This is a genomic window from Ensifer sp. VA4, assembly GCF_055710065.1.
The window spans coordinates 1-55,582 of the sequence record NZ_JBVQPO010000023.1 but is presented as its reverse complement, the minus strand read 5'-3'; the positions used below and the strand labels follow the sequence as shown (position 1 = coordinate 55,582).

At 61.9% G+C, this 55,582-nt stretch carries 48 protein-coding genes and 2 pseudogenes; 32 read left to right on the top strand and 18 right to left on the bottom strand.

From position 1 onward, the window contains the following. Positions 1 to 498: 498 nt before the first annotated feature. On the bottom strand, positions 499 to 645 hold the full coding sequence (locus AC0C6X_RS28350; protein ID WP_173519540.1) for a DUF1127 domain-containing protein: 147 nt from the start codon (positions 643 to 645) through the stop codon (positions 499 to 501). A 364-nt stretch (positions 646 to 1,009) separates the two neighbouring features. On the opposite strand from AC0C6X_RS28350, the gene AC0C6X_RS28345 reads away from it, so the two are divergent. Further along, positions 1,010 to 1,720 (top strand): GntR family transcriptional regulator, encoded by a 711-nt coding sequence (locus AC0C6X_RS28345; RefSeq protein ID WP_247959207.1) that lies wholly within the window; start codon positions 1,010 to 1,012, stop codon positions 1,718 to 1,720. A gap of 112 nt (positions 1,721 to 1,832) precedes the next feature. Further along, on the top strand, positions 1,833 to 2,795 hold the full coding sequence (locus AC0C6X_RS28340) for a dihydrodipicolinate synthase family protein (protein WP_173519538.1): 963 nt from the start codon (positions 1,833 to 1,835) through the stop codon (positions 2,793 to 2,795). Positions 2,796 to 2,892: 97 nt separating this feature from the next. On the opposite strand, the gene AC0C6X_RS28335 is transcribed toward AC0C6X_RS28340, so the two are convergent. Next, positions 2,893 to 3,930: an Ldh family oxidoreductase gene (locus AC0C6X_RS28335; protein WP_173519537.1), complete on the bottom strand. Its 1,038-nt coding sequence runs from the start codon at positions 3,928 to 3,930 to the stop codon at positions 2,893 to 2,895. A gap of 156 nt (positions 3,931 to 4,086) precedes the next feature. Between AC0C6X_RS28335 and AC0C6X_RS28330 the strand changes: the two genes are divergently transcribed. From AC0C6X_RS28330 to AC0C6X_RS28280, 11 genes are all read left to right on the top strand, one after another. Next, positions 4,087 to 5,604, top strand: a complete 1,518-nt coding sequence (locus AC0C6X_RS28330) for an aldehyde dehydrogenase (NADP(+)) (protein WP_472956354.1) — start codon at positions 4,087 to 4,089, stop codon at positions 5,602 to 5,604. Between the two features lie 233 nt (positions 5,605 to 5,837). Continuing rightward, complete coding sequence (locus tag AC0C6X_RS28325; protein ID WP_173519535.1) at positions 5,838 to 6,644, top strand: ABC transporter substrate-binding protein; 807 nt, start codon at positions 5,838 to 5,840, stop codon at positions 6,642 to 6,644. Between the two features lie 72 nt (positions 6,645 to 6,716). After that, complete coding sequence (locus tag AC0C6X_RS28320) at positions 6,717 to 7,382, top strand: amino acid ABC transporter permease (RefSeq protein WP_173519534.1); 666 nt, start codon at positions 6,717 to 6,719, stop codon at positions 7,380 to 7,382. A 13-nt stretch (positions 7,383 to 7,395) separates the two neighbouring features. Then, complete coding sequence (locus AC0C6X_RS28315; protein WP_173519533.1) at positions 7,396 to 8,046, top strand: amino acid ABC transporter permease; 651 nt, start codon at positions 7,396 to 7,398, stop codon at positions 8,044 to 8,046. Then, positions 8,039 to 8,761 carry an amino acid ABC transporter ATP-binding protein gene (locus AC0C6X_RS28310; RefSeq protein WP_173519532.1) on the top strand — a complete coding sequence of 241 codons (723 nt, stop codon included), beginning with the start codon at positions 8,039 to 8,041 and terminating at the stop codon, positions 8,759 to 8,761. The genes AC0C6X_RS28315 and AC0C6X_RS28310 overlap by 8 nt, the downstream gene beginning before the upstream one ends. A gap of 7 nt (positions 8,762 to 8,768) precedes the next feature. Continuing rightward, on the top strand, positions 8,769 to 10,016 hold the full coding sequence (locus AC0C6X_RS28305; RefSeq protein ID WP_472956350.1) for an NAD(P)/FAD-dependent oxidoreductase: 1,248 nt from the start codon (positions 8,769 to 8,771) through the stop codon (positions 10,014 to 10,016). A gap of 13 nt (positions 10,017 to 10,029) precedes the next feature. Further along, complete coding sequence (locus tag AC0C6X_RS28300) at positions 10,030 to 11,031, top strand: 4-hydroxyproline epimerase (RefSeq protein ID WP_472956349.1); 1,002 nt, start codon at positions 10,030 to 10,032, stop codon at positions 11,029 to 11,031. Further along, a complete protein-coding gene (gene lhpI, locus AC0C6X_RS28295) occupies positions 11,028 to 12,719 on the top strand; it encodes a cis-3-hydroxy-L-proline dehydratase (protein WP_472956347.1) in 1,692 nt (563 codons plus the stop codon). Before AC0C6X_RS28300 ends, lhpI begins: the two co-directional genes overlap by 4 nt. Positions 12,720 to 13,168: 449 nt before the next feature. Continuing rightward, the gene (locus tag AC0C6X_RS28290) at positions 13,169 to 15,118 is read left to right on the top strand and encodes a PrkA family serine protein kinase (RefSeq protein ID WP_173519528.1); all 1,950 of its coding nucleotides are present in this window, start codon (positions 13,169 to 13,171) and stop codon (positions 15,116 to 15,118) included. 25 nt (positions 15,119 to 15,143) lie between these two features. Next, entirely contained in the window at positions 15,144 to 16,463 is a 1,320-nt protein-coding gene (locus AC0C6X_RS28285) for a YeaH/YhbH family protein (protein WP_173519527.1), read from the top strand. Between the two features lie 11 nt (positions 16,464 to 16,474). Beyond that, positions 16,475 to 18,019: a SpoVR family protein gene (locus tag AC0C6X_RS28280; RefSeq protein ID WP_173519526.1), complete on the top strand. Its 1,545-nt coding sequence runs from the start codon at positions 16,475 to 16,477 to the stop codon at positions 18,017 to 18,019. Between the two features lie 187 nt (positions 18,020 to 18,206). On the opposite strand, the gene AC0C6X_RS28275 is transcribed toward AC0C6X_RS28280, so the two are convergent. Beyond that, positions 18,207 to 19,130 (bottom strand): LysR substrate-binding domain-containing protein, encoded by a 924-nt coding sequence (locus AC0C6X_RS28275; protein ID WP_472956344.1) that lies wholly within the window; start codon positions 19,128 to 19,130, stop codon positions 18,207 to 18,209. A 308-nt stretch (positions 19,131 to 19,438) separates the two neighbouring features. Between AC0C6X_RS28275 and AC0C6X_RS28270 the strand changes: the two genes are divergently transcribed. Then, a complete protein-coding gene (locus AC0C6X_RS28270) occupies positions 19,439 to 21,892 on the top strand; it encodes a penicillin-binding protein 1A (RefSeq protein ID WP_247959212.1) in 2,454 nt (817 codons plus the stop codon). A 1-nt stretch (position 21,893) separates the two neighbouring features. Further along, complete coding sequence (locus tag AC0C6X_RS28265) at positions 21,894 to 23,630, top strand: peptidoglycan D,D-transpeptidase FtsI family protein (RefSeq protein ID WP_472956341.1); 1,737 nt, start codon at positions 21,894 to 21,896, stop codon at positions 23,628 to 23,630. 79 nt (positions 23,631 to 23,709) lie between these two features. Here AC0C6X_RS28265 and AC0C6X_RS28260 read toward each other — a convergent pair whose 3' ends face one another. The 7 genes from AC0C6X_RS28260 to AC0C6X_RS28230 are packed head-to-tail and all read right to left on the bottom strand — an operon-like array spanning position 23,710 to position 30,371. Next, positions 23,710 to 24,765, bottom strand: coding sequence for an ABC transporter substrate-binding protein (locus AC0C6X_RS28260; RefSeq protein ID WP_173519523.1), 1,056 nt, complete (start codon positions 24,763 to 24,765; stop codon positions 23,710 to 23,712). Positions 24,766 to 24,782: 17 nt separating this feature from the next. Continuing rightward, positions 24,783 to 25,925, bottom strand: a complete 1,143-nt coding sequence (locus AC0C6X_RS28255) for an NAD(P)/FAD-dependent oxidoreductase (RefSeq protein ID WP_247959214.1) — start codon at positions 25,923 to 25,925, stop codon at positions 24,783 to 24,785. Then, positions 25,922 to 27,328 (bottom strand): FAD/NAD(P)-dependent oxidoreductase, encoded by a 1,407-nt coding sequence (locus AC0C6X_RS28250; protein ID WP_247959215.1) that lies wholly within the window; start codon positions 27,326 to 27,328, stop codon positions 25,922 to 25,924. The genes AC0C6X_RS28255 and AC0C6X_RS28250 overlap by 4 nt, the downstream gene beginning before the upstream one ends. After that, positions 27,321 to 27,635 (bottom strand): (2Fe-2S)-binding protein, encoded by a 315-nt coding sequence (locus AC0C6X_RS28245; protein ID WP_210266648.1) that lies wholly within the window; start codon positions 27,633 to 27,635, stop codon positions 27,321 to 27,323. Before AC0C6X_RS28245 ends, AC0C6X_RS28250 begins: the two co-directional genes overlap by 8 nt. Before the next feature lie 6 nt (positions 27,636 to 27,641). Continuing rightward, on the bottom strand, positions 27,642 to 28,436 hold the full coding sequence (locus tag AC0C6X_RS28240) for an ABC transporter permease (RefSeq protein WP_173519520.1): 795 nt from the start codon (positions 28,434 to 28,436) through the stop codon (positions 27,642 to 27,644). 4 nt (positions 28,437 to 28,440) lie between these two features. After that, positions 28,441 to 29,316 carry an ABC transporter permease gene (locus AC0C6X_RS28235; RefSeq protein WP_173519519.1) on the bottom strand — a complete coding sequence of 292 codons (876 nt, stop codon included), beginning with the start codon at positions 29,314 to 29,316 and terminating at the stop codon, positions 28,441 to 28,443. Continuing rightward, the gene (locus AC0C6X_RS28230; RefSeq protein ID WP_173519518.1) at positions 29,313 to 30,371 is read right to left on the bottom strand and encodes an ABC transporter ATP-binding protein; all 1,059 of its coding nucleotides are present in this window, start codon (positions 30,369 to 30,371) and stop codon (positions 29,313 to 29,315) included. The genes AC0C6X_RS28235 and AC0C6X_RS28230 overlap by 4 nt, the downstream gene beginning before the upstream one ends. A 312-nt stretch (positions 30,372 to 30,683) precedes the next feature. On the opposite strand from AC0C6X_RS28230, the gene AC0C6X_RS28225 reads away from it, so the two are divergent. Beyond that, positions 30,684 to 31,508, top strand: coding sequence for an IclR family transcriptional regulator (locus tag AC0C6X_RS28225; RefSeq protein ID WP_173519517.1), 825 nt, complete (start codon positions 30,684 to 30,686; stop codon positions 31,506 to 31,508). Between the two features lie 80 nt (positions 31,509 to 31,588). On the opposite strand, the gene AC0C6X_RS28220 is transcribed toward AC0C6X_RS28225, so the two are convergent. After that, positions 31,589 to 32,275, bottom strand: coding sequence for a TetR/AcrR family transcriptional regulator (locus AC0C6X_RS28220; RefSeq protein WP_247959216.1), 687 nt, complete (start codon positions 32,273 to 32,275; stop codon positions 31,589 to 31,591). A 151-nt stretch (positions 32,276 to 32,426) separates the two neighbouring features. Here AC0C6X_RS28220 and AC0C6X_RS28215 point away from each other — a divergent pair, with 151 nt between their 5' ends. Genes AC0C6X_RS28215 through AC0C6X_RS28205 form a run of 3 tightly spaced genes read left to right on the top strand, consistent with a single transcriptional unit; the run spans position 32,427 to position 35,399 of the window. Next, positions 32,427 to 33,431 carry an efflux RND transporter periplasmic adaptor subunit gene (locus AC0C6X_RS28215; RefSeq protein WP_173519515.1) on the top strand — a complete coding sequence of 335 codons (1,005 nt, stop codon included), beginning with the start codon at positions 32,427 to 32,429 and terminating at the stop codon, positions 33,429 to 33,431. 7 nt (positions 33,432 to 33,438) lie between these two features. Then, a complete protein-coding gene (locus AC0C6X_RS28210; protein WP_173519514.1) occupies positions 33,439 to 34,680 on the top strand; it encodes an ABC transporter permease in 1,242 nt (413 codons plus the stop codon). Next, entirely contained in the window at positions 34,677 to 35,399 is a 723-nt protein-coding gene (locus AC0C6X_RS28205) for an ABC transporter ATP-binding protein (protein WP_472956338.1), read from the top strand. Before AC0C6X_RS28210 ends, AC0C6X_RS28205 begins: the two co-directional genes overlap by 4 nt. 13 nt (positions 35,400 to 35,412) lie before the next feature. On the opposite strand, the gene AC0C6X_RS28200 is transcribed toward AC0C6X_RS28205, so the two are convergent. The 3 genes from AC0C6X_RS28200 to AC0C6X_RS28190 all read right to left on the bottom strand — a co-directional run bounded on the left by AC0C6X_RS28200 (position 35,413) and on the right by AC0C6X_RS28190 (position 38,758). Continuing rightward, positions 35,413 to 37,467 carry a calcium-binding protein gene (locus AC0C6X_RS28200; RefSeq protein WP_472956336.1) on the bottom strand — a complete coding sequence of 685 codons (2,055 nt, stop codon included), beginning with the start codon at positions 37,465 to 37,467 and terminating at the stop codon, positions 35,413 to 35,415. 262 nt (positions 37,468 to 37,729) lie between these two features. Then, on the bottom strand, positions 37,730 to 38,095 hold the full coding sequence (locus tag AC0C6X_RS28195; protein WP_432704699.1) for a DUF1236 domain-containing protein: 366 nt from the start codon (positions 38,093 to 38,095) through the stop codon (positions 37,730 to 37,732). Positions 38,096 to 38,359: 264 nt separating this feature from the next. Beyond that, a complete protein-coding gene (locus AC0C6X_RS28190; RefSeq protein WP_173519510.1) occupies positions 38,360 to 38,758 on the bottom strand; it encodes a hypothetical protein in 399 nt (132 codons plus the stop codon). A 235-nt stretch (positions 38,759 to 38,993) separates the two neighbouring features. On the opposite strand from AC0C6X_RS28190, the pseudogene AC0C6X_RS28185 reads away from it, so the two are divergent. The 4 genes and pseudogenes from AC0C6X_RS28185 to AC0C6X_RS28170 all read left to right on the top strand — a co-directional run. Next, positions 38,994 to 39,558, top strand: a pseudogene (locus AC0C6X_RS28185) (transposase); the annotation flags it as partial. A 672-nt stretch (positions 39,559 to 40,230) separates the two neighbouring features. Beyond that, positions 40,231 to 42,081, top strand: a complete 1,851-nt coding sequence (locus AC0C6X_RS28180; RefSeq protein WP_472956334.1) for an ABC transporter ATP-binding protein/permease — start codon at positions 40,231 to 40,233, stop codon at positions 42,079 to 42,081. Between the two features lie 374 nt (positions 42,082 to 42,455). Next, positions 42,456 to 42,776, top strand: coding sequence for a DUF1476 domain-containing protein (locus AC0C6X_RS28175; protein ID WP_173519508.1), 321 nt, complete (start codon positions 42,456 to 42,458; stop codon positions 42,774 to 42,776). Between the two features lie 780 nt (positions 42,777 to 43,556). Next, on the top strand, positions 43,557 to 43,823 hold the full coding sequence (locus tag AC0C6X_RS28170; protein WP_173519506.1) for a hypothetical protein: 267 nt from the start codon (positions 43,557 to 43,559) through the stop codon (positions 43,821 to 43,823). 988 nt (positions 43,824 to 44,811) lie between these two features. Here AC0C6X_RS28170 and AC0C6X_RS28165 read toward each other — a convergent pair. Both AC0C6X_RS28165 and AC0C6X_RS28160 read right to left on the bottom strand, forming a co-directional pair. Beyond that, entirely contained in the window at positions 44,812 to 45,336 is a 525-nt protein-coding gene (locus AC0C6X_RS28165; RefSeq protein ID WP_472956331.1) for a GNAT family N-acetyltransferase, read from the bottom strand. Positions 45,337 to 45,347: 11 nt separating this feature from the next. Beyond that, positions 45,348 to 46,244: a LysR substrate-binding domain-containing protein gene (locus AC0C6X_RS28160; protein WP_472956329.1), complete on the bottom strand. Its 897-nt coding sequence runs from the start codon at positions 46,242 to 46,244 to the stop codon at positions 45,348 to 45,350. Positions 46,245 to 46,359: 115 nt separating this feature from the next. Between AC0C6X_RS28160 and argH the strand changes: the two genes are divergently transcribed. Genes argH through AC0C6X_RS28130 form a run of 6 tightly spaced genes read left to right on the top strand, consistent with a single transcriptional unit; the run spans position 46,360 to position 52,670 of the window. Next, positions 46,360 to 47,814 (top strand): argininosuccinate lyase, encoded by a 1,455-nt coding sequence (gene argH, locus AC0C6X_RS28155; RefSeq protein ID WP_173519502.1) that lies wholly within the window; start codon positions 46,360 to 46,362, stop codon positions 47,812 to 47,814. After that, the gene (locus AC0C6X_RS28150; RefSeq protein WP_173519501.1) at positions 47,811 to 48,677 is read left to right on the top strand and encodes an amino acid ABC transporter permease; all 867 of its coding nucleotides are present in this window, start codon (positions 47,811 to 47,813) and stop codon (positions 48,675 to 48,677) included. Before argH ends, AC0C6X_RS28150 begins: the two co-directional genes overlap by 4 nt. 11 nt (positions 48,678 to 48,688) lie before the next feature. Continuing rightward, positions 48,689 to 49,459: an amino acid ABC transporter ATP-binding protein gene (locus AC0C6X_RS28145; RefSeq protein ID WP_173519500.1), complete on the top strand. Its 771-nt coding sequence runs from the start codon at positions 48,689 to 48,691 to the stop codon at positions 49,457 to 49,459. A gap of 31 nt (positions 49,460 to 49,490) precedes the next feature. Then, the gene (locus AC0C6X_RS28140; protein ID WP_173519499.1) at positions 49,491 to 50,318 is read left to right on the top strand and encodes an ABC transporter substrate-binding protein; all 828 of its coding nucleotides are present in this window, start codon (positions 49,491 to 49,493) and stop codon (positions 50,316 to 50,318) included. Between the two features lie 60 nt (positions 50,319 to 50,378). Beyond that, complete coding sequence (locus AC0C6X_RS28135; protein ID WP_173519498.1) at positions 50,379 to 51,788, top strand: MmgE/PrpD family protein; 1,410 nt, start codon at positions 50,379 to 50,381, stop codon at positions 51,786 to 51,788. 12 nt (positions 51,789 to 51,800) lie between these two features. Further along, entirely contained in the window at positions 51,801 to 52,670 is an 870-nt protein-coding gene (locus AC0C6X_RS28130; RefSeq protein ID WP_173519497.1) for a polysaccharide deacetylase family protein, read from the top strand. A gap of 183 nt (positions 52,671 to 52,853) precedes the next feature. Here the strand turns inward: AC0C6X_RS28130 and AC0C6X_RS28125 are convergent, their stop codons facing one another. Beyond that, complete coding sequence (locus AC0C6X_RS28125) at positions 52,854 to 53,144, bottom strand: homocysteine S-methyltransferase family protein (RefSeq protein ID WP_376741698.1); 291 nt, start codon at positions 53,142 to 53,144, stop codon at positions 52,854 to 52,856. Positions 53,145 to 53,778: 634 nt separating this feature from the next. On the opposite strand from AC0C6X_RS28125, the gene AC0C6X_RS28120 reads away from it, so the two are divergent. Both AC0C6X_RS28120 and AC0C6X_RS28115 read left to right on the top strand, forming a co-directional pair. Then, on the top strand, positions 53,779 to 54,498 hold the full coding sequence (locus tag AC0C6X_RS28120; protein ID WP_472956326.1) for a hypothetical protein: 720 nt from the start codon (positions 53,779 to 53,781) through the stop codon (positions 54,496 to 54,498). Further along, on the top strand, positions 54,495 to 54,965 hold the full coding sequence (locus AC0C6X_RS28115) for a hypothetical protein (protein ID WP_472956324.1): 471 nt from the start codon (positions 54,495 to 54,497) through the stop codon (positions 54,963 to 54,965). Before AC0C6X_RS28120 ends, AC0C6X_RS28115 begins: the two co-directional genes overlap by 4 nt. A gap of 91 nt (positions 54,966 to 55,056) precedes the next feature. On the opposite strand, the pseudogene AC0C6X_RS28110 reads toward AC0C6X_RS28115, so the two are convergent. Next, positions 55,057 to 55,454, bottom strand: a pseudogene (locus AC0C6X_RS28110) (IS6 family transposase); the annotation flags it as partial. Between AC0C6X_RS28110 and AC0C6X_RS28105 the strand changes: the two are divergent. Beyond that, the coding region (locus tag AC0C6X_RS28105) for a nuclear transport factor 2 family protein (RefSeq protein ID WP_472956358.1) at positions 55,376 to 55,582 on the top strand (207 nt) is incomplete at its 3' end. The pseudogene AC0C6X_RS28110 and the gene AC0C6X_RS28105 overlap by 79 nt on opposite strands.

The window sequence follows — 55,582 nt, the reverse complement described above, 5'->3', positions numbered from 1 at the left end:
CGGAGCGGCAATCAGAACACGATGAGACTCTTGCCAGCGACAATCAGCATGATACCTTCGTGCCGACCGCGACATAAGAGTCTCATCCAGATTGTCGCCGCCGTCTCATCCTGATCGTCGCGCCATAAGGAACCACGCCGATCCAGAAGTTGCGCTCGCCCGGCCTGCTTCCTACGCCCACCTCAAACATGTCACGCGCCGACATCGGTCATCCCTCGATCTCTGATCATGGGAACACTTTACGCGCGACCCCTGCCAGATTCTGTCAGCATTGCCGCAGCCGCCTCCATACCATTTGCATGGACTCAAACCTTGTCGAAGGTGCGCGCAAACTCTTAGCCGACAAGAGCGACGGCGCCTTAGTTGGATAAACTAATCATTTTGTTAAAGGGCGAGATCGAGGTGCAGGAAGACGATCCGCGTAAGAAAGGCTGTAAAGCAAAAGCGCCCACAGGAGATGCAGGCGCTTGGGCAATTTAGTCAGTCTTGTGGATCGCCTTAGCGGGCGAAGGCCGTGCGTGCGACGCGGTCGATGTCGGCGCGTTCGATGCCGAGGTCCCGGAGTTCCCGGTTGGACATGCGGCCCAGCTCGGTGACCGTCTGACGATACTTGCGCCAGTTGTTAAAAGAGCGTGCGATATTCATCTTGATCCCCCTTTCAATGGGCTTCGAAGCCTGGCAGCCAGTCCGTGGCGCCTCGTTTCGCTTCGATGAACACCTTATAGCTCAGGGCCCTTGGTAAGTTGCAGCGCTCAAAAGTCAGCGCTCCCATGTGGGAAATGCATGGGTCGATACGACGGCTGCAGAGCGGCCCTTCTGCTCGCATGAGATCAGCAATGCCGCAACGCTATCCGGACGGCCCTGATCACGCCGGCGGGTAACCTTGAACAGGTTGCCAGCGGGCAAGGCACCGCGTCTGAATATGTCAGCCTCGCACAATCGTCGACACGGAAGCTGTTGATCCCCACGACGGAGACAAGTATTTCTTTTGTCGACAAAGGATTCTGAGATGACCGATATCGACACCGACAACAGCCCCATCCCCGAACGCAAGCGCGGTTCCGGCGTGAAAATGGTCTACGACCTCCTGCGCGACGAGATCCTCGACCTTGTGCTGCCGCCTGGCAGCCCGATCGACGAGGTGCAACTCGCCGAACGGCTGAAGATGTCACGCACGCCGATCCGCGAGGCGCTGGTGCGGCTTGCCGGCGAGGGACTGATCGACACATTGCCGAACCGTTCGACGATGGTGGCCAACATCGACTTCCTCAATCTCAATCCGTTCTTCGACGCGCTGGTGCTGATGTACCGGGTCACAACAAGGCTTGCGGCGCAAAACCATCGCCCGGAAGACCTTCCGATCATTCGCGGCTTCCACGAGGATTATGCGGCGGCCGTTCAATCGCGCGACGCGCTGACGATGATCGCCACCAATGCCGCTTTCCATGCGGCGATCGCCGAGGCCGGCCGCAATCCCTATTTCACCAGCCTGTTCCGCCGGCTGCTCGACGAGGGGCGGCGGATCCTGCGTCTCTATTACCAGTCCTACGAGGAGCAGTTCCCGCAGCGCTTCGTCGACGAGCACGCGGAAATCATCGCCGCGATCACAGCGCGCGACGTTGAGGCGGCGGACCGTCTCGGCAAGGCGCATGCCGAGCAGATCGTCGAGCAGGTGCAAAAGCTTTTTGCCCGCAACAACAAGCTCGATATTGCATTGTAGGAGCCTTTGTATTTTTCTTGTCGACAAATAAAATACAAACAGCTATTGTCTAGATCAAAGGCAAGGGCGCGCGTGCACCGTTGCCCGAAGCCAAAGCCGAGAGGAGTTTCAGATGAAGGCTCAGATTTTCACCGGCGTCATCCCGGCGCTGATGACCCCCTGCAAGGAAGACCGCACCCCCGACTTCGACGCGCTGGTGCGCAAGGGCAAGGAGCTGATTGCTCAGGGCATGTCCGCCGTCGTCTATTGCGGCTCGATGGGTGATTGGCCGCTCCTGACCGACGCGCAGCGCATGGAAGGCGTCGAACGCCTGGTCAAGGCCGGCATCCCGGTCATCGTCGGCACCGGCGCCGTCAACACCGCCTCGGCCGTTGCCCATGCGGCGCACGCCCAGAAGGTCGGCGCGAAGGGCCTGATGGTCATCCCGCGCGTGCTGTCGCGTGGATCGGTCGTCGCCGCCCAGAAGAACCATTTCAAGGCCATTCTGTCGGCCGCTCCGGACCTGCCGGCTGTCATCTACAACAGCCCCTATTACGGTTTCGCCACCCGCGCCGACCTGTTCTTCGCACTGCGTGCCGAACATCCGAACCTCGTCGGCTTCAAGGAATTCGGTGGAGCCGCCGACATGCGCTATGCGGCCGAGAACATCACCAGCCGTGACGATGGCGTCTCGCTGATGATCGGTGTCGACACCGCGGTCTTCCACGGCTTCGTCAACTGCGGTGCGACCGGCGCCATCACCGGCATCGGCTGCGTGCTGCCGAAGGAAGTCCTCCACATGTGCAACCTGGCGCAGGCGGCCGCCGAAGGCGACGTCGACGCCCGCCAGCGGGCGCTGGAGCTGGAGCAGGCACTCGCCGTACTCTCCTCCTTCGACGAAGGTCCGGACCTCGTTCTCTACTTCAAGCACATGATGGTGCTGAAGGGCGACAAGGAATACACGCTGCACTTCAACGAAAGCGACGTGCTTTCGGAAAGCCAGCGCGGCTACGTCGAGACCCAGTTCAAGCTGTTCAACACCTGGTACGCCCAGTGGAGCAAGCTCCCGGGCGCCGTCCAGAAGTACAAGGCCTGATCGCCCGTATCGGCCACAAAGAAAAGGCCCCCGTGAGAGGGCCTTTTTCGTTTGGCGGTTTCGCCATCCCGAAGGACTGCGGCGGGTGAGCCGCCGCTTACGCGACGGCGTCGAGCCCGAGCGAGAGAAGCCGGTCGAGCTGCTCCATCTCGGCCGTGTTGAGCACGACACCTTCGGCCTCCGACTTGGCGCGCGCGACGAAGCGGCGCTGCGACGGAAGGCGGGCACCCTGACCGACGATCGCCTCGAATAGAACCTCGGCGCGGGCAAACGGATTGCCCGGCCGGCCGGCTGCGAATTTTTCCGGCGAAAAAGCAACGATCAGCTCGCCATGGAAGGGTGCCAGCGTCGTGGTACCGAGATAGTCGAGCACTTCCGGGCTCGTCAGGTCGCCGATCATGATGCCGGCGAGGAGCTCGATCATCGTGCCGATCGCCGAGCCCTTGTGGCCGCCGAAGGGCAGCATGGCGCCGGCGAGCGCTGCTTCCGGATCCGTCGTCGGATTACCGTCGGCATCGATCGCCCAGCCCTCCGGCAAAGGCTTGCCGGCGCGGCGGTGCAACTCGATCTCGCCGCGCGCGGCAACCGAAGTCGCGAAGTCGAAGACGTAGGGCGGCTGGTTTTTTCGCGGCCAGCCGAAAGCGAAGGGGTTGGTGCCGAGCAGCGGCTTGTTGCCGCCGGTCGGTGCAACGGTCGCGTAGCTCGGGCACATGACGAGGCCGGCAAGCCCTTCTCCCGTCAGCCCCTCGACTTCGGGCCAGAGCGCGGAGAAATGGGTGCAATCATTGATGACGAGCGCGGCAAGACCGAGCGAGCGGGCACGTTCGGCAAGGACGGGCAGGCCGAGTTCGAAAGCCGGGTTGGCGAAACCGCCCTTGGCATTGACCTTGACGATCGCGGAATCCTCCTGCGCATCAAGTTCCGGCACGGCATCCGGCTTCACCTTGCCGGCCTTGACGGTGCGAAGCGCTCCTTCGATGCGGTAGATGCCATGCGATTTACAGGCATCACGCTCGCCGGCGACGATCACGCGGGCAAGCGCGCCGGCCTGGACGGCGTTGAGCCCCGCCTTCAGGAAGATCGCCTCGACGCGCTCGAAAAGCGTTGCGATCGTCAGGGTGTTGGTTTCGCTCATCTCTCTCCCTCTCAAATGCTGCGCCTGATCCGGATGAGCCAGTCAGGCGATTGATGTTCTGCATACATATAGTATACAAACATCCCACGAGTGCAATTCAGCCATGATCCCCTCTGCCACAAAAGGCAATCCGGGATCGAAAGAAAGGATCCGCAGATGGCCTTCACCCCCAAAGGAAAACACCTGGTCGCCGGCGAATGGCTCGACGGAGCGGGCACCTTCGCCTCGGCGCCCGCGCACGGTCCGGTCCATCAGTTTGCCACCGGCACCGTCGCACTGGTCAACCGCGCCGCCGAGGCCGCCGAAGAAGCCTTCCTGAGCTACGGCTATTCGACCCGGGCTGAACGCGCCGCCTTCCTGCGTACGATTGCCGATGAGATCGAGGCGCGCGCCGAGGCCATCACTGAGATCGGCAGCCAGGAAACCGGCCTGCCCGAAGCCCGCCTGCAGGGCGAACGCGGCCGCACCACCGGCCAGCTCCGCCTTTTCGCCGACCACATCGAGAAGGGCGAGTATCTCGACCGCCGTTTCGATGCGGCTCTGCCCGAGCGTCAGCCAGCGCCGCGCCCGGAGATCCGGCTCATCCAGCGGCCGATCGGTCCCGTCGCCGTCTTCGGCGCCTCGAACTTCCCGCTCGCCTTCTCGACGGCCGGCGGTGATACCGCTGCCGCCCTTGCCGCCGGCTGCCCCGTGGTCGTCAAGGGCCATTCGGCGCATCCGGGCACCGGCGAGATCGTTGCACAGGCCGTCGAAGCCGCGATCCGCAAGACCGGCATGCACCCGGGCGTGTTTTCGCTGATCCAGGGCGGCAACCGCCAGGTCGGCGAAGCGCTGGTGCAGCATCCGCTGATCAAGGCCGTCGGCTTCACCGGTTCGTTGGCCGGTGGCCGCGCCCTGTTCGACCTTTGCGCCGCGCGTCCCGAGCCGATCCCGTTCTTCGGTGAGCTCGGCTCGGTCAACCCGATGTTCCTGCTGCCGGAAGCGCTGAAGGCACGGGCGGAAACGCTCGGCCAGGGCTGGGCCGGCTCGCTGACCATGGGCGCCGGCCAGTTCTGCACCAATCCCGGCATCGCCGTCGTCGTCGACGGCGCTGACGCCGATCGCTTCACCACCGCCGCCGTCGAAGCTCTCGTCAAGGTGGCGCCGCAGACGATGCTGACCGATGGCATCGCCAAGGCCTATCACGACGGACAGGCGCGCTTTGAAAGCCGTAACACCGTGAAGCCGCTGCTGACCACCGAATCCTCCGGCCGATCCGCTTCGCCGAATCTCTTCGAGACTTCAGGCGAACAGTTCCTCGCCGACCACGCGCTCGGCGAAGAAGTCTTCGGACCGCTCGGCCTCGTCGTCCGCGTCGGCTCGACGGGCGAGATGGAGCAGCTTGCCCGCGGCTTCCAGGGCCAGCTGACCACCACGATCCACATGGATCCGGCCGACCTCGAGACCGCCCGCCGCCTGCGTCCGATCCTCGAGCGCAAGGCCGGCCGCGTGCTAGTCAACGGCTTCCCGACCGGCGTCGAGGTGGTGGATTCCATGGTGCATGGCGGGCCCTACCCGGCCTCGACCAACTTCGGCGCGACGAGCGTCGGCACGATGTCGATCCGCCGCTTCCTGCGTCCCGTTTCCTACCAGAACATGCCGGAAGCCCTGCTGCCCGAGGATTTCCAGGGCTAATGCCGGATGCGGAAAAGTGCGCGCGCCTTTGCGCTCACATCCGCTTCCGCTGGTGAACCGCGACAGATCGCTGCGCAAGGAACCCATTTGGCGAAACAAATGGGAACCTTGCGCACATCCTGCGTTATGAAATTATACTTTTTGTATACTAATTGTATTTTTCTATTGATTTGTGCTCTCTAAAACGAAATAGTGGCTCAGCCTCTACGGCATTCATTTCAGGGAGAGAGAGAATGAAGACTTCGGTGCTCGCGCTCGGCCTCGTTGCGGCCGCAGCTCTGACCAGCCAGGCCCATGCCGACAAGCTGGATGACGTCATCGGCTCGGGAACGCTGCGTTGCGCAGTCGTGCTCGACTTCCCGCCGATGGGTTCTCGCGACGAGAACAACAACCCGATCGGCTTTGACGTCGACTACTGCAACGATCTGGCCAAGGCACTCGGCGTCACAGCCGAAATCGTCGAGACCCCGTTCCCGGAGCGCATTCCCGCTCTGATGTCGGGCCGTGTCGACGTCGGCGTTGCCTCGACCTCGGACACGCTTGAGCGTGCCAAGACGGTCGGCATGACGGTCCCCTACTTCGCCTTCGAAATGGCCGTGACCGCCAACGACAAGTCCGGCGTCAAGTCCTTCGAAGACATGAAGGGCAAGGTCGTCGGCGCCACCGCAGGCACCTTCGAAGCGATCGCGCTCGAAAAGCAGGTCAAGGAATGGGGCGCCGGTGAGTTCCGTCCGTACCAGACCCAGGCCGACGTGTTCCTCGCTCTCAGCCAGGGCCAGATCGACGCCACGGTTTCGACCTCGACGGTTGCCCAGGCCAACGTCAAGGGCGGCAAGTTCGCCGGTATCTCCGTCGTCGGCAAGGCTCCGTTCGACACCGACTACGTCGCGCTCTTCACCAACCGCGAAGAATACGGCTTCATCAACTTCCTCAACCTCTTCATCAACCAGCAGGTCCGCACCGGCCGCTACGCAGAACTCTACGAAAAGTGGGTCGGCGGCGAGCTCCCGGACCTTACGGCCAAAGGCGTTTACCGCTAATCCGGCCGTCCATCTGGCGGCGCGAAGTGTAGCTTCGCGCCGCTATTCGTTTCCGCAGAGGTGAGACGAACAATGTTCAGTTATACCTTCCATTGGAACCAGGCGCTGAAGGCTCTGCCGCAGATGCTCGATGGAGCGTTGGTCACCTTGCAGGTGGCTCTGCTCTCGATGGTCATCGGCCTGGCACTGGCGCTGGCGCTAACAGCCTGCCGCCTGTCCGGAAATCGCATCCTTGGTAGTTTTGCGACTGCCTGGGTCGAGATCGCCCGCAACACGCCGGCGCTGTTCCAGATCTACATGGCCCATTTCGGCCTCGGCAATTTCGGCATCCACCTGAGCCCCTATACGGCGCTGCTCGCCGGGATCGCCTTCAACAATGCCGGCTACCTCGCCGAGAATTTCCGCGGCGCCCTCAAGGCCATTCCCGACACCCAGACGCGCGCCGGCCGTTCGCTCGGCATGACCTCGGTCCAGGCCTTCCGCTACATCGTGCTGCCGCAGATGCTGCGCATCGCCTTCCTGCCCGTTACCAACCAGATGGTCTGGGCGATCCTGATGACATCGCTCGGCGTTACCGTCGGCATGAACACCGACCTCGCGGGCATCACGCAGGAACTGAACGCCCGCTCGTTCCGCACCTTCGAATTCTTCGCCATCGCCGCAGTGATCTACTATGTCATCGCCAAGGCCGTGACGCTGGCGGCGCGTGCGCTCGCCGCGCGCATGTTCCGCTACTAAGGAGAGGTGAGAGATGTTCAATACCGCCCTCACCCTAAGTGACCTCGGCTTCCTCCTGCAGGGCGCTTTGATGACGCTCGCAGTGACGGCCGTCTCGGTTACCGCCGGCACGATCCTCGGCGTCATCTTCGGCGTCGTGCGCAACCAGGTCGGCCCCTATTGGGCCGTGCCGTTGACCTTCGTGCTCGACGTCTTCCGCTCGGTACCGCTGCTCATCCAACTGGTACTCGGCAACGCCTTCCAGTCGATCGCCAAGCTTGGCTGGCCTCCGTTCACGACCTCCTGCGTGGTGCTGTCGCTCTATACGGCCGCCTATTGCACCGAGATCGTGCGCGGCGGCATCTCGTCGGTACCGCCGACGACGCGGCGCGCTGCCCGGTCGCTCGGCATGACCTGGTGGCAAGACATGCGCTATATCGTGGCGCCGCTCGCCACCCGCGTTTCGCTGCCGTCCTGGATCGGCCTGACGCTCGGCGTCATGAAGGACTCGGCACTCGTCCTCTGGCTCGGCCTGATCGAGTTGCTGCGCGCCTCTCAGGTGCTCGTCACACGCCTGCAGGAACCGCTGCTGATCCTGATGATCTGCGGCGCCATCTACTTCCTCATCAGCTTCCCAATCGCCCGGCTCGGCGGTTACCTTGAAAAACGGTGGTCCAATGATTGAGATCCAAAACGTCCGCAAATCCTTCGGTTCGCTGGAGGTTCTCAAAGGTATCGACCTCACCGTCAACAAGGGTGAAGTCGTCACCGTCATCGGCGGCTCCGGCTCCGGCAAGTCGACGCTGCTCACCTGCATCAACGGCCTCGAGCCGATCGATGCCGGCCGCATTCTGGTTGATGGCACCGAGGTCCACGCCAAGTCGACCGACCTCAACAAGCTCAGGGCCAAAGTCGGCATCGTCTTCCAGCAATGGAACGCCTTCCCGCACCTGACCGTGCTCGAAAACGTCATGCTGGCGCCGCGCAAGGTGCTCGGACTCTCCAAGGAGAAAGCCGAGGAGATCGCCGTCAAGCAGCTTACCCATGTCGGCCTCGGCGAAAAGCTTTCGGTTTACCCGACCCGCATGTCGGGCGGCCAGCAGCAGCGCATGGCAATTGCCCGCGCACTCGCCATGTCGCCGGAATACATGCTGTTCGACGAAGTGACCTCGGCGCTCGACCCGCAGCTCGTCGGCGAAGTGCTCGACACGCTGCGCATGCTTGCCTCCGAAGGCATGACGATGATCTGCGTCACCCATGAAATGAAATTCGCCCGCGAAGTTTCCGATCGTGTCGCCTTTTTCCACAAGGGCGTGATGGCGGAAATCGCGGCACCCGAAGCGCTCTTCGGCGCGCCGAAGGATCCGGAGCTCAAGAAGTTCCTGGCAGCAACGCACTGAGCCGATCATGAAGGATGCAGTTCAGCCTGACGTCATCGTCATCGGCGCCGGCGTTGTCGGCCTTTCTGCGGCGATCGCCGCCCAGGCACGGGGGCTTTCCGTCACCGTGCTCGACCGGGAAGGCCCGGCCGCCGGAGCTTCGGCCGGCAATGCCGGGGCCTTCGCCTTCACCGACATCCTGCCGCTTGCTTCGCCCGGCATCCTCAAGAAGGCGCCGAAGTGGCTGCTCGACCCGCTTGGGCCTTTGAGCGTCCCCCCGGCCTATGCGGCGCAGATCGCCCCATGGATGTTCCGCTTCTGGCGCGCCTGCTCGCCAAGCCGCGTCGCCCATTCGACGACCGCGCAGACGGCGATGATGGACCTCTCCAAGGCGGAGCTCGAGCCTTTCCTCACCGCAACCGGCACGTTGCCGATGCTGCGCAAGGAAGGCAATCTCCAGGTCTATGAAAGCGAAGCCGAACTGAAGGCCTCGCTTCCCGGCTGGAAGGCCCGGGCCGAGCACGGCATCGAATTCCGTCATATGGGTGCGGCCGAAATGGCCGAGATCCAGCCCGGTCTGGCGCCGCGCTTCACTCACGGCACATTCACCCCAGGCTGGTACTCGATCGCCGATCCGAAGCTCTATACGCTGGCGCTTGCCGACCATTTCCGCGCCAAGGGCGGCACCATCGAGCGTGCCGACGTTGCGGCATTGAAGCCGGTCGATGGCGGCGTGGAGCTGACGGCGGACGGCAAGACGCGGCGTGCGGACCAGGTCGTGCTCTCGGCCGGCGCCTTCTCGCACCAGATCGCCCGCACGCTCGGCGAACGCATCCCGCTGGAAACGGAACGTGGCTACAACACCACGCTTCCGCAGGATGCCTTTGACCTGCGCACGCAGGTCACTTTCGGCGGTCACGGCTTCGTCGTCACGCGGCTTTCAACCGGCATCCGCGTCGGCGGCGCGGTCGAACTCGGCGGTCTGAAGCTGCCGCCGAACTACCGCCGTTCGCAAGCGATGCTGAAGAAGGCTGAGACCTTCCTGCCCGGCTTCAAGAGCGAAGGCGGCGTACAATGGATGGGCTTCCGTCCGTCGCTGCCCGACAGCCTGCCGGCGATCGGCCGCGCCCGCGCCACGGGCCGCGTCGTCTACGCCTTCGGCCACGGCCATCTCGGGCTGACACAGTCGGCGGGAACTGCCCGGCTCGTCGCCGACCTCTTGACCGGCCAGCGTCCGGCGATCGATATCCAATCCTTCTCGCCTCAAAGGTTCTGACAGAGCATCGACCATGGCCAACCACACTTTCTCCTGCATCGACGGCCACACCTGCGGCAATCCGGTCCGCCTCGTATCCGGCGGTGGACCGCGGCTCGAAGGGGCCAACATGCTGGAGAAGCGGGCGCATTTTCTACGCGAGTTCGACTGGATCCGCACTGGTCTGATGTTTGAGCCGCGCGGCCACGACATGATGTCCGGCTCGATCCTCTATCCGCCGACGCGCGCCGATTGCGATGTGGCCGTGCTCTTCATCGAAACCTCCGGCTGCCTGCCGATGTGCGGCCACGGCACGATCGGCACCATTACCATGGCGATCGAGAATGGCCTCGTCACCCCGCGCGAGCCCGGCAAGCTTTCGATCGACGCGCCGGCCGGCAAGGTCGACATCACCTATCGCCAGGAGGGCCGCTTCGTCGAGGAGGTGCGCCTCACCAACGTGCCCGGCTTCCTCTATGCCGAGGGGCTGACGGCGGACGTCGAGGGCCTCGGCGAGATCGTCGTCGATGTCGCCTATGGCGGCAATTTCTACGCCATCGTCGAGCCGCAGAAGAACTTCCGCGACATGGCCGACCATACGACCGGCGAACTCGTCGGCTGGAGCCCGAAGCTGCGCGCGGCGTTGAACGCCAAATACGAGTTCGTCCATCCGGAGCACCCCGAGATCCAGAGCCTCAGCCACATCCAGTGGACCGGCAAGCCGACCAAGGCCGAGGCGCACGCGCGCAACGCCGTTTTCTACGGCGAAAAGGCGATCGACCGTTCGCCCTGCGGCACCGGCACCTCGGCACGCATGGCCCAGCTCGCCGCCAAGGGCAAGCTTGGGGTCGGCGACGAATTCGTGCATGAATCGATCATCGGCTCGCTGTTCAAGGGCCGCGTCGAAGCAGCGACCAAGGTCGCCGGCCGCGATGCCATCATTCCTTCGATCGCCGGCTGGGCCCGCTTGACCGGCATCAACACGATTTTCATCGATGACCGCGACCCCTTCGCCCATGGATTTGTCGTCAAATGACCCGATCGATCGCCGCCCGCAGCATTCTTACCGGCTCCGCCGATGGCCCTGTTATCGCCACCGAGGAGGCGCTGAGCTTCTGGGGTGGCGTTGACCCCGCTACGGGCCGGGTGATCGATGTACACCATCCGCTGCATGGCCTCTGTCTCACCGGCGGCATCCTGATGATGCCGTCGAGCCGCGGCTCCTGCACCGGTTCGGGCGTTCTGCTCGACATGGCGCTGACCGGCCGTGCACCCGCCGCGCTGGTGTTTTCCGAAGCCGAGGACGTGTTGACGCTCGGGGCGCTAATTGCGGCTGAGATGTTCGGCAAATCCTTGCCGGTGCTCAGGGTTTCGCGCGAAGCCTTCAAGGCGCTGTTTGAGGCAAAGTCGGCGCGCATTAGCGATACGACGATCGTGGCCGACGGCCTGACGATCCCGGTCGAACCGCCGGCGACGGCCGCACTCGATTTCACCGAGAACGATCGCGCCATGCTCGAAGGCCGCGACGGCATCGCAGTGCAACAGGCGATGCACATCATCTCGGCCATGGCCGCCCAGCAGGGTGCGGGAAAGCTCGTGGACGTGGTGCAAGGCCACATCGACGGCTGCATCTATGCGAGCCCCGCGAACCTCACCTTCGCCGAGAAGATGGCAGACATGGGCGCCAAGGTTCGTGTGCCGACGACGATGAACGCGATTTCGGTCGACCGCGCCAATTGGCAGGCGCAGGGCGTGCCGGAGAGCTTCGGCGATCCGGCCGCAAGGCTCGCCGACGCCTATGTGCGCATGGGTTGCCGCCCGACCTTCACCTGCTCGCCCTACCTGCTCGACAGCGCGCCGAAGGCGGGCGAAGCCATTGCCTGGGCCGAGTCCAACGCCGTCATCTTCGCCAACACGGTGCTTGGCGCACGCACGGCAAAGCATCCTGACTTCCTCGATCTCTGCATTGCGCTCACGGGGCGCGCACCACTGTCCGGCGTCTATCTCGACGAACACCGCAAGGCGAAGCGCATCATCGACGTGGAGCTTCCCGAGAACATCGACGATGCCTTCTGGCCGCTGATCGGTTATCTCGCCGGCCGCGGCGCGCCCGATCGCATCCCGGTTCTGCGTGGTCTTGCTTCCGCACGGCCCTCCCGAGACGACCTCAAAGCGCTCTGCGCCGCTTTCGGCACGACGTCCGCAGCACCCATGCTGCATGTGGAAGGCGTCACGCCTGAAGCCGAGGGGGCCGCCGCCGAAGATGCCGACCGCACGGAGATCACGCGCGCCGACATGGCCGAAGCCTGGGTGCATTTCAACGAAGGCCCTGCCGAAGTCGAGCTCGTCGCCATCGGCAGCCCGCACGCTTCGCTCGAGGAATGCCGCGCGCTGGCCGAAGCCTTCGACGGTCGGAAGCGGCACAGTGATGTCGCCGTCATCGTGACGGCCGGACGCGACGCGATCGCCGAGGCGAAGGAAGAAGGGTTGCTCTCGCGCCTTGAAGCAAGCGGCATTCAGGTGCTGCCCGATCTCTGCTGGTGTTCGATCTCCGAACCGGTCTTCCCGACGAAGATCCGGGCGCTGATGACCAATTCCGGCAAATATGCCCATTACGGACCCGGCCTTTCCGGCCGCGCGGTTCGCTTCGGCAGTCTTGGCGATTGCGTCGAGGCGGCGCTGACGGGTCAGGTGCCGGCGCGACTGCCGGCCTGGCTGTCCTGACGACTTTGCCGCGGGCTTACTGCATGTTTCTTTAGATCGTAGCCGATTGAAGGACAAAACATGCCGCAATTCAAAGTGCTACGGCGACCTTTGCGCGTCTGATAAGAGGCGCGGCGCTGTAGGCGCTCGCCGCCCACCGCTCCGTGCAGCTACTGTGCTCGGTGCCGGCGCCTGTCGCATCGAGACCCATGCACAGTGCCCCCTAAGCACTTGCGGAATCACCACTCCGTCGCGACTCCTGGGCGAAGAAGAAGAAGAAAAAGCACTCCGCCGGCGCGATCCGGATCAGGATTTCGTGAGCCTGCGGTCAATCCATGAAATCAACCCCTTCGAGAATCAGAAGAAAGCGAGTAATCTGAGGGAACATTGCGCATGGGACGCCGTTTATTCGAATGAGCGAGCCGATAAGCAGCGATCCCCGTCTCAGCCAGCGGCCGCGGGAGAGCATGATGCAAAAGAGCGAATGCGATGTCTTCGATCTCTTCTCAGAGATCTATACGAGTGCAGCGCAAGAAGAAATCAGCCTTCAAGAATATCTTCTCGCATGTCGCGACGACAAAAGCATGTATGCCACCGCGCAGGAGCGGATGGTCACTGCCATCGGCGATCCGACCCTGATCGACACCAGCGCGGACGAACGTCTCGGCCGTATCTTTTCAAACCGTACCGTCAAGATCTATCCATCCTTTGCCGACTTCTACGGCATGGAGGATACGATCGAACGGATCGTCGGTTACTTCCGCTACGCCGCCCAGGGGCTCGAGGAGCGCAAGCAGATCCTCTACCTGCTCGGGCCGGTCGGCGGCGGTAAGTCGTCGCTCGCCGAACGTCTCAAGAAACTGATGGAACAGCAGCCGATCTACACGCTCGCAGTCGGCGGCAAGATCAGCCCGGTCTTCGAATCGCCGCTCGGTCTCTTCCATCCCGACCGCATGGCCGATCTCCTCGAAGACAAATACGGCATCGCACGGCGTCGTCTCACCGGCCTAATTTCTCCCTGGGCAACGAAACGGCTCGACGAGGTCGACGGCGACATCTCCAAGTTCAGCGTCGTCAAGCTGATGCCCTCGCGCTTGCGCCAGATCTGCATCGCCAAGACCGAACCGGGTGACGAAAACAACCAGGACGTTTCCTCGCTGGTCGGCAAGGTGGATATCCGCCAGCTCGAAAACTATAGCCAGGCAGACCCCGACGCCTACTCCTACAGCGGCGGTCTCAACCGCACGACGCAAGGGTTGCTCGAATTCGTCGAAATGTTCAAGGCGCCGATCAAGGTCCTGCACCCATTGCTGACGGCGACCCAGGAAGGCAACTACAACGGCACTGAAAGCTTCGGAGGTTTCCCCTATCAGGGCATCGTCGTTGCGCATTCCAACGAGTCGGAATGGCTGCAGTTCAAGAACAACAAGAACAATGAGGCCTTCCTCGACCGCATCCTGGTGGTCAAGGTTCCCTACTGCCTGCGCGTCACCGAAGAACGGCAGATCTATGAGAAGCTGCTGCGCGAAAGCGAGCTCACCAAGAGCCCCTGCGCACCGGAAGTTCTCGAATGCCTCAGCCGCTTCACCGTATCGACCCGTCTTGCCCGCCACGAGAACTCGCCGCTCTACACCAAGATGCGCGTCTATGACGGCGAGAACCTGAAGGACACCGATCCCAAGGCGAAGTCCGTTCAGGAATATCGCGACGCCGCCGGTGTCGACGAGGGCATGACCGGCATCAGCACGCGCTTTGCTTTCAAGGTGTTGTCCGAGACCTTCAACTACGACACCAAGGAGGTCGCGGCCGATCCCGTGCACCTCATGTATATCCTGGAACAGGCGATCCGCCGCGAACAGTTCCCGAAAGAGACCGAAGCAAGCTATCTCGACTTCATCAAGTCCGAGCTTGCCACCCGTTACGCCGAATTCATCGGTCACGAGATCCAGAAGGCCTATCTCGAATCCTACAGCGAATACGGCCAGAACCTGTTCGACCGCTACATCGCCTATGCCGACGCATGGCTCGAGGACCAGGATTTCAAGGATCCCGACACCGGGCAGATCCTTAATCGCGAGATCCTCGACAGCGAACTGTCGCAGATCGAGAAACCGGCCGGCATCGCCAATCCCAAGGATTTCCGCAACGAGGTCGTGAAGTTTACCCTGCGCGCCCGCGCCAAGAATCATGGGCGCAACCCCTCCTGGACGAGCTACGAGAAGCTTCGCGACGTGATCGAGAAGCGCATGTTCGGCCAGGTCGAAGACCTGCTGCCGGTCATCAGCTTCGGCTCGAAGAAGGACAGCTCTACCGAGAAGCAGCATGCCGAATTCGTCCAGCGCATGACCGAGCGCGGCTACACCGAGCGTCAGGTCCGGCGGCTGGTCGATTGGTACATGCGGGTCAACAAGGCGGGCTGACGATGCCGAAGCAGGGGATTGGTATATGCCGAATTTCATCGACCGGCGGCTCAATCCGAAGGACAAGAGCCTCGGCAACCGACAGCGATTTCTGAAACGGGCCCGCGAAGAACTCAAGCGGGTCATCAAGGAACAGGTCAAAGCCGACAGGATCATCGACGTCGATGCCGCCCATGGCGTGCCGATGCCGACGGATGGCGCCAATGAGCCGACGTTCCAGCCGGCCCGGGGCAGCGGCGAACGCAATTATGTGCTTCCCGGCAACAAGCAGTTTTCGGCAGGCGACCGCCTGCCGAAGCCGGAAGCAGGTGGGGGCGGAGGCGGCCGGGGGCGCCCCGGGACCGGAGAAAGCGAAGACGACTTCCAGTTCGTCCTTTCACGCGAAGAGGTGCTCGATCTTTTCTTCGAGGATCTGGAACTGCCCGACATGGTCAAGCTCAGCCTCAAGGAAACGGTGTTGTTCAAACCGCGTCGCGCAGGCTTCGCCACCGCGGGCACGCCGACCAACATCAATGTCGGGCGGACCATGCGCAACAGCTTCGGTCGACGCCTGGCGCTGCATCGACCGAAAGAAACGGAGCTGACCGCCATCGCGGAGGAGATCGCGCGACTGGAGGCGACGCCGGAGCTTTCACCGAAAGACCGCCAGAGGCTCAGCGAGCTTCGCAGCGAACTGAACAGGATCGAGCGCAGGCGACGTCGCATTCCCTATGTCGACCCCGTCGATATCCGCTTCAACCGATTCGAAGCGCAACCGCTGCCGAACGCCAATGCGGTCATGTTCTGCCTGATGGACGTCTCGGCCTCGATGGGCGAACGCGAGAAGGACCTCGCCAAGCGCTTTTTCGTGCTTCTGCACCTGTTCCTGAAGCGGCGTTACGAACGGATCGACATCGTCTTCATCCGCCACACGGACGAAGCCCGCGAGGTTGACGAGGAGACATTCTTCTACAGTACCCAGAGCGGCGGCACGGTCGTGTCGACCGCGCTCGAGGAGATGATCAGGGTCATCGAGGAACGCTATCCCTCGCAGATCTGGAACATCTATGCCGCGCAGGCCTCGGACGGCGACAACATCATCGGTGATTCCGAGCATTGCGCCGCGCTGCTCCGGGAGAAGCTGACGAAGCTCTGCCAGTATTACGCCTATGTCGAGATCATCGACGAGCGCGAGACGGAAATCTTCGGATCGACGGACAACGGCACCGCGCTCTGGCGCGCCTATCGCACGGTGGATGGCGAAAAGGCGAATTTCCAAATGACCCGGATCGCCAAGCCCGCCGACATCTACCCGGTCTTCCGCAGGCTCTTTGCCCGGCAGCCGGCCACACGTACCCGGAAATGAGGGAAGACCGGATGGCTCGACGTGCGACTTCAGGTCTCCTGTTCCAGGGCTCGGACTGGAATTTCGTGACGCTTTCCCGTGCCTATGACGCGATCGAGCAAGTCGCGCTCGAGGAAATGGGCCTCAACGTCTACCCGAACCAGTTGGAGATCATCACCTCCGAGCAAATGCTCGACGCCTATTCCTCGGTCGGCATGCCGCTCATGTACCAGCACTGGTCTTTCGGCAAGCGCTTCGCCTATGAGGAACACCACTACCGTAAGGGCCACCGCGGCCTTGCCTATGAGCTGGTGATCAATTCCAATCCCTGCATCACCTATCTCATGGAAGAGAATACGATGGCGATGCAGGCGCTGGTCACGGCGCACGCAGCCTTCGGCCACAATCATTTCTTCAAGAACAACTACCTCTTCCGCCAGTGGACCGATGCCGGAGCCATTCTGAGCTACATGGATTTCGCCAAGAAATACGTGGCCAAATGCGAGGAACGGCACGGAACCGCCGCGGTCGAGGCGATCCTCGATTCCGCCCACGCGCTGATGGACCAGGGCGTCTTCCGCTATCGCCGGCCGCCGCGGCTCTCCTCCGAAAAGGTTCGGGAACGGGCGCGGGAACGGTTGGAATATGAGGAACAGACCTACAGCGATCTCTGGCGAACGCTGCCGCAGACGGCCGAGAGCCGTGACCCGGCCGACGCCGAGCGGGACGCTTCCGAGCGCAAGAAAGTGCTGAACCTGCCGGAAGAGAATCTGCTCTATTTTCTCGAGAAGCACAGCTTGATCCTGGAACCGTGGCAGCGGGAGCTGCTCCGGATCGTCCGGGTCATCGCGCAATATTTCTACCCGCAGCGCCAGACGAAGGTCATGAACGAAGGCTGCGCCACCTTCGTGCACTACACCATCATCAACCGGCTCTACGACCAGGGCCGGATTGGCGAGGGCCACATGCTGGAACTCCTGCAGAGCCACTCCAACGTCGTCTTCCAGCCGGATTTCGACGACCGGCGTTATCCCGGCATCAATCCCTATGCGCTCGGCTTTGCAATGATGCAGGACATCCAGCGGATCGCCACCGAGCCGACGGACGAGGACCGCGATTGGTTCCCTTCCATTGCCGGCAACGGCGACTGGATGGAGACGCTGCGCGACGCCTGGGCCAACCACCGCGACGAATCCTTCATCCTGCAATATCTGAGCCCGGCGGTGATACGCAAATTCCGGCTGTTCCACCTCGCAGACCGTGCGTCTGACCGTTTTGTCGAGGTCGCTTCGATCCACAACGAACGCGGCTATTCGGCCGTTCGCTCTGTCCTCGCCAACAGTTACGACGTCGGCGCCAACCAGCCCGATATCCAGGTGATGGACGTCGATCTCCTCGGCGACCGACATCTTCGATTGCAGCACAATGTGAAGAGCGGAATCGTGCTCGAAGAAGGCAGTCGCGACGCGACGCTGCGCCATGTGCGCCACCTCTGGGGCTACGAAGTCAGCCTCGCCGGCGTCGACCCGCAAACGGGGCGCATAGTGTACGAATGTTCGACGGCAAAAAGCGCCTGAGCAAGACGCGAACGGCTTCTCGCCGTTGGCGCCGGCCAAGGCGCCCTGGAGGATCAAAACGGGCATCACAAGAATTCAGGGCAGGCATTAGAATTATTTGGTCTTATAACGATCTCGATGGCTTGCGTGCTACCCAGCACGGTGAAACTGCTCCGCGAGGCGCTGTAGGAAGAACAGATCTTCGGTTTCAGCCAGCGAGCACCTCTTGTGCCGGAGGCGATGGCAAGGCCACTGCCTCCTGCGCCGCCGCGGCAGATAGCCACTCGCCAAACGCCTCCATCGCCGGCGTGATGGGCCGTGATTTCAGCCGTGTCAGCCAGTAGCTTCCCATCGAGGTGTGAACGTCGAACGGCTGTCGGATGGTGCCGTTCGACAACAGCCGCGAGAACATCAGCGGCGGTGCGAGCGCGACGCCGATCCCCTGGGCCGCCGCCTCCATCATCGCCAGCGAACTATCGAAGACGATGCCTTTTAGCAGCGGCGCCGGATAGGCAATGCCGGCCGCGTCGAACCAGTTCCCCCATTCATCGGCGCGGTAGGACCTGAGCAGCGTTTCGTTCAGGAGATCGGAGGGCGTCTTCAGCCGATCGCCGATCTCAGGAATACAGAGCACGGAAAGCGGCGCGTCGAACAGCCGGGTCGCCTCGATATTATGCCAGGAGCCGCCGCCGAAGCGGATGGCGAAATCCAGGCCTTCCGCCGCCATGTCGACCCGATTGTTATTGGTCGAAAGCCGAACATCGATGAACGGATATTTGGCCTGGAAGTCGGCAAGCCGCGGCAACAGCCAGCCGACGGCAAAGGTGCCGACGGCACCGATCATCAGCACCTCCCGGATATGGCCGGCCTCGAAGCGCTCGAGCATATCCGCCATCCGGTCGAACGAATCGCGCAGCACCGGCAGCAATGCCTCGCCCTCTGCCGTGATCATCAGTCCGCGCGGCAACCGCTTGAACAACGTCACGTTCAGTCGGCTTTCGAGCAGCTTGACCTGATGGCTCACCGCGGCTTGCGTCACGCAGAGTTCGATCGCCGCGCGGGTGAAGCTTAGATGCCGCGCCGATGCCTCGAAGGCGCGCAGCGCATTGAGCGGAAGATATGGCCTGACCATGAATGCCCTAACTCATCTAATGGGTCTCGCAAATAAACGTGGTTTGTTGCTCCGGCACAATCCCTTTACGGTGAACTTCATCGGCTGACACCGCTGTCGCTCGGCAGCATCAGCTCGGGAAGGTGCGGCCGACCACGCCGCTTACGGGGATCGATCCCATGCGTCGTTTTACCTGGCCATAGCCCACCCGCATCGCTCGGCAGTCGGCATCTCGGATGCCGGCGAAGCCGTTCCAGATAGGCTGCGCGCCGCACGGGCATCCGTGCGGGCCAGGCTTTCCTTTTGCCCCAAAGGTCCGTTCCGCCCTTATGAAGTTCATCGCAAGTCTGCTTGGCACATCCCTCAATCTCGCGACCATCGTCGCGCTCGCGGCGGCCGCGATCGTCGCGGCGCTGACGCGACACCTGCCCGATCACCGCACGCTCGCGAACTGGGAACCCGCGGTCACCACCCGCCTCTATGCGGGCGACGGTACGATGGTCGGAGAACTCGCGCGCGAACGCCGGCTTTTCCTGCCGATCGGCGCGATTCCCGCGCGTATCCGCCAGGCATTCCTTTCGGCCGAGGATAAGAATTTCTACCTCCATCCCGGTATCGACGTTGCGAGCATCGCCACGGCGCTCCTGTCCAATCTTGCCAATTACGGTTCCGGCCGGCGCATGATCGGCGGCTCGACGATCACGCAGCAGATCGCCAAGAATTTCCTCCTGTCTTCGGACCGCACGGTTGAACGCAAGCTGCGCGAAGCGATCCTCTCGCTGCGGATCGACCAGACCTACTCCAAGGACCGCATTCTCGAGCTCTATCTCAACGACATCTATCTTGGGCGCGGCGCCTACGGCGTGGCACAGGCCGCACTCACCTATTTCGACAAGCCGGTAAGCGAACTCTCGGTTTCGGAGGCAGCCTTCCTCGCAGCCCTGCCGAAAGCACCCAACAACTACGATCCCGATCGCCATACGGAACGCGCAATGGGCCGCCGCAACTGGGTCATCGACCAGATGCGTCAGAACGGTGTCATCGATGCCATGACTGCCGCCAGGGCATCCGCCGCCCCGCTCGGCGTCCAGCAACGCCGGCCTTCGTCCGCGATCGCAAGTTCCGACTATTTCACCGAAGAGGTCCGCCGCCAGCTCAATGGCCAATATGGTGAGGCCGCCCTTTACACCGCCGGCTTTTCGGTGCGCACGACGCTCGACCCGCGATTGCAGGAGGCTGCGATGAAGGCACTGCGCAGGGGGCTCATCGCCTATGACCAGGCGAAAGGCTACCGCGGCCCGGTCGCCAGGCTTCTCGCAACCGAGGACTGGGCTTCCGCGCTCATCAAGCTCCGGCCGCTTTCCGACGTACCGGAGTGGCGGCTGGGCGTGGTCCTTGCCGCAGGGAAGGCGGACGCGGAAATCGGACTCCGTCCCGAGGCCGCACCGTCAAACGGGACCACCGCGGCAGAAACGGTCCGTCTCGACCACCAGGGCGTCGCCTGGGCGCTCTGCCGCTCGATCAAGACAAAACGGAACTGTGCTGCAGGGATTGACGGCGTCCTTTCGCCCGGTGACGTCGTCTATGTCGAGAACCAGGAGGACGGCTATATCCTGCGGCAGCCGCCGCTCGTTCAGGGTGCGCTCGTGTCCATGGATCCGAACACCGGCCGCGTGCTCGCGGTCGCCGGCGGCTTTTCCTATGCCCAGTCGGAGTTCAACCGCGCGATCCAGGCCTATCGCCAGCCGGGATCGTCGTTCAAGCCCTTCGTCTATGCCGCGGCACTGGACAACGGCCATGCGCCGACGGCGCTGGTGATGGACGCGCCGATCGCGCTTGCCGACGGCGCCGGCAGGACATGGAAGCCGAAGAACTATGACGGTCGCTTCAGCGGTCCTTCGACCATGCGCGTGGGGCTGGAAAACAGCCGCAACCTGATGACGGTACGCCTCGCCCGCCATCTCGGCATGGATCTCGTGGCGGACTATGGCAAGCGCTTCGGCATCTATGACGATCTGAAACCATACCTGCCGATGGCACTCGGCGCCGGCGAGACGACGCTCTTGCGGCTGGTCTCCGCCTATGCCGTCATCGCCAATGGCGGCAAGGCCGTCACTCCCTCGATGGTCGACCGCATCCAGGACCGCTACGGCCGCACGATCTTTCGCCACGACCAGCGTCGCTGCGACGACTGCAACGCCTCCGACTGGAGCGGTCAGGAAGAGCCCGCCCCGGTCGATGATCGCGACTACGTGCTCGATCCAATGACGGCCTACCAGGTGACCTCGATGCTGCGCGGCGTCGTCGAGCGGGGGACGGCCAGGAATGTCGGCACCCTCGGCGTACCGATTGCCGGCAAGACCGGCACCACCAACGACGAAAAGGATGTCTGGTTCGTCGGCTTCACCCCGAACATCGTGACGGGTGTATTCCTCGGCTACGACACGCCGAAGCCCATGGGCTACGGCGAAACCGGCGGCGGCCTCGCCGCACCTATCTTCATCGATTTCATGAAGGTGGCGCTGCAGGGACGTCCGGCGGCAGATTTCCATGCGCCAGCAGGCATGACGGTCGAGGCAATCGACAGGAAGAGCGGCCAACCGGTGCCTGAGGGCACGCCCGGGGCCATTCTCGAAGCGTTTAAGCCAGGAACTGCACCCTGCGCCGGCGGTTGCCCCGTCATCGACGGTTTCCAGACGGCGAGCACGTCGGCAACCGCCGGCGCCGATCTCTCGCCGGAACTGCGTGAAAAGCTTCTCACCAACGGCAACGGGCTCTACTGACATGACACGCCAGGTTCAGCTCCGCCCGGATCGTCGCGGCCGATTGCTCTTCGTCATCGGCGCTTTCGCGCTCGTCTTCGGGCTCATGCTGGCGCGCCTGGTCCAGCTTGGCGTCGCAGACTACGAGCGAACCGGCTACATTCCGCCGCCACCCAGCCTCGGGCGTCCATCTATCCTCGATCGAAACGGCAATCTTCTGGCGATCGACGTGCCGAGTTCCGGGCTCTATGCCGAACCGCGGCTGATCGTCGATGTCGACGAGGCCGTCGAGAAGCTGACCGCGATCTTCCCCGACATCGACGGGCGTGACCTCTATCGACGGCTGAAGAGCGGCGCGGCCTTCGCCTGGATCAAGCGTCAGGTAACGCCTGCGGAGGAACAGGCGGTCTGGAACGCCGGCATTCCGGCCATCGGCTTCCAGCGCGAGAAGCAGCGCTTCTATCCCAACGGCTCGCTCGCCGCCCACGTGCTCGGCACCGTCGATATCGACAATATCGGCATCGCCGGCATCGAGCGCTGGATCGAGGGACAGGGGCTGGAGGTCTTGCGCCAGAGCGGCATGGATCTCTCCCACCGCAACCTCGAGCCGGTGAGCCTCACACTCGACATCCGCATCCAGCATGCGCTCGAGACCGAGCTTCGCAAGGCGATCGTCAAGTTCAGCGCCAAGGCGGGAGCCGGCCTGGTGCTCGATGTCAGCAATGGCGAGATCCTGGCGCTCGTTTCCTACCCGGACTTCGACCCGAACCTGCCGGTCGACGCGCTGAAACCCGACCGCATCAACCGCATCGCCGCCGCTACCTTCGAGATGGGCTCGACCTTCAAGGCACTGACGACGGCAATGGCGCTCGATTCCGGCAAGTTCACCCTCCGCTCCGTCGTCGACGCCAGCAAGCCGCTGGCCTTCGGCCGCTTCCGCATCAACGACTACCGCGGCCAGTACCGGCCGCTGACGCTGCCGGAAGCCTTTATCTACTCGTCAAACATCTCGATGGCGAAGATGGCGATCGCGATCGGTCCCGAAAATCTGCGCAGGTTCCTGAGGCGCTTCGGCCAGATGTCGCGGCTGACGACGGAACTACCGGAAAGCGCCCATCCGCAACTGCCGCGGCGCTGGGGAGAGATCGATACGGCGACCGCCTCCTACGGCCACGGCATCGCCGTCACGCCGCTGCAGGCGAGCATCGCGGTTGCGGCGCTCGTCAATGGCGGTCGTCTCATAAGACCGACGCTGATCAAGGGTGCACCGCTCGAAGATCGCGTGCTTACCCGCGACTTGATCAAGCCGGAAACCGGCGAGGCGCTACGCTACCTGCTGCGGCTCAACGCCAAGACCGGATCGGCGAAGAAGGCGGAGGTCAAAGGCTATTTCATGGGCGGCAAGACCGGCACGGCGGAGAAGGTGATCGGCGGCCGCTACTCGAAGGAGCTCAACATCACATCCTTCATGGGCATCGTTCCAGTGGACAAGCCGCGCTATCTGCTCCTGACCCTGCTGGATGAACCCAAGGGTTTGCCAGAGACCCACGGTTTCCGCACGTCAGGATGGAATGCGGTACCGCTTGGCGGCGCCGTCTTCGAGCGCATCCTGCCGATGCTTGCGTTGATGCCCGATTTCGAGATCGCCGATGTCGGCTTTCCCGGGATCAGCAGCCAAGGGGTCTTCGGTTCCCAGCTCTTTCCGTCATCGGCTGGCGAGGGCGGGCGCGACAGTTCTTCGATCGACGGCGCGCTTTGATGCGCCCTCCCGGAATGCCGCAACGCCCCCGCATTTTCAGCGAGGGCGTGCGCAAATGCATACAAAGGTTAGCTGATGCTTACCTTTCGATCATGCGATTCCAGCGCTTGTTCCATTCCTGCCGGTTCTGGTTGATCGCGTCCCAATCGAGAACCTTGGCGGTCTGCATGTTGGCCTTGAAGGTTGCAAGCTTCTCGTTCGCCGCATCCGTGCCGGCCTTGGCATTGATGTTCGACGGGATGATGTTGCCGTGGTCGAGCGCCAGGCTCTGCGCCTCGGGCGAAAGCAGGTAGTGAGCGAGCTTCTGGCTGAGTTCCGGTTCGCTGTTTTTGGCGATCACGCATTCGGTGACGGCGAGCACCACGGAGCCTTCCTTGGGCTGCGCGTATTCGACCGGGATGCCCTTGTCCTTCAGGTTGTTGACGGCCGTCGGGGTCAACGGGAAGATTGCGGCCTCGCCGGTTTGCACCATCTCCGAGATCTTGGCCGAGCTCGGGATGAACTCGATGACGTTCTTGCCGATCGTGTCGGAGAACTTTTCGAAACCGGGTTCGACGTTGGTCTCGTCACCGCCCTGGATGCGGTTGAACATCAGGAAAGCGTGCAGCCCGAAGCTCGATGCGGAAGCCGACTGAAAGACGACGGCATTTTCGAACTTCGGATCGGCCATGTCCATCCACGAGGTCGGCGCCGGCCAACCCTTCTCGTCGAAGAGCTTCTTGTTGTAGGCGAGCCCGGTCATGCCCATGTCGACGCCCACGGCCATGTCGTCCTTCAGGCGAGCGGCCGGCTGAATCTGGTCGAGCACCGGATCGGCATCGATCTTCTGGCAGAGGCCTCCGCCGATCGCGCGTACCATCACGCCATCGTCGAGCAACATGACATGCATCTGCGGATTGTCCTTGGCGGCGGTTGCCTTGGCGAGAATATCGGCCGAGGTGCCGGGCACGACGACGACCTTGACGTCGTTCGCCTTCTCGAACGGCGGCAGCACGTGTTCGGTATAGGCGCGCTCGAAGTTGCCGCCGTTCATGCCGATGTAGAGCGTCTTGGTTTCTGCCGACGCGGCGTTCTGCTGCAGGACGAAGGCCAGAGCCGCGAGCGCGGTGGTTTTGGTAAGCCGTTGGTCGATCATGGTATTCCCCTTTCTGTTTACAACGAGGCTGCAGTCTCGGCCGTCACCTTGCGGAAGCGGCCAATGGAAAAGGCTTCAATGGGCGTGGTACTCCGCCCCTCGGTGACGAGCTCCGAAAGCACCGCGCCGACGGCCGGCGCGGTCTGGAATCCGGCGCCGCAGAAGCCGAAGGCGTGGAAGAGGCCTGATGTCGTTTCGCTCGGGCCGATCACCGGGTTGCCGTCGGGCATCTCGGCCTCGGTGCCGGACCAGAAGCGGATGACCTGGGCATGGGCGAGATGCGGAAAGAGCGCGATGGCGCGCTGCATGACCGAGGAGGCCGCGGTCACCGACGGGCGTGAATAATCGGGGTCGGCCAGCGGCAGGCCGCGGCCGCCGCCCATGACATAGTTGCCGCGTGCCACCTGCCGGCCGTAGAAGCTGCCGCCTTGCTCGCCCATGCTGACAGGCAGGCGCAGCGGCAGCGGCTCGGTCACCACCATCGACGGGTAGATGCGTATGAGCGGCACCGCTTCGCCGAACTGCGCCGCGAAACGATCGGACCAGGCACCGGCGCTGTTGACCAGTTGCCGGCAGCGGATCTCGACGCCGTCGCCGGCGAGGATCCCGAAGCCGTTGCCGGTCGCCACGACGTCACGCACCGGCGTTAATTCCAGCACTGCCACGCCAGCGCGCTCAGCGGCCCGGGCGAAGGCGGGCGCAACGAGACGCGGATTGGCATGGCCGTCCTCGGGGCAGAGCGACGCGCCAACCGCCTTCGCCGAAAGCCAGGGAAATCGGCGCTCCAACGCCGAACCAGCGATGAGTTCGAGGCCAAGGCCATAGTCCCTGACCGTCTCGGCATAGGCTTCGAGCTTGGCGAAATCCTTCTCGGTGCGGGCAAGCTTCAGATGGCCGCAGCGCATATATTCGGCATCGATGCCGATCATCGCCTTCAATTGCGGCCAGATGCGGTGCGCTCGCTGCGAAAGCGGCAATTGCTCGGGAGGGCGACCCTGCCGCCGTACGCCGCCATAGTTCACGCCGCTGGCCTGGGCGCCGCAATAGCCCTTGTCGATGAGCGCGACGGAAAGCCCGGCCTTGCGCATCGCGAGCGCTGCGGAGCTGCCGACCAGCCCGCCGCCGATGATCGCGACGTCTATGGAGATACGCCGGCTCATGAGCACCCCTCCGTTTCAAGGCCAGCGCTGAAGCCGAGCGGGATCGGCTTGACCGGCGCCTGCGCGCGTAGACGGCCGACCTTATCTGCGGCGGTACCGCAGGTGCCGCTCAAGAGTTCGGCCGCAGCAGCAGAGCACATCCGCCCTTGGCAGCGGCCCATGCCGACACGGCTCAGCGCCTTCAGGCGGTTGATCTCGGTGACGGCCCCGCTCGCAATGGCGTGGCGTCCTTCGGCAATGGTGATCTCCTCACACCGGCAGAGCGTCGTTTCGTCCGGTACGGTTTCAAACCAATCGTCCGGGAAGGGAAAGGCGCGTTCGAGGATATCGCGCTGACGCAGGATCGCGTCGCGCGCCGTTACCAGGCGCGGCGCATCCGCCGCCGATGCTTGCCCCCTATCCTCGAGAAGGGCCATCGCCGCGAGTTCGCCCGAAATCTCTGCCGCATCGGCGCCGGCAATGCCGCTGCCGTCACCGGCGACATAGACATCCGGCCGGCTGGTGCGGCCCAGAGCGTCGCGTTCCGGCAGCCAGGTGCGGTCACGCTCGTCGAAGCGGAAACGGCAACCGGCAAGATCGGCAAGTTGGGTTTCCGGACGGAGCGCAAAACCATAGGCGAGCGCGTCGCAGGAGATCGTCTCGCTCGCCACGCCCATGAGCGTCCGCCGGCGGAAACGCAGTCCCTCGACTTGGCCCTTGCCGAGAACCATCTCGGGCCTCACGCCGTAATGGATCCTCACACCGGCAAGCTGGAGTTGCAGCCCGTAGAAGAGACCGAGCCCGACGATCCGGGATGCCCGAACGGCGAGCGGCAGCAGGTGCCGCTTCGATGTGAAGGGCGCGGTATCGAGGACCGCTTCGACGCGTGCGCCGGCTTTCATGTATTGCCAGGCGACGAGATAGAGCAGCGGCCCGGAGCCCATGAAGACGACGCGATCGCCAATCGTGCAGCCCTGCGCCTTCAATGCCGTCTGCGAGGCGCCGAGCGTATAGACGCCTGATGTCGTCCAGCCCGGGAACGGCAGCACGCGATCGGTCGCCCCCGTGCAGAGGAGCAGTTGCGAGAAGCCGATCTGGCGATGACCGCCGGCCGAGAGAACATCGAGCTGATTGCCACGCTCAGGCGGGGAAACATTCCAGACGAGCGTTTCGGGCCGGTAGTCAATTTCGGGCAGCAGCGCCTCGAAGCTCTCGTGGAGCTTTCTTGCTTTGCCGGCTTCCGAACCATAACGGCTGCGATAGGAACGCCCATCCTCGATCAGCGGGCGGCGATAGATCTGGCCGCCGGCGCGCTGGCCTTCGTCGAGCACGATCGGCCTGAGGCCAGCGCGGACGAGGCGCCCAGCGGCACGAATGCCCGCCGGTCCGGCGCCAACGATGACCGGTTGCAGCAGCTCACTCATGGGCCGCCTCCGCCATCTCGCCGGGATCGGTGATGAAGGCCATGCCCGGCCGCAGGGCCGTGCTGCAGGCCCTGACGCGGCTGCCATCCGCCAACATGACGTAACAATCCTGGCAGGCGCCGATCAGGCAGAAGCCCGCCCGGTCCTCGCCGGTGAATTCGCTCGTTCTCAGGCGGCCGCTGACCGAGAGGATTGCGGTCAGCACCGTGTCGCCGCGGCGGCCGGTTTCGGGCGCTCCGTTGAGCACGAAGGGCACGGGTGTCTCGTCCAGGCGGTAGCGCCGCCGAAGCAACGGATGCATCGACATCAGATTTCAGCCCTTGCCCACCAGAAGCCGGTCGAGGCCGAACAGCCGATCGAGAACGATCATCGTGACGGTGGCAAGCGCGATCATCAGCGTCGAGACGGCCGCCATCATCGGATCGATGGATTCGCTGGCGTACATATACATGCGCACCGGCAAGGTGACGGTCGACGGCGAGGTGACGAAGATCGACATGGTCAGCTCGTCGAAGCTGTTGATGAAGGCGAGCAGCCAGCCGCCACTGATCCCCGGCAGCATCAGCGGCATGGTGATCCGGCGAAATACCGTCCACTCCGCAGCTCCGAGCGTGCGCGCCGCATTCTCGGCGTTGCGGTCCATGCTGGTCAGCGACGCGAGGATCAGGCGCAGCGTATAGGGCGTCACGACGATCGCGTGGGTGGCGACCAGCCAGCCGAAGGAACCGCCCATGCCCATCAGCGAGAAGAGACGCAGGAAGGCGACGCCGAGAACCAGGTGCGGGATGATCAGCGGCGACAGGAACAGGGCATTGAGCGCTTCACGGCCGCGGAACTCGTAGCGGGTGATCGCCAGTGCCGCCGGCACGGCAAAGAGCGTCGAGATCGTCGCCGCAAGCAGGGCGAGGCGGACGCTGTTGCCGAAGGACGACATGAAGTCGCCGTGATGGAAAACCGCCCCGAACCAGCGCAGCGAGAGCCCATTCCAGGGCATCGCCAGCGTGTTTTCCGGCGTGAAGGCCACGAGGCAGACCACAACCATCGGCGCCAGCATGAAGACGACGACGAGGCTATGGAAAGCGAGAGCGATGGGTCCGTTTCTCTGCATGGCTTCAACCCAGCTTGCGCTTTGCCTGCCGCTCGATGAGGCGGTTATAGGCAAGCATGATCACGAGATTGGCGACGAGCACGATGATCGCGATGGTCGCCCCGAGCGGCCAGTTCAGCTCGATCAGGAATTCGTCGTAGACGAGCGTCGCCGCCATCTTCAGCCGCCGGCCACCAAGCAGACCGGGAATGGCGAAGGAGCTTGCCGATAGCGCAAAGACGATCAGGCTGCCCGAGAGGATGCCGAGTGCTGCCTGCGGGAAGACGATGCGGCGCAGCGCCGTGAAACGCGAGGCGCCAAGGGTGAGTGCTGCCGCCTCGACGGTCGGGTCGAGCTTCTGCAGCACCGTCCAGACGGGGATTACCATGAATGGCAGCATGATATGCACGAGGCCGATGACGATCGCCGTCTCCGTATAGAGCAGCTGGACCGGATCGAGGCCGACGATCGCGAGCGCGCCGTTCACGAAGCCGTTCTTGCCGAGCAGCATGCTCCAGCCGAAGGTGCGCACCACGACGGAGACGAGCAGCGGACCGATGACCACCAAGAGGAAGATCGACCGCCACGGCTTGCGCATGTTCGAGAGAACATAGGCCTCCGGCACGCCGATCAGCACGGTGATGACCGTTGTCAGCAGCGCCAGGCGCAGCGTCCGCCAGAAGGTCGAGAGATAATATTCGTCCTGCAGCACCGTCAGGTAGTTGGCGAAGGTGAAGTCGCCCTGGATGCCGGCCGTATAATCGTAACTGTTGAAGGAAAGAATGATCGTCAACAGCAGCGGCAACAGCACGAGGCCGATGAAGAACAGGGTCGCCGGTCCGGAAAGGGCAAAGGGTGCCAGCAGACGCGGCTTGATGGCGGAGGTCTGAGCGCCCATCATCTGGCGGCTCCCGCCAGAACACGACAATCGCCGTTCTGCCAGGCGAGCCCGACGCTTTCACCTTCCATCGGCGGCGGCGCGCCGATATTGGGAACCGCGACAGCGAGAACGCCCGCCGGAGTCTCGGCGCTCACCAGCCATTGGCTGCCCATGAAATAGCGGGTCGTCACCTTGCCCTGGATCTGGCCCTCGCCGGGCACGGTCAGCCGCAGCTTTTCCGGGCGGATGAAGACCGAGACCTTGCCTTCCGGCTCACGGCGATCGGTGTTGAAGCGGATCGGCGTGTTGTCGATGCTGATCGACGCACCCTTGCCGTTGAAGGCTGACGTCGCGCGCAGGAAGTTCGACTTGCCGACGAAGGACGAGATGAAGTCGTTGCGCGGATGTTCGTAGAGTTCGTAGGGCGTGTCGACCTGGGTGATGCGTCCCTGTTCCATGACGACGACGCGGTCGCTGATCGACAGCGCTTCCGCCTGGTCATGGGTCACCATGATCGTGGTGATGCCGACGGTCTGCTGGATGCGGCGCAGTTCGAACTGCATCTCCTCGCGAAGCTGCGCGTCGAGGTTCGACAACGGCTCGTCGAGCAGCAGCACCGGCGGATTGATGACGAGGGCACGGGCGATCGCAACGCGCTGGCGCTGGCCGCCCGACATCTCGCGCGGATAACGATCCGCCAGCGCCGACAGATGGACGAGCGCCAGGATCTCCTTGATGCGCTTGTCGCGCTCCGCCTTCGCGACCTTGCGCATTTCCAGGCCGAACGAGACGTTCTGGGCGACCGTCATGTGTGGGAAAAGCGCGTAGCTCTGGAAGACAACACCGAGCTCGCGTTGCGGCGGCGGCAGATGGGTGATGTCGCGGCCGCCCATGGTGATTGCGCCGGCCGAGGGACGAACGAGCCCGGTGATCATCTGCAGGGTCGTCGTCTTGCCGCAGCCGGAAGGCCCGAGCAGCGAGATGAACTCGCCCTTTTCGACTGCCAGGTCGAAATCGTGAACGGCCGCAACCGATCCATAGAACTTGGAGACCTTTTCGAGGTTCAGGAAACTCATGCTCACTCTCCCAGGGTCGCTGCCCCAGGGATCGCCTGCCCCGTTTTTCTTGTCGGCGATCCCGGCGGCGACGATACGTCGTCAACCATCAAACCTCGCTTCAGGCGACGCGGTCCGGCGAAAACACGGCTTAGCGTTCGCGATAGCCGGATCGGCTATCCACGTTGTCCACGCTCACCCCTGAGTAAGGCTTGTGAATTAACTCCAGGAAATTGACGAAAAACACAAATGCAATTTTCTATTTCGGAATCTTTTGTTAAAAAAGTCCAATATATGGAATCCTTTTATGTCATTTTCGAAAGAAGCACGCAAATGTCGGAATTAGAGAATGCCGGAAGCTCCAGCCTCTCCAAGGCGATCCACATCCTGAAAGACCTCGCGGAGAACGCGAGCGAAGGTGTGCGGGTGATCGATCTCGCGCGCAGGCTGAATCTCACCCAGCCGTCGGCGCATCGATTGTTGAAGAGCCTGATTGCCGAAGGCCTTGTCGAGCAGATGCCGGAAGGAAAATCCTATCGCCTGTCGCTGGAGTTCTTCTCGATCGCATCGCAGGCACGCAGACGAGAAGGCATCCTCGACATCGCCAGGCCGTCGCTGTTGAGGCTATCCGCCACGTTCAACGACACCGTCTTCCTGCTGGTGCGCAGCAACTTCGATGCGATATGCCTCGACCGGGTCGAAGGCCCCTTCCCGATCCGTTCCTTTACCGGCGACATCGGCGGCAAGGTGCCGCTCGGCATCGGCCAAGGCAGCATCGCCATCCTTGCCCATCTGCCGGAGGAGGAGCGCGAGGCGATCATCAAGTTCAACATGCCGCGCATCATGGACCGGGCCGCGATCGACGAGGTGGACCTGCGCATCAAGATCGAGGAGGTGCGACGCATCGGTGCTGCGCAGATGAATTTCGAGATGATCGAGGGCATGGCGGGTCTCGGCGTCCCCGTGCTCGACCGCAACGGCATCGCGGTCGCCTCGTTAAGCATCGGCACGCTGGCGTCGCGCCTGACGGAAACGCGAAGCGGCACCATCACCGATCTCTTGAAAGCCGAAGCGCAGGCGATCAGCAGCAAGCTCAACCCCTTCGACCCGACACTGCGCTACCCGGCTTCGGCACTGCGCGGGGCACCAAAGGGCTGATGTCTCCGGCGCAAATCGATATTCCGTTCGGAATTGCTTACTTTCGTCGCGAAAGCAGCTAACCGCGGTCGAGCTTCCGCTCACGCCTTCAGAAAGGCGCGGGCGAAGCCCGGCTCGGTCACCTCGATCGATCCGTCCGGGAGCTTGAGGAAACGCTCGATTGCGGTGCCATAGGTCCGCATCCAGCCGTCGAGCATCGTCGCCGCGCCGTCGAGGTCGCCGGCCTCGTAGCGCTGCAACGCCCTGTGCATCACCTTGGCGACACTCAGCCGCAGCTCCAGTAACATCAGCGCCGCGGCTTCCGGATCGGGCGCATCCAGCGTTCCGGCTTCATGCCCGCGCCGCAACATCTGCGTTACGAGCGGCAGGCTGACATCCTGCAGTGCCTCGTCGATACGATGGTAGAGAACGACGTTTTCAGGCTTAAACAAGGCGTTGAAAGTGTTCTTCAGCTGCGGCGCCATTTCAACCTTCATCCGCCGCGAGCCGGCGAAAAGCACGTTCAACTGCCCGACCGCATCGAGCGACGGGTCCTCGGCAAGCGGCTGCAATTCCTGCAGGTTCCGCCGCGCCATCCGGGTCGCGACCGCCTCCAGCAGCGCCTCCTTCGAGACGAAATAGTGGTAGAAGGCACCCTTGGAGACATTGGCTTCGCGGATGACGTCGTTGACCGTCGTGTTCTCGTAGCCATGCTGGAAGAACAGCCGCTCGGCGCAATCGATCAGCTCGTTCGATCGGACTTCCGGCGATTTCTTCGTTCTGACCATAAGCTCTCCCAGAACGGCGGCTTGGCACGGGGCTCACGGCACGGTTCACGACGCTCCCGACGGCAAGGGTGATACGCATCCTTGAAACAAACCGACCGTCGGTCTATTTATACCGAACCGACTGGACGCATTCAAGGAGAGTCTCGTGCGGATGGCTCGTTATGCAATCGGAGCGGCGGTTATCGTCGCCATCGGCGCGGCCGGCTCCTGGTATCTGTTTCGTCCCACACCTGTTTCCACAATCGCCCCGAAGCGTGGCGACGCGGCGGAGATCATCTATGCGGATGGCGTCGTAGAGCCGCGCACCTGGGCGAAGGTCACTCCAACGGTCTCCGAACGGATCGTCGAACAATGCAATTGCGAAGGCGAACGCGTCGCCAAGGGCGATGTGCTCGCCCGCCTCGACGACACCGAGGCGCGGGCAGCACTCGGCGAACTCCAGGCACGGTTGACGCTGGCGCAGGAGGAGTATCGGCGGAAGCTGGCACTCTCCGAGCGGAGTACGATCAGCGAACAGGAAGTCGACCGGGCACGCAGCGAACTCGGCCAGCTCGAAGCCCTCGTCGCCGGCCGTCAGGCGCGGCTCGCGACCTATGTGCTGAGAGCGCCGAGCGCCGGTCAGGTACTCAGGCAGGACGGCGAGATCGGCGAGGTCGCAGATCTCGGCACGGTGCTCTTCTGGGTCGGGGAACCGAAGCCGCTGATCGTGACGGCCGACGTCAACGAAGAGGACATTCCGCGCGTCGAAGTCGGTCAGCGCGCGCTGTTGCGATCGGATGCCTTCCCCGACCGAAGGCTGGAGGCGACCGTCGACAGCATCACTCCCAAGGGCGACCCGGTGACGAAGACCTATCGCGTCCGCTTCCGCCTCCCTGATGACACACCGCTTCGGATCGGCATGTCGACCGACGTCAACATTATCGTGCGGGTAGCGCATGACGCCTTGATCATCCCGACCGTAGCGCTGGAAGGGACGAAGGCCGTGGTGATCGACGGCAATCGTGCCAGGATCCGCGACTTGAAAACCGGCATACGCGGCGCGGGCGGCGTCGAGATCCTCTCGGGACTGGAGGACGGCGCGCGCGTCGTCTCGCCCTTCCCGACCGGCCTTGCCGATAACACGCGCGTCAGGGCCACGCCTGCCCCAGGGAACTGAGTTCGCCATGCGCCTCATCTTCGACATCGCACTGACCCACATCTCCGGCCGGGGCCGGCAGACGATCGTTGCGATGCTGGGCGTTGCGGTCGGCGTCGGCTTTTCCATCGCGATGGCGGCCCTGATGCAGGGCGGCCAGGACGATTTCGTCCGCCAGCTCGTCGACACCATGCCGCATGTCCAGGTGACCGACGAGCAGCGCACCGCGCGGCGGCAACCAGCGGAGGACTTTTTCGATGCCGCCGCCATTTCCGGACTGAGACCACGCGACGACCGCCGCGGCATCATCAATCCCACCGCGGCGCTTTCCTGGCTTGACGGCTGGATCCCGGGCCGTTTTGCCGCGACCCTCAAGGCGCAGGGCGTCGTTCGCTATTCCGGTCAGGAGGTCGGCGCCGCCGTCATCGGCATCGATCCGCAGGCAGAGCCTCGCGTCTCGCCGATCATTGGGGACTTCAAGGCCGGCAGCTTCGCCGCCCTTGCCGCAGGCGGCAACAATGTGGTGATCGGCGATACCATGGCCCGCCGCCTCGGCGCCGGGCTTGGAGATACGATCACTGCGGTCTCCTCGGAGGGGCTGACCCGCCGCTTCAAGATCGTCGGCCTCTTCCACACGGGAACCACTGCACGCGACGAAGGCGAGGCCTATGTGCTGCAGAAGAACGCGCAGATCCTCTCGGCCCGGCCGAACGCGATCAACGAGATCAACATCAAGCTGAACGATCCGAACGCAGCACCCCCGGTAGCGCGCCGCATCGAGGCCGAGCTCGGCTACAAGGCAGTCGCCTGGCAGGAGGCGAACGAGTCGATCCTGGAGGCGCTCGTCGTGCGCAATGTCATCATGTACACGGTCGTTGCGGCGATCATGCTGGTGGCGGGCTTCGGTATCTTCAACATCATCTCGACGATCACGCATGAAAAGGCACGTGACATCGCCATCATGAAATCGCTCGGCTTCACCGAGACGGACATGCGCATCCTGTTCGTGCTTGAAGGCGTGGCAATCGCCACGGCCGGCACGCTCATCGGCTGGGCGCTCGGCCTTGCGATGGTCTATGCGCTGTCGCTCGTCCGCTTCGAGTTATCGGCGACCGGCCAGGAAATGACACGGCTGCCGATCGCCTGGAGCACGCTTCATTATGCCATCGCCTCCGCCTTCGCGCTCGGCTCGGCCGCCGTCGCCGGTTATCTGCCGGCAAGGCGAGCCGCCCGCGCCAACCCCGTCGACATCATCAGGGGCGCGACATGAGCACGCTCGTCGAAGCAAAGGGCCTCACACGCATCCTCGAGGAGACGGTCCCGGTCACCTTGGTCAAGGATGTATCGCTCGTTATCGGCGAGCGCGAGTTCGTCGCCGTCACTGGACCTTCCGGCTCCGGCAAATCGTCGCTGCTTTACCTGCTCGGCCTGCTTGACCGGCCGACCCGCGGCACGCTCACCATTCGCGACCGGGACACGGACCTGATGGATGAGCACGAACGAGCCGCTACACGCCTTGCCAATATCGGCTTCGTCTTTCAGTTCCACTTCCTGCTGCCGGAATTCACCGCCCGAGAGAATGTCGAGATCCCCATGCGCAGGCTCGGCCGTCTTGGCCGGGACGAGATGCGCGAGAGGGCAAGCGAACTGCTTGCGGCACTCGGCCTTGCCGATCATCTCGACAAACGGCCAGACCAGCTCTCCGGCGGCCAGCGACAGCGCGTGGCCGTGGCCCGCGCGCTGGCCAACAATCCGCCACTGATGCTCGCCGACGAACCAACCGGCAGCCTCGACAGCAAGAGCTCTGAACAGGTGTTCCAGATCCTGGAAAGGCTGGTGCGCGAGCAGGGAAAGACCGTGGTGGCAGTCACCCACGATCTCGACATGGCTTCGCGCATGGATCGGCGCGTTGATCTCATCGATGGACGCCTGACCACGGAGACGGAGAAGGCAACGACCAGGGGCGACAGCGAGGCCCCGGAAACCTGACGCCAGCGAAATCTCAGCCGAGGCCGAAGACGACGTCGCTTTCCGTCAGAACCGAAAGCGAAACGTCCTCGATCAGAATGCCCTCGGCATCGGAACCGTTGAAGGCGACGAACACGCCGTCTGCCGTATCATGTGCGGCGGCGAGAAAATCGGCATAGCTGTGAATGCCCGTGGCATCCTGGGCTTCCTCGGAAAAGGCGATCCGGTCGCCCTGCCAGCGGGCGAAGTCGACGACGCGATCGAGGCCTGCCTGGCCGGAGGTTTCCGACGACCAGAAAAACGTGTCGGCGCCGCTGCCTCCTGTCAGCCAATCGGCGCCGTTGCCGCCGCTCAGAAGGTCATTGTGCGCACCGCCGTCGAGGATATCCGCACCGTCACCGCCGAATAGCTGGTCGTTTTCCGTTGCGCCGTATAGCGCGTCGTTTCCGCCGCGCCCGTCGAGGATATCGTTGCCGCCCAGCGAATTGAAAGTGTCGTTGTCGTCGGCGCCGCGCAACACGTCGGCATAACGCCCGGTCGTGATGTTGAAATATTCGACATTGGCGAAGGTCAGTCCGGTATGGGTCACACCGCGCGCCGCATCGAAATCCGTCGCTTCACGCAAGCCGCCATAATTGAGGGACAACAGATCCCGCCCTTCACCGCCGTCGGCGTCACCGAGGTAACGGGCATTGATGGTGTCGTTGCCCGCGCCGCCGCGCAGGATCGACGCGACGCCAAGGCTGCCGCTGCCGGGAACGCTGTCCTGCAGCCAGTCGTCACCGGAGCCGCCATCGAGCACGTCGCTGCCGCCGTCATTGGCGAGCCTATCCCGGCCATCACCGCCAAAAGCCACGTCATCGCCGGCGCCCGTCTCGATCATGTCGTCGCCGGCGCCGGCATCGATGGTGTCGTTTCCCTCCGCGCCATCGAACTGGTCGCGTCCGGCGCCTCCTTCGAGATGATCGTTTCCGGCGCCGGCATCAACCCAGAGAGAGCCGAGATCACCCGCGATGACTCGGTCATTGCCGCTGCCGAGCGCAAGGCTCACCTGCTCAAAGCCGCGCAGCACGGTGCCGGTCGAAACCTTGCCGGCAGCGAAATCGACGGTGAGGTCGCTCGTGCGCTCCATCTCGCTGATAGCGAGCCAGTCCTCGCCGGCACCGCCATCGATCTCGGCGGAGTAGAGTGTGGAGATGATCCCATCGCTGCCGTCGCCGCCAAAAAGACGGTTGGCACCGGACCCGTCGGTGATCATGTCGTCGCCGGCGCCGGCATCGACGACATCGTTGCCACCGGCTGTCTTGATGACGTCGCCAAGCGCGCTCCCCATAACACGGTCGCTTCCGCGTCCGGTCATCAGCTCAACCCGCTCGACATCCTGATGCTGGACGAAGAGGTGCCGCTCCGCCGGCGTCCCGTCTCCAATGATGCCGTGACCATTCTCCAGGTTGAACACGACCGGAGCAGCCGATCCCGAAAGATCGACGACCAACGTATCGTCTCCGGTCCCCCCGAAGACGGTGCTGCCCGTCCCGACAAGCACGAAGCGGTCAGTTCCATCGCCGCCGTCGAGACGATCGTGACCACCCGTATTGGTGATGATGTCGTGTCCCGCGCCCGCATTGACGACGTCGTTGCCGGCACCGGTCGAGATCCGATCGCCTCCGTCAGTCCCAATGATCCTGTCGTCACCGCTGCCGGCGAAGAGCCGCAGCCACTCGATATCGTGAAAGAAGATGTGCCGGTTGGCGGCGTTCGGGTCGCCGACATAGCCATGGCCGCCCGCGCCATTGAAGACCATCCGGTCGGCGCTTTGCGGGAAGTCGACGACGAGAGCGTCATAGCCCGTGCCTCCCGTAACCGCGCCGCCGGTCCCGGCGAGAGTGATCTGGTCATCACCGGGACCGGCGTGGATCCGATCGTAACCGCTCGAGCTCGTCAGGATGTCGCTTTCAGTTCCACCATCGACAAAATCGTCGCCGCCGCCGCCATCGATCGTATCGATACCGGGAAGACCCCAAATGTAGTCGGTTTCCTCCGAACCTTTCAAAACATCGTCTGAATACGAGCCTGCGATCTTTGCCATATCGCCATCCTCTTGGACCGATTTATATTATATCAATACCCGCGCTATCATGAACAAATTTAACCTGAATGAATGTATTCGAATAACGATTCAAAGCAACATTAAATAAATTCTCCACATACCGGATAATTTAATTTGAAATGTATATTAGCTGTCGCAGAAACAATACTTCGATCCTGATTTGGCCGCGACCGTCGGATGGAACCGCAAAAGGGCAGCGCGTGAACGCTGCCCCCCAGGAGAGAGGTTGTTGCGGCGCGGGTCAGTTGACGATCTGCACCACTGTTCTCGACTGCGGTTCCACGATCACCCGCTGGTGGTTGACGACCGCATAGGCGTAGCGCGGGTTTTTAGGAACCGGCGTCAGGACGACGGCCGGCGGGATCGGCTTACCGACCACGATCCGCTCCCGCACGACGACAGACGGCGGAGCCGGCTGCTGCGCGACATAGGTGACCACTTCCGGCGGCGGAGGCGTCAGCGCTCCACCAAGCGCGCCACCCACCACGGCGCCGACACCGGCACCGATCGGGCCACCGACGACAGCACCCGCTGCCGCACCACCGGCCATGCCTGCGGCCGTACCGGCTTCCCTATTAGTGTCGTGAGCAAAGGCGGAGCCTGCCATTATAGCAGCAACAGCCGCCGTGATTACAAGCTTCTTCATGATCTCATCCTTTCGTTCGATCACCAACTCAACGAAGCGGCTAATAAATTGTTCCATATTTGCCGTTCCTGCTTTCGCATCACGCTTGATAACTTTCGTTAATAATTGCAGGAATTCTCGGAACAGATGTGACATATGCCTTTCGTGTACCAGCAATTGGAGACAGATACTTCTTACAAGCAATGACCTTACTCTGAATCCTCGACCGTCGCGCGTGGATCCACTTCAAAGCGCCGGCCGCCGTTGGGCCGCGAGAAGCGGGTTTCCGCCGCTCGGGATGCGCGTTGTTGCGCCAAGCGTGTCGCGCAAGAGTGCGCAGCGGTTCGCAATTAACGCAATATCAGGGACGTAGGGCAAAAGGAGCGAACCTGAACGATCCCGACGCGCCTTGGTCGCGGGGCAACTTGCCAAGAAGCAGTTTGCTTCTTTCCCTGTTTCCGCAGCGCGAGCATTTGAGCGTTTGACCAATGGTCTGAGGCGAATGCCCCATCCGCATGTGCTGGCAACCAGCCGACGATCAACCTGCCCCTGATGCCGGCACTTTCCGCATTTTGCCACGAGCACATACCATTCCGGCAGCAGTTCCAGTGTCGAGCCGTAATCGGCAGCATTTTCGCGCGGCATCAGATCGATACTTCGACGATGCCTCCTAATCAGTCCTTTCGAAGCTTCGTCCGATCCCTATTGCGCGGGCGGTCGCGATTTATGGACGGCTACGGCCGCCGGCATCCCGGCCAACGCGCTGGCATGGCCGCAGAGAGCAGCCTGTGCAAGCGTCCGGTTTCAAGGGTGACGCAGAACTGTCTGAACGACGGCAATGGGGTCGAAAGCTACCCGCTCCTGATCTGTCAATGAACAGCCGCCGCTTGAACGGATCCTGATTGACGAAACCATTCCAGCACTGGAACGCGATCCATTTGCATCTATCGCTGGCGAATTTGCGCAGTTAGATGAGCGCCGGAAGGAATTGGAGGCAAAACTGATGGCCTGGTATCGAAATAACGAATGCTGCCGTCGTCTTGCAAAAATCCCGGGTGTCGGGCCGATCGGCGCGGTAATCTTGGTGATGAAAGCGCCGGCGCCGGAGTGGTTTGCGTCGGGAAGGCAATTTGCCGCCTGGATGGGGCTGACGCCCGGGACCGTTCGACTGCGGATAAGGTCAGGCTTGGTGTCATTACAAGGGCCGGCGATGAGGCATTGCGTAAGACACTGGTTGTGGGCGCGACCGCGGTTTTGCAGCACCTGCGTGCGGGACGCGGAAGGAACGCTACACCGTGGCTTGTCGAATTGCTCAAGCGCAAGTCCCCAAGCTCATGGCTATCGCACTGGCCAACAAGATCGCCCGGATTTCCTGGGAGATGATGGTGACCGGCGCAACCTATCGCCAAAACGCTGAGCCGCCAAAGTTGGCAAGTGCGGCTTAAGAAATCAGGCAACTACGGCAAGCTGGAAGCTACCGCGTTGATCTGATGCGTGAACTTGCAGAAACGAGCAGATGGTGTGCTCGATCGATCAGAAACGTGGGACACTCGTTGCGGACAGTGGCTTTTGAAGTCGAGCTTCTGTTTGGAATCCATGTCGCGGAACCCATCTTGGCCAGCCTTCATGTGCGAGCGCAGCAACAGGCCGGACATATGAACGCAAGCGATCCGATCAAAACCACCATAAGAGTTTCTTGCAAGGAGGGGCCGTCTGCTCTACGGGGTCTGTTGAGGACCGGTTGGCCAATCTTTTAGAGGCGCAGTCACCTTGCGGCACGACTATTATGAATAGACGCGACACGATAAACGGCTCCGTCCGTCCCCCTCCATTGTTCGTTGCTTGGGTAACACCCGTTTGAAGCGATCGTGCAGATAGGACCTGTCCACACTATCCTCTGACCCACGAACACGGGCTCCGGCGTGGTGACCCATACGAAGGCGACAAATGCCGCTTTCCGGAATTTCGGGGTAGGAACTGGGGCTCAAAAGTGCGAGTGTGGAATCGGAGAAGAAATCGAGAATGCGCTGAGGGGGAATTTGCACTTGCGGACGCGCAGGCCGGATAAACGGCCGCAGTTGACGCCAGTATCGTCAATGCGCAGTTTTTGGGGGTTGATGGCTGCTTATTGGTTTTCCGAGAAGTGGCAAGAAGCTTGGGGACTGGCGGCCATGATCGTGCTGCTGACGGCGTTGTCAGCGATGGCTAGTGTCTGGTTCGCCGAGGCATCGGGAGAGTTATTTAGCGCGATTTCTTTCCTTCACCATCCCAAAAACCCGTCCACGCTTCAATCGCTCCTGGCGAGCGCCGGTGCGCTGGTCGGGATTGTCGTCCTGAAGGAAGTTGGCTTCATCGCAGTCCGCCATTTCTTCTCAACCAGCCTTCACCGAAGATGGCGTGCCTGGCTCGATGAGCGTTTCAACGAAGCGTTGCTCGACCGCAATCACACGCACTTTCATCTCCAACAGGGAGCCACAGAAGCTATACCATCGGCCGCATCGGTGCCGGACAATGTCGATCAGCGTATTCAAGAGTCAATCAAGGGTATGACCGGCGGCGCCATCGGACTTGCCATGGGGGTGGCCGGGGTCGTTCTGTCGCTCTATTTCGTGGGCGGCAAAATTATTGCCACTTCCACCGAAATCAGTGGACTAGAGTTTCTGGGCAGTTACGCCAGTGCACTCTTAACAATCGCCGTAGTCGCTGCGTACGTGCCTCTTAACACTTTCCTGGCCATAAAGCTTGGCGCGATCCAACAGAAATTGGACGTGAGAATGCAGTGGGCCGAGGGTAGCTACCGTCATGCGCTCGCTACCTTCATCAACCGCGGCTTCCATATCGCAGCCGCTGATGGCGAGGAATCCCAAAACCGGGTCCACAGACGGCGATATCGCAACATCGATCGGACATGGGCGAGCCTGAATATTCTTAGCTCTGCCTATATGGGTTTCGAACTGGTTTACGATTTCTTCGCTTCACGCATCGTCGCCTACGCACCTGGTCTCTTGCCCTACGCGCAAAGCAAAATCACTCTGCAGTCGTACATTACCGGAGCGGAGCTCGCCAACGCGGTCATCAGAGACTGTTCGTGGTTCATTCACGTCATGCCCGACATAGCAAGGCTGCGAGCAAACGCTGCGCGTATAACTGAACTCGCGCATGCGATCGAGGACGCACAGGATCCTCGTGCATTCCACGCACGCACCGGGCGCTCCGAGTTGCGGTACGTGCGACACGATCGGCGCTTGGGCGTGGTCCTGAACAATATCGAACTGATGCATCCGGGTGACGACGAGCCCTTTCTTTCAACGGGACGTCTTCGTATCGGACCAGGTGAATGGACCTTGCTTGTAGGAGAGTCCGGATGCGGCAAGTCTTCGCTACTGAAAGCAATCAACGGACTTTGGCCGCATGGAAGTGGGACAATTGGTCTGCCTCGGAATGTGCGGCTTCTCTATGCTGCACAGGAGGTCAAACTCCAACCAACGCCGCTGAAGGAATTGATCTGCCTCCCGGATCCTCCAGAATCTTACTCCGACGCCGAAGTTGCAACGGCGCTGTCTAGGGCCGGGCTTGATGATCTCATCTGTGATCTTGCAAAGGAGGGCCGCGACGATCAAACGTGGGATCAAGCTCTTTCCGGCGGACAAAAGCAGAAGCTCATCTTGGCGAGAATTCTTTTGCTGCGTCCCCAAATATTACTTTTAGACGAGCCAACCAGTTCCCTGGACATTCCATCTCGAATAGCCCTTTACGGCGCAATCCGCACCCAATGTGCCGACGCGACCGTAATCAGCGTGATGCACACAGTCGCGCCGCCTAAATCGTCAACCGGCGGCGAATTCTTCGACAGTGTCTTGTCGATCAAAGATCGATTGGTCACGAAAACCCCCGTCGCAACGTTTACGGGCCCGCTTGTTAGTGCCGAGCGGGCGAAACAATCTTCCGAAACGCCCCCAGTCGACTAACCTCACTGCCCCAGATAGCCAAGGCGTTTTGGTTGAGCCTCCCGTTTCGACGATAGCGCAGAGGGAGCCGATGCTAAAACGGGCGGGAATCGACTGCATGATATTCGCTGCAGGCAGGTGCAGCCCGGCGATCCGATCTCGCAGAGCATTTTGATATGATCGCCCTAGCACTTGTCGAACATTGATGTCGAATAGGCACCCCAAAATGGGACTGGGAGCTGATCGATCTCGCAAACAAGGGGTCCGGTGTTGCCAATCGTGCCAGTTCGCGCCACTCTGAGTTTCGTCTGGCTAATTACAAAGTATTTGCTAGTTGGTTATCTGGCGAATTTCGGACGAAAGTCAGAACTCGCACCTGAACCGAGGGCCAAACCATGAATAGCATGAGAGACCGCCAAGAAGGCTTCGAAAAGAAGTTCGCGATGGACGAGGAATCGAAGTTCCGGGCCATGGCACGCCGCAACAAACTCTTCGGTCTATGGGCCGCTGAACAGCTCGGCAAAGCCGGCGCGGACGCCGACGCCTATGCGAATGACGTGGTGCGCGCGGACTTCGAGGAAGCCGGAGACAACGACGTATTCCGAAAAGTACGCGCCGATTTCGACGCAGCTGGCGTCGACAAGTCCGATCATCAAATTCGCGGCGTTATGGACGAACTATTGGCGACCGCCGTCGACCAGATCAGGAACGCGTGAATACTATTGGCTACGACAGAATGCCAACCCTGAGGAAACACGTGAACCGCGATTTACCGACGATGCGGTTTGCCTTGCTTCAACCGTGACAAGCATCAGGTGACAGTGCGGCAGTCGGAGATGTCTGCGGGCATGTCTCGCTGAGTATCGAGCCATAGAGTAATCGGCGGTTCTGGCGGTGCAGGAAACCCGATGAGAACGACATTTACGAAATAGCCCTCCTCAAGAATCTGACAAAGCCTCGCCCGGGTTCCAATCATCCCGTTAGCGCTGCAGCTTGGTACCGCGAGACGGCTACCCGTACCGCGATCCCTCGATCGCGCTGAGCGGCAGGATGATCGAGAGCCGCGGCAGTCGCACGCCATTCGGCGCGATCGCCACGAGCCCATCGCTTCCATTACAAGGCTGCGGACGAACACCTGCCGTAAAACTCGCGGCGAAGACCGGGCTTGAACTCGACGTCTCTCAGGTGGCCTGCTACGCCTACAGGGCCGAACCGCTCATGCTGGTGGACGTGGCGGCCAACCTCCCAGGGAAACGCCCTGATATCGACGTCGGGAGTTCTGAAGGAACATTGCGTGCCAATGCCGGTTTATTAGATGTCGGTGATCATGATGCGGGGTCATCGGCGGGCTCTGATCTCCCCTTCCCCCACTGGAGCCCGGATAACGCACTTGGCCCCGTTGTCGCCTTTCGGGGCCGTTTTCTTAGGCGAACGAGCATCCTCCAATAGGAACAACTCCGCATAAAACGAGTTGGAATTCCATAGGAGTTCCAGCGATGATTCTGATCCCACCAGAACTTGACTGCCGAGGTGGCGAGGGTTCGGATGCCTCGGGTCTGATCGCCTCCATTAAGGACGCGTTGGCGGCGGAAGCACCCTTTGACACGACTAACCTTTGCTTCAGGGTGCTTGGAAACGGCGTCGTTATTGAAGGAATGGTCAACGCCCCCGGCGGCGACGAGTTCATCCGGCGCGTCGCGGAGGACATCGCAGGATCTGACCGCGTTCTGGTGCGCGTCGGCTGCCCACGTTCCACCCAATAACTACGGAGCGCAAAACTCGCTCGGATCACCAATCTGGGCCTATACCCCGAAATCTAACGTAGCGAATCCGACAGCAGCGGCTTTCTGGCGCGGTGCCTTACAACTTCTGGATCCTCGCTATGCGAGGAAGGCAGGGATGCCAAAAAGCAATAAGCGCCTGACGAGGCCGAGCGAAATTTCGGATTTCGTAGCTGTGATGATCGCTGCTAGCTTGCGACATCTGCGCCGTCGGCCATCATATGTCCGTTGATGGCGCGATGGTCCGAACCAGTCAAAAGAGCCAGAAAGTATGGACTTATTTCAGGAGACGCTAATTCCCTTAAGACCAATGCGCGAAAGATGACGAAAATGTCAGCAAGATATCTAACTCTTCGGTCGGACGGCGCGGTCTGGGAGACTGAGCTGAGCCAGGAAATCGCCGCGGCGCTCGCTACGCTTCCGGATGACCCCTCGCTTTACTTTGATCTCGGCGAAGCTCACCTGTTCATTCCGCTCGACCAGCTCGTTAACGCGCGTATGCGTGAAAGAGGCATCGTCAATGCAAACCGGCATATGCAGACAGCGTCGAAATGCAATCAGGGGAAACGGAAACCGCTCACCGTTCGTGCCTTGGGGAACGGACTCTGGCTCGTGGTGGACGGCAATTCGACTTTGATCAACGCTCGTCACTCAAATTGGCGGGCGGTACCCTGCAACACTGGATGACCAGACACCTTTGGGACCTCTTGTCCGCCGTGGAAGGGCACACGGTCGTGCCAAGCAAGCGTGCAATCGATGAAGTCGTGGAGCGTCACCGCGCAGGCCTTGCACCCGCGCCGGGACGTGATCGGTGAACCGAGAAGCTCGCGAGCTTTTGCTCACCGCCGCCGACTGCAACCGAAAACATTCCAGTCATACATTATCCAACTGCCAACGCACACAACGAGGGCAGCGGTTCACAGTGCGATGGTTTGCGGATGAGTTTCGGTTCACGCTGATGCAGCGAGCGTCAAAGCCCCACATTCTCGGGCCACGCGAAGACGATATTTTGGGAGCGCCAGATCGGACCGTGATCCGTATATTCGCCGATCCGCTTGCCACCAAGTGCTTCGTAGAAAGCCATGGCAGGCACGTTGCCATCGACCACGCCCAGGCCGACTCCGGGGAACCCTCTCTCCCGTAAATGCGAAGCAAGCTTTGAGAGCAAGAGGCGGCCGATGCCTTGGCGTTTGAGGTCCGGATCGACGTAGAGGTTCTTGATCTCGCCCAAGTCACCAAAGATTTCAGCTGAGGGTGCGCCGGCAGCGCCGATCGCGACCAGCATTCCCTCCAATTCGGCGAGAAGCACGATCTGGTCGGGATTATTCGCTGAGAGCGTTTCGCGCCAGGTGTTGCGACGACGGTTTTCATCAAGCGCGGCGTAAATCTCGGCTGGAGCAAGCTCGCGGTAGGTTTGTCGCCAGACCCGCACGTGGAAATGCGCGATTGCGTCCGCATCGGCCTGGATCGCATGCCGTATTGTCACCTTTTCCATCGTGCGCTTCCCTATTCCACCTGCGTCATCAGCCAACGCTGGAACGCCTTCAACGCAGAAGAAGGCTTGCGGTCCGTTGGAGTGGTGAACCAGTAGGCGACCTTGGATACATATCCAATTCCGCCAGGATTGACGAGGCTTCCGGCCCTCAGTTCCTCCTCGACGAGCTGCGGCGGAACGAGGGCCATACCCTGCCCAGAGATAGCGGCACGCAGCACCAGCGTATAATAGTCAAATCGCATGACGCCCTGTGGCTCAAGCTCCGGTGTCCCATGCTCCGCAACAAGGTCGATCCAGCGCAACGGGGTACCCGGATGTTCGATGATGATACCGCGCGCGGCATCCTCGATAGTTTCACAGGAGCCGAAGCGCGCGAGGTAGGCGGGTGCGCACACGAGCCGGACATCTTCGCCGAAAAGGTAGATCGAGTGTTCGTTCGCGAACGGTCCACGGCCGAAGCGGAACACTGCGTCCGGCTGAACCGCGGGATTGTCGGTCGCGAAAGTGGTATACTGGACGTCGATATCCGGGTGCTTCTGATTGAAATCTGAAAAGCGTGGCAAAAGCCAGCGATCGCCAAGGATGGGCAGCACCTTTAGCCTGAGCGTATGGGAATCCGGCTGCAGGCTCGCCGCCCTGAAAGCGGCCTCCTCCATCGCCTTGATCGCCACCTGTGCCTGTTCAAGATAAATCCGCCCGAGGTCCGTCGGCACCATGCCCGACGGCTTTCGCATGAACATCTGCGCACCGAGAAGGTTTTCCAGGGTCAGCAGCTGCTTACTGACGGCGCTTTGCGAAAGGTTGATGCTTTCGGCAGCCGCTGTCGTAGAGCCTCGCTCCGCAATCGCCAGCACTACGCGAAGGGCGGTCATCGAAGGCAGCGGCACTGAGGTATGAACCAAGAACATTCTCCGGCAAGGGGGCTAGTCGGTTTCGTCATAACGCTATCGCTTTTTCGCGTTTGTGCAAGCGGTCTCTAAAAGGCAACCTTTGCTCGGGAACTTACTTACCGAGGAGACCAGCATGACAGAACAAGCGACGTCGCTTTGGGGAGGCCGCTTTTCCAGCGGTCCATCTCCGGAACTCGCCGCGCTTTCGCGAAGCAATCCAAGTTTCTTCCGCCTGTCCCCTGAAGACATCGCCGGGTCTCGCGCCCATGCGCGTGAACTCGCACGCGCTGGCGTGCTGAGCGAGGACGAACTGCCGCGGATGCTGCAAACGCTCGATACGATCGCGGCCGATGTCGCAGCCGGCCGCGAGAAGCCAAAAGCCTCGGATGAGGACCTACACACCTTCCATGAGCGCTTGCTGATCGAACGGCTCGGAGCCCTTGGCGGCAAGCTGCGCGCCGGCCGCTCGCGCAACGACCAGACCGCTAACAATACGCGCCTTTACCTTCGCCGCACGGCGCGTCGACTGGTGAAGCTGGTCCTTACGGTGCAGGACGCACTCGCCACGCAGTCGAAAGCGCATATCGAAACGGTCATGCCGGGCTTCACCCATCTTCAGCCGGCTCAGCCGATATCGCTCGGCCATCACCTGATGGCCCACGCGCAGTCACTCAGCCGCGACATCGAGCGCTTCATCGACTGGGACCGTCGCTTCGACCGTTCGCCGCTCGGCGCCGCTGCGCTCGCCGGTTCGGCTTTCGCCCGCGACACCGAAAGCTCTTCGCGCGATCTCGGCTACGCCCGTCCCTGCGAGAATTCCATTGATGCCGTCGCGAGCCGCGACGTGGTCTCGGAGTTCCTGTTCGTCACGGCGATGTTGGGTGTGAACCTTTCGCGCCTATCAGAGGAGATTTGCATCTGGGCCTCGCGCCAGTTCGCCTGGGTGAGGCTGCACGATTCGTACTCGACCGGCTCGTCAATCATGCCGCAGAAGAAGAATCCCGATATCGCCGAGCTAACGCGTGGCATGTCCGGCACGATGATCGGCAATCTTGCCGGCATGCTCGCCACACTCAAGGCGATGCCGCTCGCTTACAACCGCGACCTAGCCGAGGACAAGCGCGCCCTTTTCGAGACGATAGATCTTCTCGACCTGATCCTGCCCGCTTTCGCCGGCATGGTCGCGACGTTGACCTTCGACACCGAGCGCATGACGGCCGATGCGCCACGCGGCTTCACGCTAGCGACCGAAGTGGCGGACTGGCTGGTGCGGCAGGGTATTCCCTTCTCGCATGCCCACGAGATCTCCGGCGCGACTGTGCGCTATTGCGAAGAGCGCGGCATGGACCTTGACGGGCTGACAGAGACCGACCTGCCGAACATCGACGAGGCGTTGACCCCGGCTGTGCTTAAGGTGATCGACCCAGCCCGGGCGCTCGCCGAACGTTTCGGCCAGGGGGGAACCGCTCCCGCCCGCGTGCGCGAGCAGATTGCGGCCTTCGCCGAGACCTGCAAAAAGCAGCGTGCCTGGGCCGAACAAAACCTCTCGGGTATTGCCCTTCTCCCCTTAACGGGAGCGGAATCATGACCGACACGCCCCTTCCCCATTCCAGCCGCGATGCCCATGATATCGCCCATCTCCAACTCGTCCCGCGCAAGCATGTGGGACGCAAGGTCTTCGCCGCCATCGTGCTCTTCCTGGTGGCGCTCCTGATCCGCGCCTTCGTCGTCGGCCAGATCGAATGGCCGGTCGTCGGCCAGTTCCTGTTCGCCCCGGTGATCATCCAGGGCATCTGGAATACGCTGCTGATGACGGTCGCGGCGATGTCGCTCGGCATCGCGCTCGGCGTCCTCATCGCGATCATGCGCATTTCCGGCAACCCGGTGCTCGAATACATCGCGCTCGTCTATGTCTGGATCTTTCGTGGCGCGCCGGCGCTCCTGCAGCTGTTGCTCTGGTTCAACCTCGCGCTGATCTTCCCGACGATGGGCATTCCGGGCCTCTTCGAATTCAACACCGTCGAGGTCATGACGCCCTTCATTGCCGCCATGCTCGGCCTCGGCATTCAGCAGGGCGCTTATACCTCGGAAGTCGTGCGAAGCGGCCTCTTGTCCGTGGACGCCGGCCAGTACGAAGCCGCTCGGACGATCGGCATGACGGGAATGCAGACGCTGCGCCGCATCGTGCTGCCGCAAGCCATGCGCGTGATGGTTCCGCCTGTTGGCAACGAGGTGATCAGCATGGTCAAGCTCACCTCGCTCGCCTCGGTGATCCAGTATTCGGAGATCCTGCACAATGCGCAGGTGATCTACTACGCCAACACTCGCGTGCTGGAGCTGCTGATGGTCGCAAGCTTCTGGTATCTCGCGATCGTCACCGTCCTATCCCTGATCCAATCCCGGATCGAACGCTACTACGCCCGCGGCACCCGCGGTCGCACGACGATCTGAAGGGGGCGCACATGACAAGCGAAATCCTGGTCAAGGCGGTTGACGTCTGCAAGAGGTTCGGCACATTCAAGGCACTCCACGAGGTGGGTCTGGAAGTGCGCAAGGGCGAGGTGAGCTGCATCATCGGCCCTTCGGGCTCCGGCAAGAGCACATTGCTGCGCTGCATCAACCTTCTGGAACGCATCGACTCTGGTGCGATCTGGGCCAATGGCGAGCTCATTGGCTACCGCCGGGACGGCAACAAGCTCTATGAGCTGAGCGACGTGGAAATCGCCCGCCAGCGCCGCAGCATCGGCATGGTCTTCCAGCGCTTCAACCTGTTCCCGCACAAGACGGCGCTGGAAAACGTGATCGAAGGGCCGGTCCAGGTTCTGGGCGAAAGCGCTAAGGCAGCGCGCGAACACGCGATGGAACTCCTGAAACGCGTCGGCCTCGCCGACAAGGCCGGCAACTATCCCGCGGAGCTTTCCGGCGGCCAGCAGCAGCGGGTCGCCATCGCCCGCGCGATGGGCATGCGCCCCTCGCTCATCCTGTTCGACGAGCCGACCTCCGCACTCGACCCCGAACTGGTGGCCGAAGTGCTCGATGTGATGAACGATCTCGCCGCCTCCGGCATGACGATGATCGTCGTCACCCATGAAATGGGCTTTGCCCGCAACGTCAGCAACACCGTCGCCTTCATGGACGGCGGACGGCTGATTGAGCACGGCCCTTCGGCGCGGGTCCTGACCCAACCCGACAACCCCCGCACCGCCGATTTCCTCAAGGCAGTGCAACGATAACCGCAAAAAAACCGACAGGATGGGAACTAAGATGAAAAAAGCAATTCTGGCCGCCTCGACGTGCCTGTTCGCCTTTACCGCTCACGCACAGGATCTGCCGGAGAAATACAAATCCGCGGGCAAGCTTGTGGTGGCGAACACGCCGAATTATCCGCCGATGGAATATCGCGACCCGGCGACGAACGAACTGATGGGCGTCGACATCGAGCTTGGCAAGGCGCTGGCCAAGCAGCTCGGCACCGAGATCGAATGGTCCGAGATCGGCTTCGAACAAATGGTGTCTTCGCTGAACACCGGCCGCGCCGACCTTGTCTTGAGCGGCATGAGCGACCTGCCCAAACGGCGCGAGACCATGGACTTTGTCGACTATATGAGTTCCGGCGCGCAGTTTTATACCTCGGCCAAACGCAAGGATGAATTCAAGGAACTCACCGACTTCTGTGGCAAGACCGTTGGCATGAGCCGTCGCACCTCCTTCCCGGATGAGGCCAAGAAGTGGAGCACCGCCAATTGCGAAGCCAACGGCAAGCCGGCGCTTGTTATCGTCGGTACGGAAGGCTCGGCCGATGCCCGCGCCCAGTTGAAGCAGGGTCGCCTCGACGGCGCGGTCCAGGGGTCGGAAACCCTGCCCTACCTGCTGCAGCTTGAAAAGGACACCTACGCCATCGTCGGCGAGCCCTTTACCGAAGTTTATCAAGGCATCGGCTTCTCCAAGCAGACGCCCGAGCTGCGCGACGCGATTGCCGGCGCCCTGAAGGCCGTCATGGCTTCCGGCGAATATAAGACGATCTTCGAAAAATATGGTCTCGCCGCCAGCACACTCGACGGCGTGATGATCAACGGCGAAGCCGCAGAATAATCGCGGGGACGGCCCGGCGGGTCTGTCGGGCCCTCCCCTCGCCTCTCAAACGAGGACATCATGACACCTGATGCAGTCCAGAGCGGCCTGCAAGCGCTGCCGCATGTCGAAGCGCTTGCCGATTTTTGCGCCCGCCTTGTCCCTGCCGATCTGCCGGACAGGGTCGCCACCCGCACCAAATCCCACCTTCTGGATACGGTCGGCGCCGCGCTCGCCGGCACCCGCTCCGTCGAATTCCGCAAGGTACGTGCGCTTGCCGCACCGGGAGGAACGGTACCGCTTCTGGCCTCGCCGCAGCGGACCGGTCCGCGCGATGCGGCGCTCGCCAACGGCGTTGCCGCCCATGTCTTCGAACTCGACGATTCCGGAGGCTGCGACCATACGGGCGCCGTCATCCTGCCCGCGCTGATAGCGGCTCTGTCCTCTTGCCATGAGCCGGTCTCGGGCGGCGACCTGCTCTGCGCGCTGACGGCGGGCTACGAGGTCGGCCGCCGTGTGCTGGACGCCTCGGGCGGCTACGGCGTGCACAATGGCGCAGGCTGGCATTCGACTGGTACCTGCGGCACGCTCGCCGCCGCGGCGGCGGTCGCTCGGTTGCGCGGCTATGACAGCGCCCTATTTCGCCACGCCCTGACGTTGGCCACCAGCTTTTCCTCCGGCCTCTGGGCCTTCAATCACGACGGTAGCCAGGCGAAGAAAGTCCATGCCGGCCGGGCCGCCGAAGGCGGACTGCTCGCCACCGATCTCGCCGCCGCCGGCTTTTCCGGGCCCTCGCAGGTCTTCGAGGACGTCTGGGGCGGCTTCTTCCGCACCTATGTCCGGGATGCCGGCCAGCCGACCGAACTCTCCGCCGGGCTTGGAACGAACTGGAAGGTCGAACGGGCCTCGCTCAAACCTTACGCCGCCTGCCGCGGCGCGCATTCCGCCATCGACGCGGTCGGAGACATCCTCTCCGAGACCGGCCGCACTGCCGCCGACATCGCGAGGATCGATCTTCGCCTCAGCTCCTTCCTGATGGACATGTGCGGCCGGGTGCGACTGGAAACGCTTGCGGGCGCGCAAATGAGCCTCGGCTATGCGCTAGCGGCGCTCGTCGTCTTCGGTCGCGTCGACCTCGAACAGTATTCTGCCGCTGCCCGCAGAGACTCGCGCCTCGCCGTTGCTCTCGACCGCATCCGCTTCCATCCCGATCCGCATATACCGCAAATGGCCGAGCCGGAGGTGACCGTCACTTTCACTGATGGCGAAACCAGGACGGCGATGGTGCCGCGCGCCACCGGCTCCAGCGAGCGGCCAATGAGCGACGTCGCCATCCGCGCCAAGTTCGACAGCCTCGCGTCGATGGCCCTGCCGGCAGCGCGCGTCGCTGTTCTCGCCGATTTCGTCGGCGCGCTGGAAGGATGGGCGGACTGCCGGGGCCTACCCGAACTGTTGGTCTCGGACGAACCCGAAGCGCCGTTCTTTATCTGAGAAGCAAATTTCATGACCTATGATCTCAGCCCCCGCCCGCTCAATCCGGCGCCGCCAGCCCCCATCTTTGACTGGCCGCACGGCAAGAAAAGCGCCCTGTTCATCGGCTTCGACGTCGACGCCGAGACTGCCTGGATCGGCAACAATCACGCCAATGTCGACCGGATGGTGACGACCTCGCTGGGCGGCTACGACGCCCGGGTCGGGATAGCAAAGATCCTCGAACTGCTGGACATGCTGAACCTCAAGGCAACCTTCTTCATTCCCGGCTGGACTGCCGAGGCCCATACCGCCGCGTGTGAACCGATTGTCACTGCCGGGCACGAGATCGCCCATCACGGCTACCTGCACAAATGTCCGGATCGCAACAAGCTCGACGATGCAAAAGAGGAGATCGACCGCGGCATCGAAGCGCTGAAGTCCCGGCTCGGAGTGACGCCCATCGGCTACCGTGCGCCATCCGGCGAGAATTTCCCGGAACTGCTCGCCTATCTCGCCGAACGCGGTCTGCGCTATTCGAGCTCTTTTCGCGACGATATTCGCCCCTACCGCCATCACCTCGCCGATGGCCGGCCCGGTCTGGTTGAAATCCCCGTTAATTATGCGTTTGACGACTGGAATTTCGGCATGACGGGTCGGCTGGATGCGCGCCCGCTCTTCGGGCGGGACGCTATCCTACCCATCTGGCGCGAGGAGTTTGCCGGAACCCACGAGTGGGGCGGGGTGAGCACGCTTGTCCTGCATCCGCAGGTTTCCGGCCGGCCGATGCGGTGGCGAATTCTGCGCGACTTCCTCAGCGAGATCGCCGCGCGTGACGACGTTTGGATCGCCACCGGCGCGGAAATCCTCACGCACTACGAGACCGAAACCGAAGCAACATAGAATGTCGCTCGCCCGCCGAACCCGCGCGAGTGGACTTCAACCCACGGCAAAAGCGACGTTTACAATATCGCGATCGTTCCTGGGCGCTTTCGAAGCGGAGATCATCTTCTACCGCTCAGTTTCTCTTCCTCGAGTCCGTCGAAATCGTCGAATGCATCCGTGACGGCCGCCTGGCGGCAATGGCTATTCAGTTACCCTGTGAGGACGACTCTTTTTCGCCGCGATTAGCCGTGAAGGAACACACCGTATGTGCGACGCGCCAATGCCACGGCAGCCGCCAATGATCGTGGCTCCGCTCTCCATCCAACCGCAGGCGAAGCGAGAATAATTGTCGGCAGAGAGGTCGTGCCGGGTCCAATGCAATGTTTCGTTCGCCGCCCCCTCCTCCTCGGAAGCGAAAGCGTTCGCATGAACCCCTGTTCCACAGGATGATCGCGTTGACGACGAGGTTGAGGCCCGAGGCCGGTAGGCCATGGTTTCAGCGGCGCGATTCGCAACTCGCCCAGCTGGTGGAGAAAGACCGCGCGGGCAAGGGTATGACGGCTTTCGCCTTTGTTGAGGCATCCAGATAGTCGCAACAGAGGCCGGACAGAGGTCAGCACCCGACTACGCGCAATTACGGTGCCTGGAAAAATCCCCTCGCACTTGCGGGGGTTTCCACAGATGTCCAGTGGCAGGTCACCGCCCCTCGAAGCTATGAAGTGAACCCAGGATCGCAGACAGTCCGTGGTCGGAAAACTCCAATCAAAAACGGTCCAGTTTTTGGGGATCCGAGTATTCTCGCCTTGTCAAAATCAAATGCCAGAGCGCCAAGACCACGTCGCATTTGATACATGCAGAGGCGCGAAGCGGGCGCCGCTTTTGCAGCCTCCACTATATGTAGGCATGAACTTTTGCGTATGAGTTTTTCCATTAAGCGGGCAGCGCCTAGACACTGCCGACGCGAACTGTCGCGACAAATGAAAAAATTGACGGCTCTCTCAAGGTGCCGCGCGAAAATACCGAGGAAACCCCATGGCAGTAACGACGCCCTCAAGTGAGGAGCGCCGACGCGTGAACGTGCATGCATATTGTGTCCACAACTCACTCATGAAGGGGAACAAAATAAATGAGCCTGATTATTAGTGCTGCCTATCTTGTTGTTTTACTTAGTGCCGTTTTCGTGATTTTTCGCTGGGGAAACGTCAACTGCCTAGGGCCAACACCGGTCAATACATTTACACTTGTTTCACTTCTATTTACCGCAGGCCTGGACATGGGTCTGGTGATGTTACCGTTGACAGAGTTTCCAATGTATGCCGGTGAAGAGGCATACGGTTTTGCCAATCCGCTTTCCATCGAGTTCGGGATGTGGGGGCCTCTTGTCTGGATGATGTATTTTCTCTCGACCTTCTATTTCGTTATACTGGAGCCGAAGCTAAAGATCTTTGAAACCCCTTCGGTGAAGTGGGTGTACAACCTTACAATCATCGCGACATGCGCTTTCACCTGCTATCTCTTTCTCACAGCGCTTCCGAGCTACATCCCTGCGCTGCCGGTATGGGCCCGCTGGCTGCTGGCCATTGCCGTGATCATGATTTCGGTTCATTCGAGTTCGGACGTTAACTTCATGAAATGGCTGGCAATCCTGTCAACCTGGATGTTTGGGATTCTGATGTTCGTAGCACTGGTTGCTGTTGCCTACTTCCACAGCGAAACGGGCTCTCCGCCTTTGGGGCAAATCTGCTACAACTGTCCGAGTATTTCACCAATCTGCATCGTTTCGTTAGCCCGATTAGCTCGTACCACGAGTTCTACCTTTTCTGGTGGTTCTCCTGGAGCATCATGATCGGCCAGTTCGTATCGGGGTTCGTCGGAGGGTTGCGGGCCTGGAAGCTTGCCGGAGCGATGGTCATCCTGCCGGCAATACCACTCGGCATCTGGTTCTGCGTACTTTACATCTACTTCGACCGGCGCATCGCGATTCCAGATTGGCTGAACTGGTTCATGGTCATGGTCGGCGTCATCTTTGTCGTCAATTCACTGGATTCGCTGATCCGGTTGTACAGCCGCAATCTGAACTGGGGTGTCGAGCGATTGGGTCGCCAACGCTATTACCTGCTGCATTTCTTCATTCAGGTTGTTTTGGTTTTAGCATACCAGTTCACGCCTTTCCGTATTGAATGGGTCGGGGTGGTGGTCATCGGCCTCTACGCCTTGATCTATGCCGCGATGGGCATGCGCAGCCATCATGTTCGCGACGCGATCGGAAGCTCGCGTACTTCCCGGCCGATCCAAGCAACGCCAAACGTATAACGACATTTAACGGATAGGTGCTGTCACGTTTGAAGCGTTGACGCACGAAGCCATTTGCCGTTTTTCAGGCGGTTCGTATCGCTACGGCCGTTTATTCTGCGATGGCCTGAAGACGGTGGGCTCGAATGTAATGTGCGGGACGGCTGGAAAGGGAGGGAAGGAAAAGATTGCGGACAGGCGAATAGATCGAAACGAACCGCTGCGGCGATGCGATCGACCGGAAGCCTTGCCGTGTTCGCTCCCGCTTCCGAAACGGCAAGTGCGAATTTTCGGCCCGGCCATTCAGGCCTTTATGGGAGCGGTGCTCGACCTCCGGCATTCCTGGCGTCTCGCGGCCCCAGAGGAGCGCAACTTGTCAGTGATCATACGCTTCGGCATCATACCCTGTTTCTTCAGCAGCCGGGTCAGCAATCGCTTGGCGACCTTGGTGTTGCGGCGGGTCTGGACGATCTCGTCAAGAACGTAACCGTCCTGATCAACCGCTCGCCACGGACCGCGCCGCGATCATTGATGTCATCACTGACATAGCGGCTGGCGCCGATCGGCATCAATGGGACCGCGTGCGCGCCGCGTTCGCCGATACGGTCACGCTGGACTACACCAGCCTGTGGGGCGGC

Bases quoted from the DNA above. Each gene is read 5' to 3' on its own strand.
- AC0C6X_RS28350 (WP_173519540.1), bottom strand. From the start codon at position 645: ATGAATATCGCACGCTCTTTTAACAACTGGCGCAAGTATCGTCAGACG.
- AC0C6X_RS28345 (WP_247959207.1), top strand. From the start codon at position 1,010: ATGACCGATATCGACACCGACAACAGCCCCATCCCCGAACGCAAGCGC.
- AC0C6X_RS28340 (WP_173519538.1), top strand. From the start codon at position 1,833: ATGAAGGCTCAGATTTTCACCGGCGTCATCCCGGCGCTGATGACCCCC.
- AC0C6X_RS28335 (WP_173519537.1), bottom strand. From the start codon at position 3,930: ATGAGCGAAACCAACACCCTGACGATCGCAACGCTTTTCGAGCGCGTC.
- AC0C6X_RS28330 (WP_472956354.1), top strand. From the start codon at position 4,087: ATGGCCTTCACCCCCAAAGGAAAACACCTGGTCGCCGGCGAATGGCTC.
- AC0C6X_RS28325 (WP_173519535.1), top strand. From the start codon at position 5,838: ATGAAGACTTCGGTGCTCGCGCTCGGCCTCGTTGCGGCCGCAGCTCTG.
- AC0C6X_RS28320 (WP_173519534.1), top strand. From the start codon at position 6,717: ATGTTCAGTTATACCTTCCATTGGAACCAGGCGCTGAAGGCTCTGCCG.
- AC0C6X_RS28315 (WP_173519533.1), top strand. From the start codon at position 7,396: ATGTTCAATACCGCCCTCACCCTAAGTGACCTCGGCTTCCTCCTGCAG.
- AC0C6X_RS28310 (WP_173519532.1), top strand. From the start codon at position 8,039: ATGATTGAGATCCAAAACGTCCGCAAATCCTTCGGTTCGCTGGAGGTT.
- AC0C6X_RS28305 (WP_472956350.1), top strand. From the start codon at position 8,769: ATGAAGGATGCAGTTCAGCCTGACGTCATCGTCATCGGCGCCGGCGTT.
- AC0C6X_RS28300 (WP_472956349.1), top strand. From the start codon at position 10,030: ATGGCCAACCACACTTTCTCCTGCATCGACGGCCACACCTGCGGCAAT.
- lhpI (WP_472956347.1), top strand. From the start codon at position 11,028: ATGACCCGATCGATCGCCGCCCGCAGCATTCTTACCGGCTCCGCCGAT.
- AC0C6X_RS28290 (WP_173519528.1), top strand. From the start codon at position 13,169: ATGCAAAAGAGCGAATGCGATGTCTTCGATCTCTTCTCAGAGATCTAT.
- AC0C6X_RS28285 (WP_173519527.1), top strand. From the start codon at position 15,144: ATGCCGAATTTCATCGACCGGCGGCTCAATCCGAAGGACAAGAGCCTC.
- AC0C6X_RS28280 (WP_173519526.1), top strand. From the start codon at position 16,475: ATGGCTCGACGTGCGACTTCAGGTCTCCTGTTCCAGGGCTCGGACTGG.
- AC0C6X_RS28275 (WP_472956344.1), bottom strand. From the start codon at position 19,130: ATGGTCAGGCCATATCTTCCGCTCAATGCGCTGCGCGCCTTCGAGGCA.
- AC0C6X_RS28270 (WP_247959212.1), top strand. From the start codon at position 19,439: ATGAAGTTCATCGCAAGTCTGCTTGGCACATCCCTCAATCTCGCGACC.
- AC0C6X_RS28265 (WP_472956341.1), top strand. From the start codon at position 21,894: ATGACACGCCAGGTTCAGCTCCGCCCGGATCGTCGCGGCCGATTGCTC.
- AC0C6X_RS28260 (WP_173519523.1), bottom strand. From the start codon at position 24,765: ATGATCGACCAACGGCTTACCAAAACCACCGCGCTCGCGGCTCTGGCC.
- AC0C6X_RS28255 (WP_247959214.1), bottom strand. From the start codon at position 25,925: ATGAGCCGGCGTATCTCCATAGACGTCGCGATCATCGGCGGCGGGCTG.
- AC0C6X_RS28250 (WP_247959215.1), bottom strand. From the start codon at position 27,328: ATGAGTGAGCTGCTGCAACCGGTCATCGTTGGCGCCGGACCGGCGGGC.
- AC0C6X_RS28245 (WP_210266648.1), bottom strand. From the start codon at position 27,635: ATGTCGATGCATCCGTTGCTTCGGCGGCGCTACCGCCTGGACGAGACA.
- AC0C6X_RS28240 (WP_173519520.1), bottom strand. From the start codon at position 28,436: ATGCAGAGAAACGGACCCATCGCTCTCGCTTTCCATAGCCTCGTCGTC.
- AC0C6X_RS28235 (WP_173519519.1), bottom strand. From the start codon at position 29,316: ATGATGGGCGCTCAGACCTCCGCCATCAAGCCGCGTCTGCTGGCACCC.
- AC0C6X_RS28230 (WP_173519518.1), bottom strand. From the start codon at position 30,371: ATGAGTTTCCTGAACCTCGAAAAGGTCTCCAAGTTCTATGGATCGGTT.
- AC0C6X_RS28225 (WP_173519517.1), top strand. From the start codon at position 30,684: ATGTCGGAATTAGAGAATGCCGGAAGCTCCAGCCTCTCCAAGGCGATC.
- AC0C6X_RS28220 (WP_247959216.1), bottom strand. From the start codon at position 32,275: ATGGTCAGAACGAAGAAATCGCCGGAAGTCCGATCGAACGAGCTGATC.
- AC0C6X_RS28215 (WP_173519515.1), top strand. From the start codon at position 32,427: ATGGCTCGTTATGCAATCGGAGCGGCGGTTATCGTCGCCATCGGCGCG.
- AC0C6X_RS28210 (WP_173519514.1), top strand. From the start codon at position 33,439: ATGCGCCTCATCTTCGACATCGCACTGACCCACATCTCCGGCCGGGGC.
- AC0C6X_RS28205 (WP_472956338.1), top strand. From the start codon at position 34,677: ATGAGCACGCTCGTCGAAGCAAAGGGCCTCACACGCATCCTCGAGGAG.
- AC0C6X_RS28200 (WP_472956336.1), bottom strand. From the start codon at position 37,467: ATGGCAAAGATCGCAGGCTCGTATTCAGACGATGTTTTGAAAGGTTCG.
- AC0C6X_RS28195 (WP_432704699.1), bottom strand. From the start codon at position 38,095: ATGGCAGGCTCCGCCTTTGCTCACGACACTAATAGGGAAGCCGGTACG.
- AC0C6X_RS28190 (WP_173519510.1), bottom strand. From the start codon at position 38,758: ATGCCGCGCGAAAATGCTGCCGATTACGGCTCGACACTGGAACTGCTG.
- AC0C6X_RS28180 (WP_472956334.1), top strand. From the start codon at position 40,231: ATGGCTGCTTATTGGTTTTCCGAGAAGTGGCAAGAAGCTTGGGGACTG.
- AC0C6X_RS28175 (WP_173519508.1), top strand. From the start codon at position 42,456: ATGAATAGCATGAGAGACCGCCAAGAAGGCTTCGAAAAGAAGTTCGCG.
- AC0C6X_RS28170 (WP_173519506.1), top strand. From the start codon at position 43,557: ATGATTCTGATCCCACCAGAACTTGACTGCCGAGGTGGCGAGGGTTCG.
- AC0C6X_RS28165 (WP_472956331.1), bottom strand. From the start codon at position 45,336: ATGGAAAAGGTGACAATACGGCATGCGATCCAGGCCGATGCGGACGCA.
- AC0C6X_RS28160 (WP_472956329.1), bottom strand. From the start codon at position 46,244: ATGTTCTTGGTTCATACCTCAGTGCCGCTGCCTTCGATGACCGCCCTT.
- argH (WP_173519502.1), top strand. From the start codon at position 46,360: ATGACAGAACAAGCGACGTCGCTTTGGGGAGGCCGCTTTTCCAGCGGT.
- AC0C6X_RS28150 (WP_173519501.1), top strand. From the start codon at position 47,811: ATGACCGACACGCCCCTTCCCCATTCCAGCCGCGATGCCCATGATATC.
- AC0C6X_RS28145 (WP_173519500.1), top strand. From the start codon at position 48,689: ATGACAAGCGAAATCCTGGTCAAGGCGGTTGACGTCTGCAAGAGGTTC.
- AC0C6X_RS28140 (WP_173519499.1), top strand. From the start codon at position 49,491: ATGAAAAAAGCAATTCTGGCCGCCTCGACGTGCCTGTTCGCCTTTACC.
- AC0C6X_RS28135 (WP_173519498.1), top strand. From the start codon at position 50,379: ATGACACCTGATGCAGTCCAGAGCGGCCTGCAAGCGCTGCCGCATGTC.
- AC0C6X_RS28130 (WP_173519497.1), top strand. From the start codon at position 51,801: ATGACCTATGATCTCAGCCCCCGCCCGCTCAATCCGGCGCCGCCAGCC.
- AC0C6X_RS28125 (WP_376741698.1), bottom strand. From the start codon at position 53,144: ATGGCCTACCGGCCTCGGGCCTCAACCTCGTCGTCAACGCGATCATCC.
- AC0C6X_RS28120 (WP_472956326.1), top strand. From the start codon at position 53,779: ATGAGCCTGATTATTAGTGCTGCCTATCTTGTTGTTTTACTTAGTGCC.
- AC0C6X_RS28115 (WP_472956324.1), top strand. From the start codon at position 54,495: ATGATCGGCCAGTTCGTATCGGGGTTCGTCGGAGGGTTGCGGGCCTGG.